We start from the raw sequence: 57671 nt of genomic DNA on the forward strand, positions 1-57671 counted from the left end.
TGTTAAAAAGGGTACGATCAACGATAGTACTACAGATGCCTTTGCTGATGGACAATCTACAGCAACGCCAACGCCTGATGTAATTACTAAAGCAACAACTCAAGGTACGCCAGTTGTCTTTGGTGTTACTGGGGAACCAATCGTTATCCATAATACGGGTAATGTAACTGAAGCGTTTAATATTTCAGTTAATAAACTAGGTTTACCATCTGGTAGTATTGTTGAATTATTCAAAGCTGATGGTGTAACGCCATTAACTGATACAAATGGTGACGGTGTTGCGGATACTGGACCAGTTGCAAGTGGTGCAACATATCAAGTTGTTACGAAGGTAACTTTACCTTCAGCTTATTCTACAGCAACAGCAATTAACACAATTTTAACTGCTACTCCAGTAACTAACCCAACTGCAACGCCAGATACGATTACTTTAACGATTAGTGAAGTAACAGCATCAACAGTTGATTTACATAATGGTGATGCAACGGATAGCACGGGTGCGGTTGCTGGCGCGTCTGGTGAAGATACAGGTCAATATATTGATACGAAGTCAACTAAGCCTGGTCAAGCTGCAAATTTCCCATTAACTGTTGAAAACAATGGTGCGACAGGAGATAACTATAATTTATCTACATCAGTTGCATTGCCTACAGGTTGGACAGTTCAGTACTTCTTAGCGGATGTTGCTGGTAATCCAACAGGTGCTCCAATCACCAATACCGGTAATATTCCAAGTGGTGGTAGCGTTAAACTTGTTGCAGTTGTAACACCTCCTGCAAATGCTCCTGCTGGTGATCAAGAAGTTATCTTCCAAGTTGCATCTCCTGCAACTGGCTTAACAGATGTAATGTCTGATCGTGTCACTGTACAAACAAATCGTGTACTTAGCTTGCAAAATGACCGTACTGGTCAAGTTGCACCTGGCGGTACTGTTGTTTACAAGCACACTTTAACAAACAACGGTAATATTGTTGAAGGTGCTACAGCTGGTAGCTTGCCATTTACACTTACAAATGACCAAACTGCAAATGGTTGGGTAACAAGTTTATTTGTTGATTTGAACAACGATGGTATTGCTGATGCAAATGAGTTAGTTAGCGGTCTCGATTTAGCTGCGGTAACTGGAAGTATTGCTCGAGGTGCTTCGGTTAACTTACTCATCAAAGTTCAAGCACCAACAAATGCAACTGCAGGAACACCAAGTGCAGTTGTATTAACAATTCAACCTACAGTTGCTGGTGGTCAAGCAGTTGCTAGTTTAGTGAACACCGACTTAACGACTGTTACTAATGGTCAAGTACGTTTAGTGAAAGAGCAATCTCTAGCAAACTGTGCTACTGGTGCTGCTACTGGTGCTTATAGTCAAAATACTATATCTGCTAAACCAGGCGAGTGTGTGAAGTATAAGATTACTGCAACAAATGAAGGTAATGCAGATGTGACTAATGTTGTTATTAGTGATGCTACACCTGCCTATACAACATTGAAAGTAATCGCAAGCGCATCTCCAGTTGCAACAAATGCAACATTAAGTACTTCAACTGCTGCATTAACTGATGGTTCTACGGGCACAGTTTCTGCGGAAAAAACACCTTTAGTACCAAGCACAAGTGCGGTATTAGAGTTTGTAATCCAAGTTAATAATTAATATTCATTCAATAATCTTTATTTATTGATAATGAATTGATTAAATATGTGAGCATTTGCCTAGTGTAGGTGCTCACATACAATAATTTTAAAAAAATTTATTTAGACTATTTAGTTGAAAGGTAGAGCACTGTGCTACGACAGAAGCAAATTCGAGTATGTCAAAACATGACTTTCATGTTCTCAACGTTGACAATAGCTATATTGTCGGCGCAGTATGGTCATGCCGCGAATGTTCCTGAAGTTGGTAGTATCATCCAAAATACTGCTTATGCCACTTTTATTGCTGCAAATGGTAAAGAGCAACAATCAGTTTCAAATACTGTTGAAGTAAGTGTTTCGGCATTATATGCGATTACTTTGACAACACCTCCTGTACTTGATGTTGAGTCGAGTGTAAGAGTCATATGGGCAAATACATTATCGAATAATAGTAATGCACCAGTAAATGTTCAGCTAAAAGCTGAAACAATTAATGAATTAAGTAATATTAAAATCTATATCGATACCAACAAAGATGGTCAATTTGATACGAATGATCAGCAAGTAACGACATCTGTACCTTTACAAATTGGCCAGAGTGTTAATTTGTGGGTTGTTGCAACAACAAGTGCAAATTTAACTGAAGGACAACAATTTAATTTGCCAATCAAAGCAACAGTTCTTGAAGATAATAGTGCTACTGCAACCACGATAGATAGTGCGATTAGTTATGGTGCTAAATTGGTTGCGACCAAGGATGTATTACAAAAAACATTCGAACCTTCTGCGACAGCAAATTATGATCTAAATTACACATTAAATATTAGCAATCAAGGTAAGAAACCTGCGAGACCAATTGATGTCATCATTGATGGTCAATCACAGAAAATGGTTTTATTGGTTGATGATTTACCTGCAAATACAATTTTTAAATCTGCTTTAGCAAAGAATGCTCAAGCTAAGATTCTCTATAAGCTTTCAAATGATCGTTATACGACAATTGCGCCTAATGATGTAACTCAAATAAATCAATTAGTGGTTGGTTTTCCTCAGATTGAGGCAAATACGTCAGAACAAGTTGATCTTGTTGTTAGTATGAACCGCAATATTGCAAAAACCACAGTAAAAAATACTTATAAAGTCTCGTATGCTGTTACTGATACTCAAAAAGATGTGTTATCAAACATTGCATCTACTTTAGTCAGTGGTTCTTCTGATATTACGAATAATACCAGTGATTTTAAAACTATTTTAGCAACGGGTAGTGTAAATAAACCACTGAATATTGAAGCTAAAAATGCAAGTTGTAATGCCGATCGTTATATTTCAGATCGTGTTAAAATTCGAATTAAATCAACGAAAACAAAAGATTTAGAAGAAGTTATTGGTATTGAGACTGGGCCAAATACAGGTGTATTTCATTATACGTTACCAACAACGCTTTCAGACAAAGGTATTCCGTTTGATTCGGTATTACAAACACTTAAGCGTGACAAAGTTGAAGTTAGTTTAACTGATTGTTTAGATGCACAAGGCCAATCTACGGAAACAATTGCGGATATTAATACAGATGTATTAATAGATCCATATGGGATTGTATTTGATGCGAAAACAGGATTACCAGTTGCAGGAGCTACGGTTACTCTTTTAGACCAAAATGGTCAACCGATTGGCAATGATATTGCATTTCAAATAGACGCCCAATCAGGAGATTTGATTTCCTTACCAGCAGCGCAAGTAACAAATAGCGCTGGTGAATTTATTTATCCACTTGTGAAAGCTGGTACATATAGCCTAGTAGTCGATACCAAAACGATTCCTGGTAATATGCGCTATACATTTATAAGCGATAAATCTGTATATCCGAGTTTTCCAGCAGATAAAGCAGTTGATTTAAGTTGGTCATATGCAGGTCAGTTTACTTTAAATAATGGTGATCCTGCGCTCAATATTGATATTCCGATTGACCCTGAAACCCCAGCTATCAGTTCATCTTTATTTGTTAAAAAGGTTGCGTCCACTAAAACTGCTGAAATTGGTGAATTTGAAGAATATACGGTCACTGTTGCAAATCGTGGCACTGCAGACTCAACCAATGTTCTAATTACGGATACGCTACCGAGAGGCTTCGTTTATGTGCAAGGCTCAATGCGTGTTGATGGAACTAAAGTTGAAGATCCACAGGGTGGTAAAGGACCTTATTTAAAGCTTGGACTAGGCACACTTAATCCGAATAAAGAAGTTAAAGTTCAATATCGAGTTTATATTGGACCAAATGCACTGAATGGCGATGGTATTAACCGTGTTCGTGCTAAAGATGCGAAGGGTACAGAGTCGAATGAGGCTGCTGCAAAAGTTGAAGTTACGCCAGGCGCAATGATCTCTGATGGTTTTATTGTGGGTAAAATCTTTACAGATTGTAATCGTAATGGTGTGCAAGATACTGGTGAGATTGGTGTTCCTGGGGTACGTATTTATCTAGAAGATGGTAGTTATGTTATTACCGATAGTGAAGGGAAATATGACTTCTATGGCATTAGTGCAAAAACCCATGTCTTAAAAGTAGATCGTACAAGTCTACCAATTGGTTCAGAATTAGTATTAATTAGTAATCGCCAAGCAGGTGATCCAAATAGTCGTTTTGTTGATTTAAAACGCGGTGAATTACATCGTGCTGATTTTGCAATTACGGAAGGTATAGGACAATGTTCACAATCTCTAATTGAACGTGTATTAGAGCGGAAAAAGCATATTGAACAAAATAATACTAATTTAGAACAAGTACTGCGTTCTGATTTAACAGTTGATCCAATTTTTTCTAAAGTCACAGATGTGCGTGGGCAGCCTGCGAGTGGTTGTATTTCAGTACTAGGTGTACAAGCGAACTGTAATCTTGATTTTTCTAAAGAGCAGATTAAAGAGCTTAAAGAAGTTCAATTTGAACCAGAAAAATCAGGTGCAAAACCTTCAGTTGCTTTACCAACCTCTTCAAATTTGGTTTTACCTGACGAAGCACAGGCTGAGTTAGTGAATGCAGCTAAAATGATTAATCTAGAAACTGCTTTAGAAACAGCCTCTAATAATCAATTAGAAATTTTGAATCTGAAAGATGGTCAGGTATTAGCGTATCCCCAAACCTCTGTTCAGATTAAAGGTGTTGCTGGTACTCAACTTGAGCTTTGGGTAAATGGAACACAAGTTCCTGAAAAGCGTATTGGTAAACGTGCTGTATTACCAAATATGCAAGTTTCAGGTTTAGACTTTATTGGTGTTGACTTAAATGCAGGTCATAACACAATTGAAGTTCGCCAAGTTGATATGATGGGTAACACACGTGATATCAAACGTATTGATGTAATTGCACCAGATCAGTTGGATAAACTACAACTCGAGCCAAGTAAAACAATTCCACAAGCAAATGGTCGTGATCGTTTTAATGTTAATTTAAAAATTGTTGATCGACATGGTACGCTGGTCTCTAGCCGTACACCAATTACTTTAGATAGTTCAATTGGTAAAATTGATTTAGTGGATTTAGATCCAAAACAACCAGGTATTCAAGTATTTGTTGAGGGTGGGACATTAACGGTTCCAATTCAAGCACCAATTGAAGCTGGAGAAGGAACGCTATCGGTTGAAAGTGGTATTTTCCATTCGAGTACGCCGATTCGTTTCTTACCTGATTTACGACCAATTATTGCGGTTGGTATGGTTGAGGGTTCATTTAACTTCAAAAAGTTTGATCCTAAAGAACTGAGTGGAATTCATTCAAATGATGGTTTTGAAGAAGAATTAAATGAAATTTCTGCTTCAAATGATGGCAAACGTAATGTAACAGGTCGAGCTGCATTATTTCTGAAAGGTAAAGTTAAAGGTGAATACCTCCTGACACTTGCTTATGATTCAGATAAAGACAAAAAACAACGATTATTCCGTGATATTCGTCCTGATGAGTATTATCCCGTTTATGGTGATTCGGCAGCAAAAGGTTTTGATGCTCAATCAACTAGCAAATTATATGTCCGTGTTGATAAAGGACGTTCATATGCAATGTATGGCGACTATGTAACGCGTACTGAAAATGATGAAGGTATCTCTTTAGGGCAATATAACCGTTCATTAACGGGTGTTCGCAGCACTGTAGAAATTGATAAATATAAAGTAACCGCATTTGCTGCACAAACCAATACGCAACAGGTTGTGAATGAACAACGTGCTATGGGGATTTCTGGCCCATATAGCTTAGGTGGCGTTAATGCACAAGATGTTCGAGATAATAGTGAAAAAGTAGAAGTTATTACCCGTGATCGTAATAATCCAGGTTTAATTATTGCACAGACAACATTAACTCGTTTTACTGATTATGAAGTAGATACTTTCAGCAACAGTATTTATCTGAAAGATCCAGTTTCAAGTGTTGATGCTGATTTAAACCCAGTATATTTACGCATTACAGTTGAATCTGATCAAGGTGGCGAAGAATACACAGTGGGTGGTGTATCTGGTTCTGTAAAAGTTACAGATCAAGTCAAAGTGGGTGCTTCTTATGTTAAGAGCAACAACCCACTGACTAAAGATCAGTTAGCAAGTGTGAATACAGTGGTTAAATTTGCCAATGACAAAGGTAAATTAGTTGCTGAATTTGCACGATCTGAGAATATTAATGATGGTCTGAGTTCATTAACACAAATTAATGTACAACCAGATCCAACTGGTAAATTATCAGGTGATGCTGCACGAGTTGAATTAAATTATTCGTACAAAGACTTGGAAATGAGAGTTTATCATAACCAAGCAGATACGGGTTTCTATAATACAGCTGCACCAATTACAGCAGGTCGTAAAGAAAGCGGAATTAAAGGGCGTATTCAATTAAACAAAATTGGTTTGGCTAAATTAGAAGCAATTCGTACCGAAGATCAATTAAGTGGTGTTAACCAAGGCGTATCGGCAAGCATTGAGCGTGCAATAAATCGCATTTTGGCTGTAGAGCTCGGTTTGAAATATTATGATGAATCATCAAATCCAGCAACACTGAATACCACACAAGTGACCCCGTATCATGGTGTGACTGTTCGATCTAAATTAACAAGCCAACTTCCTTGGCAAGGTTCGAATGTATTTGCTGAATATGAACAAGATATTTCTGAAGCAGATCGTCGTATTTTTGCATTAGGTGCGAATTATCAAATTAATTCAAAACTTCGTGCTTATGGTCGCCATGAGTTGGTTTCGAGTATTAGTGGTCTTTATGATTTGAATAGCAATCAACGCCGAAATGTGACTGTATTTGGTCTTGATAGTAAGTACAACAATAATGGCACTGCATTCAGTGAATATCGTATTCGTGATGGCATAAGTGCAAGAGAGGCGGAAGCTGCAATTGGTTTGCGTAATCGTTGGGAGCTTGAAAAAGGTTTTTATGCCAATACGAGTTTCGAACAAACCAAATCTTTATCGGATAATAATAATCGAAGTTCTGATAGTACAGCCGCATCTTTAGGTTTGGAATATTTAAAGAATCCGAACTGGAAAGCGGTTGCTCGTATTGAGGCACGTTGGTCAGATCAATCTGATACGATTCTAAATAATTTAGGCATTGCTTATAAATATTCAGATGATGTGACATTATTAGCAAAAAATGTCGTGAGTCTTACAGATAGCAAAAATCAGAATAGTGGTGATCGTTTAGTAGATCGCTTCCAGTTGGGTCTTGCTTATCGCGATACTGAACACAATCGTTTCGATGCTTTGGCTAAAGTTGAATATCGTTATGATGATAATAAAACAGATTTAAGTAACCCTTATCTTAAACATGTTTATATTTTCTCGAATCATTTAAATTATCACCCAACACGAGATCTTACGTTTTCTGGTCAATATGCTGTGAAAAATGTAGATGCTACGTTCTCTGGTTTAGAGTCTAGTGGTATGACCCATATGTTCAGCGCAAGAGCAATGTATGACATCAATGAACGATGGGATGCGGGTGTTCATACTGGCGTATTATGGTCTGATATGAGTTCAGGACGTCGAGTTCTTGTTGGTGGTGAGGTTGGATATCTTGTTGCAGCAAACTTATGGTTGTCTGGTGGTTATAATTTCTCAGGCTATAAAGATGATGATTTAGCAGATAGTGATACTACAATTCAGGGTGCTTATGTTCGTTTTAGATTCAAGTTTGATGAGAATCTATTCGCTAATAATAATGCTACAGTGAATGCTTCAAGAGAACCATAAATATGAAATATCTTCAAAATGATGTATATAGAATGAGTTCTCCTTTTTATATTGGAGCATCTGCTTGTCTGCTTATGATGAGTAGTTTTACATTTGCTGAGCCTGTATCTGAGCAAGTTGTGGTTGGAGAACCAACCCGTTTATTGGTTCAAGATGTAGATCAACAGAAGCCATTTAATCCAAAAGATCAACAGGTCGCAGCTTTACAAACGCGCCTTTTACCGTACCTAAAGCCATCAGAAAATATTACATATTATCAAGCTGTAAAAGCTTCAGCATGGTTGAGTTATGCAGCACATGAGGGCAGTGAGAAAAGTTTGGGTTCTGCTCGAGTAGAAGCACTCGAACAAGCAAGAAAGCTTATTGAGGGTTTAGAACAAGGGCAAATTGAAAAATTGAGCCTAACGACGCCAATACTTTCTGAATCAAGTGTAATGCGTAGAGATCTTTGGGCAAATGCGGAGTTATTGAAGCAACATGAGGGTTTCTCATGTGCTCAAGCTGAGATTGCTCAAGCTGAGGTCATGTTGGTTTGGGCTGCTGCTGAACACTGTGAACTTGGATGGCGACATTCGAGAGAGTTATTTTTATCTGCTCAAAGTCTTATAGATCAGGCGAATCAAAAAGCATTTGCTTGTAAGTCTAGAATAGTCCAAGAATTACCTAAAGTCACTTATCCATCTTTGCAAGAGTTGAATGGTGATGATAAAGGATGTCATGCTGTGAAGGGACAGTGGCCGATTTGGTCACCTCAACAAAAAGTTGTTCCTCAACCATTACCGATTATTCAATCCAATGTACCCAATGTCGTTCATTTTGCTTTGGATCAATCGAATTTGTCTAAAGAATCAATTGACGTATTAAATCAAGTTGTGGCGTTCTTAAAAGAGAACCCAACTTATACATTGACTTTATATGGCTTTACTGATGCTCGTGCAAGTGAACAATATAATTTGAAACTTTCGATGAGACGAGCAAAGAGTGTACTTGCATATCTTCAGCAACAAGGCATTCATCTAGATCGAGTTGCAGTTGAAGCAAAAGGGAAAAAGCAAACCATTGATGATGAAAATCGGAAGTTTGGTCATGCTTTAAGCCGCAGAGTAGAATTGGTATATGTTGACACTGAAGGAAAAGAAGTCATGACCTTCAAGCAACGCCAAGATCTACAGATAGAAAAATAGCGCTTAATCAAAAAAGGTGAAGCGATTTTAAAAAAGAGCCATAAGGCTCTTTTTAGCTTTCTGCTTTGGTTAATTCTGCTTCAATGTAGCTAATAATCATACTGCTTAACCCTTTCACCATTTCATCAAAACTGATTTGTGGGTTAGGCAAAATGAGATGTCGCGCTACATTAAAAATACTGCTATTAATGCTGATATATGCAGTTACGCTCAGATTATTTATTTTTAAATATCTTGGATGGCGCATCATATATTTCATCAGTACTTCCATTAATGCCATTTCGATTTGTCCGATATAGCGTTCATATTTGAGTTCAGTCGCGTATCGGAGGCAGATCAGATAACGATCATTGTCTCTCGTCAGCAAGTCACGAAAGGTATAGAAAATCATTTCAAATAAAGGCTCTAACTCCATTTCAACGATGATCGGTGTGAGTTCTTTAACCATATCAAGCACTTCTTTGACAAATGATTTTGCCATTGCATCGTAGATTTCTTCTTTGTTTTTAAAATATTCATATAAAGAGCCGACACTCACGCCTGCAATATCAGCAATATGGCGTGTCGTTGTCCCACTGGTACCATTGCTTGCAACAGCAATAAAACCCGCTTCAATAATGGTGTCTACGGTGACTTTTGATCGAGTCTGGCGTGGTTTACGAGTAGCCATAAAGTATTATTATCTAAATCCGAACATAACGTCAGACTAGCATGCTGTTGTATGAAGTAAAAGGCTCATAGGTATAATCCGAACAAATAAGATTACATACTTTTAAATATCGGGTTGTTATCTGTAATAAAAATATTGATTGAAGCAAAGAGAGCATTCTTTTTACTAAAGTTCTAAATTTTATAAAATAATTTATATTATTGATATTTATGTAGTTAATAAGATATGTGGCGATTCTAACTATTGATGATTTTAAATAGAAAGAGACATTTATATACGTTGCTTTACCTCATGTAACAGAGTTGTTTTACCCGAATTGAATCCGAACATAAGATCGGTTTACATTGTTTCCAGTAGGACATCAGGTTCACTAAAATCTCCCGAATGTTTTTTCGTAACTCAAAAAATATGTAGTGATACGAAAAGAGATGAACTTGATTCAAAAAATGTAAAGGGCAAATGACGCTCAAGTGAAGTAGGTAGGTGTAGCCATGATTAGCAACACATTAAAGAAAGGTTTAAGTTTATTTAAATCTAACCCGATAACTGAGCAAATTGATTTTGCAAGTAAAAAAAGTATTCCGATTCGACATCTCGCAATTGGTTTTGAAGGCAAGCAAGTCGATTTATCATTTTATATGAACAATCAATTCGCGACCATTTTCTTTGCGACGCTTTCTGTATTTTTGACTTATGGTGAAGATTTAGTTATTGAAACAGCACGTCATCATCGTGATTTATTAAAAGATCCTATTTTAAGACAGCGTGTGACCTCATTGATTGGTCAGGAAGCGATTCACTCAAAACTTCATAATGAGTTTAATGATGCAATTGTTGAATTGGATTATCCAGTAAGACTTTATCGCTTCTTAGGTGAGCAATTTTTCGATCATATTTTTTTAAGATTTCCACAACCTTTAAAACTTTCACTCATGGCTGGTATCGAGCATTTTACGGCTGTATTGGCAGAATACATGATGGCACATGAGCAGAATTTCTATTTTTCTGATGATGCTAAAACACGTGCGCTTTGGATGTGGCATATGTTAGAGGAATCTGAGCATAAAGATGTCGCTTATGACGTTTATCAAACGTTGAATGGTAATTATGCACTGCGTATTTCTGGCTTTTTCCTCGCATATTTTACGATTCTCGGCTTAATTCCATTTGCAGCGACATTAGTACCTGTTCTACGTAAACCTCAAGAAATGCTGACTTCAAAATTTTGGAAAGATGCACAACGTGGTGTAAAACTGGTTTTTAGTCCGAAAGATGGTGTTTTTGGTAGTACACAAGGTCGAATTTTTGATTATCTGCGTACTAATTTCCATCCTAATGATCATGATGCTTCTGCGTATTTTGAGTACTACGAAAAGAAATTATTGTCTGAAGGTGGTGCGTTACATCCTTTCTTTGTTAAGCAATTTACACCGAAAGTTCAAGCTGCTTAGTCTCTATTGTAGATCATAAGTGCGCAGTTATGTTGATACATCAAGTTGGCAAAAAAGCTCAGGTTTTTATGAGCAATTTGGTTCTTGTTGCCTCTATTTTGCTCGTGCACTATGCAAATACGTTTCTTCAGAAAATATCTGTTCAAAGATTTTTTAGGATGAAAAGAGCGATGCCATCGGACTTAAATTTTTTAAGCATTGAAATCGTAAATGTTGCAGAAATAATCTTATAGACAACGTTATGGTTTTAATTGATGTGTAACGCTTTGATTTTATTTTTACTCTCTTCATGGGGATCAAGTTATGGTCGCTCAAGTTATTCGAAGTGTCTTTTCAGACAAATTCAGTACTAAATATCAGGGAATTATTCAGAACTTTGTGAATAAATCGCCGATTCCTATTCGTCATTTTGATTTTAAATTTAATCCAGCAGAATTGGATGAAAAGTTTTTCTTAAATAAAGAATTAGCGACCTCTTATTTTCATGCGCTATCGATTTTCTTAACTTTTGGTGAAGATGTGGTGATTGAAACAGCACGTCATCATCGTGATTTTATTCATGATCCAATTTTAAAACAAAGACTGACTTCTTTGATTGGACAGGAAGCGATTCATTCAAAAATTCATAACCAATTTAACAATGAGGTTTTGAAAGAAAATGGTTATCCCGTGGAATTACTTCGTGCGATTGCAGGGAAAGTTTTTGATTATGGTATTTACAAGCTGCCGCAATCTTTACAACTGTCTTTAATGGCAGGCATTGAGCATTACACGGCAGTCCTCGCTGAATTTATGATGCAGCATGAAGACTATTTACTTGGCTCACAAGATGAAAAACAACGTGCAATGTGGATGTGGCACATGCTTGAAGAATCTGAGCATAAGGATATTGCTTATGATGTATTCCTTGAATTATCAGGTGATTACTGGCTCAGAATTACAGGTTTCTTGTTGGCAAGTTTAACAATTTTGGGTGGTGTATCACTCGGTGGTTATCTAATGCCGTTTGTACGTAAGCCAAGTCATTTGATTAACCCTCGTTATATGAAAGATGTCGTGGAAAGTACGGCGTTATTGTTCGGTAGTGAGCGTGGCGTATTTGGTAGTAGTTTTATGCACATTTTGGAATATCTACGCCCAAGCTTTCACCCAAATGATCATGATACGACTGCTTATATGGAATATTACAAAGAGCGATTGTTAAACCCTGAAACAGGTCTATTAGCCCCATATTTCCTTAAAGAGTTTGTACCGCCTGTACGTGCAGCATCTGCATAACTTGGTCAAGGTAAACACGATATTGCTGAGAAACATAGATGAAATTATTTGGTAAAAAAAGAAAACCAAGTCAAAAAGCATTTGCTGTAGTGACTGGTGCGGGAAGTGGGATCGGTCGTAGTTTTGCACTTGAACTGGCAAAACGTGGTGGGACTGTGGTGTGTTCAGATATTGATTTAGACGCAGCCAAAGAAACTGTAGGCTTAATTGAAAACTTAGGTGCAAAAGCATTCGCAGTAAAATGTGATGTAGGGAATGCCAAGCAAGTTGAAAAATTGGCTGAACAAGCTGAACAACTGATGCAGCATCCAACCACATTGGTCATTAACAATGCAGGCGTTGGCTTAGGTGGCAAGTTTGATGAGATGACTTTAGCGGATTGGAAATGGGTTGCGGATGTGAATCTGTGGGGCGTGGTGCATGGTTGCCATTATTTTGTCCCTAAATTTAAGCAACTAGGTCATGGAGCAATTATTAATGTAGCTTCGGCAGCATCCTATACTGCTGCGCCAGAAATGACTGCATATAATGTGACTAAAGCAGGTGTGCGTGCTTTATCTGAGACCTTATCTGCTGAACTCAGAAAGTTTGATATCAAAGTGAATGTGCTTTGCCCAACACTTGTTCCAACCAACATTATTAAAAATGGCAAAGTGCCGCATAAAGGTCTTTTGGATTATGCCTTGACTAATTTGGCATTTACCACCAGTGATAAGGTCGCAAAATTAACTTTAGATCGTTTGGATAAAGATCAGCTTTATACCATTCCACAAATTGATGCCAAGTTATTTTGGTTAATGAAACGTACTGCACCGAATTTATATGCCAAATTCTTGGGCAACTCGTACAGATTTATGAAGTAATCCCACTAGGTGGAAAAGATTTTGATCGATGGAATAAGCTCAAGTCCGATGAGGACAGGCTTATTTCAGCTCAATAGATGAAAGGATAGTTTAAATGACAGCTCAAGCAAAAAAATTAAATTCTGCTGACAAAAAAGCATTACCTCAACATATCTACGATACTTTTATCGTGGGGGCAGGTATCTCAGGTATTGCAACAGCAATTCGTCTTGACCAAGTGGGTTATACCAATTACAAGATCATCGAAAAAGCGACACGTGTAGGCGGAACTTGGCGTGAAAATACCTACCCAGGTTGTGGTTGTGATGTGCCATCAGCATTATATTCGTATTCATTTGCGCCGAGTGCGAAATGGAGTCATCTATTTGCTCGTCAACCTGAGATTTTGAATTATTTAGAAGAAGTTAGCGAAAAATTCAATGTGAGTTCAAAAATTGAATTTGGTACGGAATTGTTAAATGCAGCTTGGGATACTGAACGTAATTTATGGGTGATTGAGACCAATAAAGGGCAGTATTTATCTAGGACTGTGGTTTTTGCAACAGGCCCAATCACAGAAGCACAAATTCCAAAGCTCGATGGCATAGAAACATTTAAAGGTGAGATGTTCCATTCAGCAAAATGGAATCATGATTACGATTTAACGGGCAAACGTATTGCTGTCATTGGTACAGGTGCATCAGCAATTCAGTTTGTGCCACAGATTCAGCCTTTAGCCAAAGAATTATATGTATATCAACGTACAGCGCCTTGGGTTGTTCCAAAACCTGATACAGATTTAGGTGATGTTAGCAAAGCATTGATTGAAAAATTCCCATTAATCCAAAAAACATGGCGTAAAACCGTTGCACAATCACTGAATGCGATTAACTTTGGTTTACGCAATCCAGCGGTATTAAAACCAGTTGGTGAGTTAGCCAAACTGATTTTACGTTTCCAAATTGAAGATGCTGAATTACGTAAAAACGTAACGCCAAACTTTACCATTGGTTGTAAGCGTTTATTATTTGCTAACAACTATTATCCAGCGTTACAACAGCCAAATACCAAATTAATCCCACATGGATTGGTGAAAGTAGAGGGGAATACGGTTGTTTCAGCGAATGGTGAGCGTCATGAAGTTGATGTGATTATTTGGGGGACAGGCTTTGAAGTTTCACATCCGCCAATTGGCAAGCGTGTGTTAAATGAAAAAGGTGAATGCCTGAATGACTTATGGAAGAGTAGTTCACCAGAAGCGTATTTAGGTACAAGTATTGAAAATGTACCAAATGCTTTCTTGATCTTGGGTCCAAACGTATTGGTTTATGATTCATTCATTGGTCTAGCAGAAGCACAATTGGATTATATTGTGGATGGTTTGTTGAAGATCAAAGAAAAAAGCATCAGTAAGCTAAATATCAAGCCCGAAGTGATCAAAAAGCATAATGATTTGGTGCAAAAGCATCTTAAAACTACGGTATTTAATGCAGGTGGTTGTAAGAGCTATTATTTAGATGCCAATGGTCGTAACTTTGCGGCTTGGCCGTGGTCACTAAAAGCATTGAAAAAACGTTTAAAACATATGGATCTGAATGATTATCAAGTGACTTATCAAACTGAGAAAACTCACTAATTGTTAGATAAGTCATAAAAGGGCAGTAAATTCTATCTCAGGATGGGATTTGCTGCTTATTTTTTGCAAGATATAAATAATGGAGGCAAGAAATATGAAAGAAGGACAATCAAGTCGAACCGCAGAAGCTGCGGCAGCATTACGTGCCAATCACTTTCAAAATGCTAAAAATCCAGTGTTTTCTGATCCTTTTGCATTTGAGTTGACCAGTAAAGGTTGGAAAAAGTTATTAACAACGCCTCTGACCGTAAAAGTGATGAATTCCTCTGTATTTAATCGAACACTTGGTTTATTAACGGGTCAAGTGGTAGGTCGATCACGTTATGCAGAGGATTTATTGCAACAAGCTATTCTGAAAGGTACACAACAATATGTGTTAGTGGGTGCAGGATTAGACTCTTTTACGTTACGTCAGGCGCAGCAATATCCCAATTTACGTATCTTTGAAGTTGATCATCCTGATACACAGGCAGCAAAACAGAAAAAGCTAAACCAATTCGGTGAAATTCCAGCAAACGTTGAGTTCGTTGCGATTGATTTCGAGAAAGAGTCGATTGCAGATGCTTTGGCAAGAAGTGGTTTTAAACAGGATCAAGCAGCATTTTTCTCATGGTTAGGTACAACACATTACCTTGAGCCACAAACGACCTTAAACACTTTGCAAAGCATTGCCAATATTGCTGCTGCTAAAAGTGAAGTGGTGATGGATTACTCGATTGATTATCGAGAATTATCAGGTATTGAACGTTTTGGCAGTCTTTTTGTTTCGCAATTTACCCGATTCTTAAAAGAGCCATTAAAAGGACAATTTAGACCAAAAATATTACATCAGTCAGTTAACCAACTGGGTTATAACGTGGCTGAAGATTTATCAGGCATTGGGTTAACTGAACGTTATTTTCAAGCCCGACCTGATCAGATTCGTCATACCATTGCAACGCATATGTTACATCTACGTTTGGATTAGCTCCTCATCCATGCCCAACTGTTTTAGCCCGTTGTCGCTAAAGCAGGATTGTGATCTTTGCTGATTATTTTGATTAAAGAGGTTGTAAACCTTGTACAACATTCTGGAACTCACTGCCGTTGAGCCAGAAAGATTTTTTTAAAAATAGAGTCGTCATTATACTTTCTGCAGCTTCGCTATCAGGACTTTCACAGAACAAACCGTAGCTATGACCTAGGATTGTATTGTTCTCGATAAGACGAATAAAGTAAGCATGTTGTTCATCAGTATAGCCAAGAATAGCATCACGTTGATTGTTCATTTTTCATGTCTCCACATCAAAAATATTTGAATAAAAACTATCTGCTGAGAGATCAAATATATTAATGAATTAGATCAATAACTTAACACTATTTAGAAAAGTGATTTTGATTTAAGTTTTTGATTTTAATCATTAATTTTAGCCTGCTTACATCCATGTTTAAATTAAACAAGTTAAAATATGATCTATAGAATTCATTGTTATGCAAAATTTATACGACGTCAACTTGAATTTGTAACTTTTTCAAGTTAAATTAACTGCACACTTTTAATGCTGGGTAAGGGGAAATAATGTCCAAAAAAATAGAATTTGAACATGGTGGTGTGCGAGTAAATGCTGGACGTAAGGCTCAATTTAGTGAGCCAACCAAAGTGATTCGTGTTCCTGAATCCCAAGTTGATTTCATCAAAAATTGGTTACTGAATAATGTCAAAACCGATATACGTTCAGATTTGTCAGCATCATTAAAAGTTCACAATGTGCAAGCCAAGAATGATCGAGTGTATCGTATTCCATTGGCAACAGAGCGTGTAGCAGCAGGTGCTGCATCTCCCGCGCAAAGCCACGTTGATCAAGCTTTGGATTTAAATGAATATTTAATTCGTAATGAAAATTCCACATTTATTGTCAAAGCAAATTCACTTTCAATGTTAGATGTCGGTATTGATATTGATGATCCTTTAGTTGTAGATCGAAGTCTTGCAGCAAAGTCGGGAGATATTGTGATTGCTTTGATTGATAATGATTTTACAGTGAAACGACTGATGATTGATCATCATTTCAATCCACCTAAAGTATGGTTAAAAGCAGAGAATCCAGATTATCAAAATATTTATATTACTGAAGGGCAAGAATTATTGATTTGGGGCGTGGTGACTTATAACTTGAAACCGATGAGATAAAATTAGGGTGCTTTGTCAAAACATTGTTCAGATAAATTATCACAAGAGCAACTGTCTAATTTCACGGAAGTGCAGTACTTTTTATTTATTCTTTAAACTGGTATCCGAGAGAATCTCGTGATGCTTGGAAAGAGTATTGCTATAAAACAAGCTGCTTGAATTTTATTGCCTTATTTAAACAACATAAAAACCTAAATAATTAGTTGAAATGTAACGGAGTAGACAGAATACAGCTATGCCAGTGATTGCCGACCTTATTGAATTTTGCTCTAGTGACCACGAAACGTGTGCAGTCTTCCTAAATCTACTTTGTTTAGCCTTTATTGATAGAAGCATTGGTAAATTATCTGTATTTAGTCAGGATATGATTTATTTAGGCGAAAACATGGCGCATTAGAGAGAATGCGAGTGAATTAAAAACATTAAGATCACCCTGTTTTCCATAAACAGAGATCCTAATGTACAAATCTATTTTAAAACTCATGTTGCCTTTGATCGGCTTGACTGCTGGATTCACACATGCTGACGAATTCAAATTAAAAAGTACCGATATTGCGCATGGCGCATTCATGAAAAATACGTTCGAATTCCAAGGTTTTGGCTGTTCAGGCGAAAATAAATCGCCACAGTTGTCATGGAGTGGTGCCCCAGCAGGGACACAAGCGTATGCAATCATGGCTTATGATCCAGATGCTCCGACAGGTAGTGGTTGGTGGCACTGGCAAGTGGTGAATATCCCTGCTGAAGTAACTTCAATTCCATCTGGTAATGGCAAGCTTGATTATAAAGATGTGATTGATGTGACCAATGATTATGGTCAAAAAGGATTTGGGGGAGCGTGTCCACCTCAAGGTCATGGCGCCCATCGCTACCAATTCACAGTGTATGCACTTTCAAAGAAACTGGAATTACCTGCTGATGCATCTGGGGCGTTAACAGGTTATATGGTCAAAGCCCATTCGTTGGCATCAAGTACGATAGAAGCTCTATATAAACGATAAAGCATCTCAATAGCTTCTTGAGCTATTGAACATGTAGCTCAGGAGGCTGTTGAATCTTATTCGCAATACATGTTTCTTAAACGAAGGAAAATAACATGTCTGCTCAAGAAAACCAAACACCGAAAATGCAGCGAAAAATCTTAGCCCTTCATGGAAATGGTAGTAATAAAATAATTACCAAATTACAACTTCAGAATTTAGAACTTAATGACCAAGATTATGATATCACTTATCTTAATGGCACCATCCAAGTTAAGTCTCCAGATATTCGTTTATCTGAATTGACAGGACTGGTTGAAGGACCTTGGTATTCATGGCTACCGCCTAAATCTGATTGGGAAAATTTAGATCATCGAGCATTATTGCAGAGTATTTGTTGTGCGATAGAAAGTGTTTTGTTGGCTATTGAAATACATGGACCTTTTGATGCAATTTATGGGTTTAGTCAAGGAGGATACATTGCTAGCTTGGTAAATAATTTACCGAATGATCCTGCATTACTGGATGCAGTTCAAAGCTACATGGGTAGGGAAACCCAGTTCAATATAAATTCTAATATTCCTTTTAAAACGTCTATTTATGCCTGTGCTGGTGCTGCCATTCCACTATTGGATATGAGAAGGCTTGCAGGTTTACCAGAATGTGCTAAGGAATATAGTCAAAATCAAGCCATACATTTAATTGGACAACATGATGCTCTAAAACCGTGGTCCGAATCATTGGTACTACATGATAAAAATCCGAATACTCAAATTTTTTATTTGGACAGTGACCATGAAATTAGTAGTACGATCGCAAAACCGATTAAGGATGAAATAAAACATTGTATAACAGACATTTCATCAGCAAGCCAAAGAACGGAAAGCACTGAACAAGCTTCGTGTAAATTCAGTTCTAGAAGAATTGATACAGAAGTGCAAGTCGCTCAAGTTTCGATTCATTCTGAAGGACAAGCAACGACAATTATAGAATTATTGGGAAGACGAGCCCAATCATCTCCTTTGTTTAGGCTTGCTAGAGAGCAAAATAACCAAATATGTACCACTTATGGGGATTTACTTTCATTTATTCGTTCAGGGGGAGAGGGTGATCTCAGACGAGTAGGAGTTAAAAGTGGACAGATCGTTGCATATATGGCGCCTTCTGGCGGCAGTGCAGAGGGTGCTGTTGCTTTCCTTACCGTCGCAGCTCAGTCATGTGCTGTTCCGCTTTCTACCACAATGACACAGGCTGAAGCCTTATCTGCACTAAAACAACTTCAAGTCGAGCATGTTATTTTATTTGAAGGTGTGAATGCTAAAAATGTCATTGCAGCTTGTGAAGAATATTGCCAAAGTAACAATAAATCATTACATCATGTCAGCCCACTTTCATCTCAACATCCAGGTTTATTTAAATTTAAACATTCCTTAGATGGATATGAAAACCAGCCAGAGTTAATCACTCATGCATATGATGACTGCCTTCTACTCAGAACTTCTGGCACGACTTCTATGCCAAAGGTTGTGCCACTCAAGCAAAAAGATTTGGTTCTAAACAGCACAATTTTAGCAGATAGTGTTGGAATTAATGAATTCGATGTGACCTATAGTGTGATGCCGTTGGATCATATTGGTGGCATATCTGCTTCGATCTTGGCGAGTTTATCTGTTGGTGCAGCGATCACATGTGAAGGTTTATATAACCCACAACTTATGGCTGAGGCATTGGTACAATCCAATCCGAAACCAACATGGTATTCAGCTGTACCTACTATTCAGCTCGCAACTTTACGTTATCTTCAGGAAAATCGAGAGCAGTATTTAGATCATGATGGTGTATGGTCTGAACACAACCTACGCTTGATTCGCTCGGGCGCATCTGCGCTCAAAGAAGAAGATCGACTGGCGCTTATGAAAGCTTACGATTGCCCAGTGTTGCCGACTTATAGTATGTCTGAACTCATGCCTATTTCGCAGCCTGCTCAGACAGAAATGAGCTGGGAGGTTAAGGCGAGTTCTGTTGGCGTGCCATTAATTGCGTCATTGGCAATCGTTGATCCAGTTACCCTTAAACCGCAACCTTTTGGTGTTGCTGGTGAAATTGCGATTTCAGGTGATACGGTTTTTTCTGGTTATAAAGAGAATCCTGAAGCCAATAATAAATCTCGATTCTTAATGCAATTGCCTCAATCTGGTGAAATCCACACTTGGTTTTTAACGGGTGACTTGGGTCAGATGGATGCTTTTGGTCATTTGAGCTTAGAAGGTCGGCTTAAAGAATTAATCAAAAGGGGCGGTGAGCAGATTGCACCTGCTGAAATAGAAGACAATTTAACCAGTCATTCGAGTATTGATATCGCGATATGTTTTCCCGTGCCATCTGAAACTTATGGTGAAGAGGTGGGGTGTGCAATCGTTTCATCTGACCCAGCATTTAGTTTGGAGAATCAAAGTAAGTGGGTGAATGAGTTACGCTCTTTTTTACTCAAACGAGGAGTTGCAGCACATAAAATTCCTTCGATTTGGAGAGTCGTTGATAAAAATGATTTACCAATGACAAACAGTAAAAAATATAAGCGAAATGTCATGGCAGAATCACTAGGTATAACGACGCAACCTTCCCCAAATCAGCAAAATATAGCGATAACCTCAGAACGCAAAGAGAACAAAGTCGCGACTAAAAATACCAGTGAACTCGCTTTAAATACGAATCGCCTCGACAAGCCAAAAGTGGATTGGGAGACAATCGCGGGCTTCAGATTTATTTTGGCATGTTATGTCATGTTTATGCATATTGGTGCGAATAACTCATGGGAAGCATTTAATAATCTCCGTCAGTTCCAATGGCACGTAAATAGTTTCTTTATCTTAGCGGGTTTTTCTCTTGCTATTCTCATGCCTGCGATAATTCAAAATAAATTTGCTTTTGTAAAAGCAAGAGTAGCGGTGATGTATCCTCTGTATGCATTGGCGATTATTTTTGCGATGGGTAATTTATTTGTCAGTTGTCACCCATCAACGTTTATACCTAGTTTTAGTTGGGGACCTTTAGTTCACGAAGGTACTGCATCATATTGTCAGGGAACGCCATGGATCGAAGGTTCTTGGCTAGGCAATGTCATTTTATCATTTGGAATTCATGCGACAGGTTTACAAGCAACGCCATTGTGGGGGGCGAGCTGGTTCATTGGTTTTTACCTGTGGTTTATTTCGATGTATTTCCAATGTCTTGTTATATTCCCGATGATTTACAATGCCTTGTATAAGCAACGCGGTAATGTTAAGAAAATCCTCATGTATATAGCGATTGGATTAACGACGAATATCGTAATCTTAATGGGGTTCTGGTACGGATTTGTTGTTGACTTTGTTGGATATGGTCTATTTGATCCTGCGACAGGATTACAGACAACGCCTTCAGTGGCTCAGGTTGAATTGGCGGGTAAAGAAAATGCGACAGGCTTAGGCTTCTATCTATTTGCACCTTTCTGGATGGTGTATTTCTTGGTCGGCATGTGTGCCGCATTCTTATATGATGCCATTAGACCCACTGAGCAAAAACGTTCGCATATTTGGGGCTATGTTGCTGATGCAATTACACTGATTATTATTTGTGTCAGTATCGCACACATTGCTCAAGGCTACACACACTTTGGTCCTGAAGTGACTCAAGTCCCTGTAGATGCTTATTTTATGAGACCTGAGGGTGCAAATAGTTATGCAGATCCTGCAATAACCAATCGTATTTGGGATGAAATCTACAGCCGTTCATTTGCTCCACTGACTTTACTTTGGATTTTTGCACTCAGTACAGGTAAGGGCTTTACTGCCAGACTGTTAAGAATGAGTCCATTCCAATTTCTTGCACCCACTGCTTATGCTTGCTTTCTATTTCATCAAATGGTTGGGCAGTGGTACTACGCAGCCACACGCGGTGGTGAATGGTGGAATTGGTGGGACGATCGTAAAAGTTTCTATTGGTTTAGCCCTGAACCAGTTCCAGTCGAATGGTATGAATATTTCTATGTGGTTGGTTTAGTCGTTATTTTTGCAAAGTTAATTCAGCCAGCAGATACCTTGCTTCGCAATTTGGTTGCAATGATTATTCAACGCATCAAATCGGTGGGCAGCAGTACAGACGATAGCAGACCTGTTTTAGATACCGCAGAAGTTGTGCTAGAAACTGCTGCAAAAATCTCTGGGCTTGAGGTGAATAGAGAACTTAGCCTAAATGATAATGGACTCGCATCACTGGGTATTGTTCGATTTGTAAATGCTCTTGAGTCTGAATTTTCTTTACCTGGGCAAAAAGTATCATTTTCTATGGCAGAAATTATGGCTGCGCAGGACCTCAATGAGGTCATTGCAATTGTTGAAAAGGCCATTTTACAGCCTGAAACATTAGAAACAAACATGATATTAGATGACCACTATCAGCATCGAGGCATATAAAAATTTAGGCGAGAAAAGTGATTTTCTCGCCTAAGCTTTATGCAAAGGAAATATATGAAAACGTTAACGATAATTTCACTTTTAGTATTGCCTGTTTCTGCATTTGCAAATCCATCATGTGAGCCAGATTATAAGCTTAATCTCCGTTTGGCTTACGCACTCGGCTATTTTGATGTAGATAATCTGTCTGGTGAAGATGCATATAGAAAAACATCTAATAATGCATCGAGAGTAGGTGGTTCAGTTTTATTAAAGTGTGGCACAACCACATTTAAGTATAGCTACCATACAGCGATTGATTTTATGGGTGATCATTTTATTGATACAGATAAAATTATCAGTAGTTATTCTATTAGTGATCCAGAGTATGGCTCGCTTGAAGTGGGTAAAATGAATACTGCTTATAAACTAGCAGGTAAACAAGGAGACCCATTTTGGGATACGCCTGCAGGAACAACATTTGCAGCAAGTAGCTTTGGTTTCTCGAGTATGACTCGGGGGTTTACGAACGATAGTATTTTCTATTATTCCCCTAAAATGAATAATCTAAAAGCGAATCTTGGTTATACTGGTAAAAATTCTGATGGTGATATACACCTTGGTCTAGAATATAGTGATGAAGCGGATGTGCTGGGAATCCAATATGTTGATCTAGGTGAAAAGCCAACGGTTGCGAATGGGAGCAATAATAAAAATGCAACCAGATTGTATTATCGTAAAAAGGTTGATGATTGGCAGTGGTCTTCTTCATATGAGCACATTAATACGATGCGTTCTGGTAAAGATGAATATTTGAATCTTTCTGTTCAAAAGCCGATTGCCAATTTTGGTCGGGTTGCTGCTGCAATTGGGCATGTGTCGAATGCAGATTTTAAACTGATCAATGGTTCACGTTATTCTGGAGATGGTCAAAGTTTAACACTGGGTGCTTTCTATAATTGGATTAAAGGTGGGGAGCTCTATTTATTGGGAACTTACATCGATCTAGATAATGGTCATCATCAAAAGAATTTGGCTTTAGGTTTTAATTATCATGTCGATTTTTAAAAACTTTAAATTTATTTATGGGACATTAATTTAATATTAGGGGTAAAGTTTTGGGATATAAGATGGAAGAGTTTGCTTATATCCCGAACGCTTAATTATGGATAATATTATTGTAGTTGCTAAAAAAGCAATTAAAAACCAATCACAATTACCTTTTTCAGTTTATTCATCTCATAAAGAACAGATGATTACCAATGTCCCGATTATAAAGCCATTACTCATTTTTATATTGAGTGGTACTAAGAAATTGGGTAAATCTGGCTCAGTCGAATGTCTGTCGGGTAGCTTTGTATTTTTATCGAATAGCCCTCGAATAGATATGCGTAATATTCCGATTCAAGAAGAATATTTTGCAGTACTTATTGATTTTGAACATGAAGATTTTTCTGAACTTCCTAAAAGCCCAGCGCCGTATAAAAAATATTTTCAGGGTGAAATCAACCCTGTACTTGCCAGTGCATTATGCCAATTTATGGAGTTCTCATCGATTGCACCGGCTCAAGTAATGAGACTGAGAAAAAGAGAAATACTGGAGATTATTTATCATTCAGGCTACAAAGATGTTTGTAATATTGTTGAGCCTCCGAGTTTAAGTGAGAAGGTTCAATCAATGATCTCAAATGATGTTTCTTGTGATTGGCCTGTGGATTTAATCGCTTCTAATTTATTTATGAGTGCTTCAACATTAAGACGTAAACTAAAAACTGAAGGTAATAATATTCAAGATATTCGCAATCGAGCGCGATTAGGTTATGGTCTGCATTTATTACAAACGACACAATTCCATATTGGTAATATTGCAGAGCAATGTGGTTATCAATCTCAATCTCGATTTACTGAGCAGTTCAAATTACTTTTTGGTATGACCCCACGAGAAATTCGTAAAACTAAAATGCTCGATTAAAGATAATTTATGACGTATTCGGATATATTCTGAATTAATAAATAAACTTATTATTTTTGTGTAACACATCATTAAGAAAATTAAGGAATGAATATGAAAAAAGTAGCAGTTATTCTATCAGGCTGTGGTTATTTGGATGGTGCAGAAATTCGAGAGTCTGTTTTAACGCTATTGGCATTGGATATTGAAGGTATTGAATACAGTATTTTTGCACCTGATATCCAACAATATCACGTAGTGAATCATATAGCAGGTGAGCCGGACCAATCTGCAAGTAGAAATGTACTACAAGAAGCAGGCCGAATTGCACGTGGCAAGATTAGTCCAATTACTGAATTGGCAGCAGAACAGTTTGATGGGCTGCTTATTCCTGGTGGTTTTGGCGTTGCAAAGAATCTGTCGAGTTTTGCTTTTAAAGGTTCAGACGGTGAGGTAGAGCAATCAGTGATTGCTGTTCTGCAAGCGTTTAAAACAAGCAACAAACCAATTGGTGCGATTTGTATTTCTCCTGCATTATTGGCACTGACGTTTGGTGATCTTCAACCTACACTTACGATTGGTCATCATGCTGGAACGGCTGCTGAGATTGAGAAAACAGGTGCTGTGCATCAGGTTTGTGAAACCAATGATTGTGTTGTGGATACGACGCATCGCTTGGTTACAACACCAGCTTATATGGATGACCACGCTAACTTAAAGGATATCTTCCAAGGGATTTCTAAGTTGGTGAAAGCGATGGTTGAGCTGAGCAAATAAAATTCAATGGATCGGGGTGGCGTGTTTTCTGCCCTGATCCATTTCAATCAATCATTTGAGATTGACGCAGTGCTGAATCGTTTTGTGAATTCTTATATTCGTTGTGCGCTTCCAAATCGGTTTATAAAAATGCACAAGTTGCTCTATGAACCGTGTTTTGATTTGTATTTGGCGTATTGTGAGTTTAATCAGCAATATTTTGATATGAATTTATTTGATGAACTCTCAATTCTGCTTCCAACCCAGTTGCAATCCTATTCCACTGTTAGGCAAAGTGAGTTTTTAGCAGGGCGCTACGCAGCAAAATTGGCATTAGCTGCAATGCCTGAAAAACTTTGCTTAGAGCAAGTGATAATTGGCGGACGTAAAGAGCCGATATTTCCTAAAGATTTGATTGGCACATTAACGCATAGCGATACCATGGCAATGTGTGCGGTTACATCATCAAAAGACCTTTGCTTTGTAGGAATTGATATCGAACCGATCATGACAAAAACAGATTTCTCAGGAATAGAGGGGAAAGTTTATTCTGCAAGAGAGCTTCAGTTATTAATAGCAAAAGGAATAAATAAAGAAATAGCGGCTACATTGATCTTCTCTGCAAAGGAAAGCATATTTAAGGCATTTTCGAAACAAATTCATCATGGTATTGATTTTCATCGTTTTGAATTATCTGAGCTTATCTATCTAGGGCATTCGCTTTCAATGAAATTTGATGTCAGAGAAGTCAATTTTGAAGCTCAAATTATGGTTTCAGCAAAAATTCACAAAAAGCATGTTTTAACGCTTGTTGCACAATAATTATCATCTAAAACCTATCATTCTTTCTTCACTATATAGCAATCGGTTAGATCGTAAATCCTCGTCCATGAGTACCGATAAATATGTGATTTCGTAATCATTTCGAATATATTATTCAATTATAGGATCATGAAAAAATAGCATTAGGCGAAATATGCATATTGATTTAAACAGCGACTTAGGCGAAAGCTATGGCGCTTGGAAAATGGGCAATGATGAGCAAATTCTTTCAATCGTTAGCAGTGCCAATATTGCATGTGGTTTTCATGCAGGTGATCCCTTAAATATTTTAAGTACTTTAAAACAAGCAGCCACACAGAATGTAAGTGTAGGTGCGCATGTTTCCTATCCAGATTTGGTTGGTTTTGGTCGCCGTAATATGGATTTGTCTTATGATGAGCTATACGCAGACGTGCTTTATCAGATCTCAGCTTTGCAGGGATTAGCCCAAGTCGCAGGAACGAAAGTGACTTATGTCAAACCACATGGTGCGTTATATAACACCATTGCCACCAATTTAGCTCAAGCCCAAGCAGTGATTGATGCAATGCAGCATTTTGATGAAACATTAGTTTTAGTTGCATTGGCGGGTTCACCATTAATTCATTTTGCTCGTGAACAAGGTCTCACTGTTATTTCTGAAGCATTTGCTGATCGTGCTTATCATCGCAATGGTGCATTAGTTTCTCGTCGTTTAGACGGTGCAGTTTTACACGATGCTGAAGTTATCGCTCAGCGTGTACTGAATATGGTTTTGAAAGGTGGTATTGAGTCGATTGAGGGTGACTTCACTGTAATTCATGCGGATACAATTTGTGTGCATGGTGATACGTTTGGAGCGGTACAAATGGCAGAAAAAATCCGTCAGGTATTGCTCGAAAATCAAGTTGATGTTCGTGCTTTCGTGGTTAAGTAACTTTTAAACGTTTTGCAAGAGCCGTTTTATGCGATTTTTATCCGTCAATTTAGATTGTTTTCTGATTGAATTTCAAAGTTTAGAAGAAACTATGGCAGCTTATGACTGCTTAAAACAGAAACATCACCCTCATATACAGGAACTCATTCCTGCAGCGCGTAGCATACTGATTTACTTTGATCCTTTACAGGTTGATCTCCGTACATTGATTCGATGGATTTCAACTCAGAAAGTCAATCAGGATGCTTTGCGCAAAGGCAAAGAAATTGTGATTGATGTCCGTTATAACGGGATTGATTTAAATAATGTCGCTGAATACTTGGGAATCAGTACCGATCAAGTGATTCAGAAGCATACGAATGTTTACTGGCAAGTTGCATTTATTGGTTTCGCACCTGGTTTTGCCTATTTAATTCACCCAGAACATGCTTTTGGCAGTATTCCGCGTTTAGCATCGCCACGTAAAAAAGTCAGTGCGGGTGCGGTAGGGCTCGCGGGTGAGTACAGTGGGATTTATCCAAAAGACAGTCCTGGCGGGTGGCAGTTGATTGGTCAGACTGATGCGGCATTATGGGATATCCATCGGCAACAGCCTGCTTTGTTACTTCCCAGTGATCATGTGATTTTTAAAGATATTCGCCATAATCCAACCCAAGTGAGTGTACCTGCTCAGTCATTTTCTCCAGCCCAATGCATTCAAAAACCGATTGTATTTTGTATTAAAAATGTGGGCTTACAGGCGTTGATCCAAGACGAGGGGCGTAAGCATCTGGCTGAATGGGGTGTGGGACGAGCAGGAGCAATGGATCAAGGTGCATTTCAGCAGGCGAATTTAATCGTTGGGAATCCAAAAAATGCAGCCGTTATAGAAGTATTAAATGGCGGATTACGATTACAGGCTTTAAAAGCGATGGTCATTGCTGTGACAGGTGCGGAAACGGAAGTCTGGATTACTTATGTTGGCGCGGATAAAGTCAAAGTGGCCTTGTATCAGCCGATTGCTTTAGATCATGGCGATGAAATTTATATTTCAGCACCTAGTGCAGGGATTCGAAATTATATTGCGGTACGTGGTGGTATTGCTGTTGAGCAAGTCTTAAAGAGTGCTAGTTATGACTCTTTGGCAGAATTGGGTACAAAACCAATCCAAGTGGGTGATGAGATTTACTCTGCCCAATTAAAAACGCAGCCTGTCAGTTTAAATGTAATTGCTGCGGCATTACCTAAACAAGGTGAGACGATTACCGTTGATGTTGTATTAGGCCCACGTACGGATTGGTTCGCCGATGAAAGTGTTGATTTATTGTTTAAGCAGCGTTGGTTGGTCAGTACAGAGAGTAATCGAATTGGATTGAAACTAGTTGGTGATCTGCCTTTACAGCGGCAGCTCAATCAAGAGTTACCAAGTGAGGGGTGTTGTACAGGCGCTTTACAAATTCCACCCAACGGTCAACCTGTATTATTTATGAATGATCACCCTATTACAGGCGGCTATCCTGTGATTGCTGCAGTTGCATCCTATCATTTAGATTTGATCGCGCAGATTCCTACGGGTTGTTATATTCAATTTCGTAAAATTTCAGATTTCATGGACATCAAAGAACATGCATAACAAACATAAGCTATTGATTGCGAATCGTGGAGAGATTGCTGTTCGAATTATACAAGCCTGTCAGGACATGGAAATTGGATCAGTCGCCATTTATGCAGATGATGATATAGGCAGTTTACATGTCAAACTAGCTGATGAAGCTTGGGCATTATCAGGGCAGACAGCACAGCAAACCTATTTAGATATCAATAAGATTCTTGATATTGCGCACAAAGCCCAAGCCACCATGATTCACCCCGGTTATGGTTTTTTATCAGAACGTGCTGAATTTGCCCAAGCAGTGATAGATGCAGGTCTGATTTGGGTTGGACCATCTCCTGAGAGCATTTATAAACTTGGCGACAAAATACAGGCGCGTAAGATTGCACAATCAGTAAATGCGCCATTGGTGCATGGGACTGAACAGCCACTTCAATCAGCTCAAGAAGCGGTAGATTTTGCGAAACAGTATGGTCTTCCAATAGCAATTAAAGCTGCCTACGGTGGCGGTGGACGTGGCTTAAAAGTCGCTTGGCAACTGAATGAAGTTGCTGCTTTATACGAGTCTGCTGTACGAGAAGCATTAGCTGCTTTCGGTCGAGGAGAATGTTTTGTTGAGCAATATCTAGATCGACCTAGACATTTGGAAGCACAAATCATTGCAGATCAGCAGGGGAATGTTGTGGTTGTGGGAACGAGAGATTGTTCTTTGCAGCGCCGTAATCAAAAGCTAGTGGAAGAAGCACCTGCACCGTTTATTGATGAGCAAATTCATACCCAACTCATTCAATCTTCAATTGCGATCTGCCGAGCTGCTGATTATGTCGGGGCAGGTACAGTAGAATACTTACTTAGCCAAGATGGTCAACTGTCATTTCTAGAGGTTAATACGCGCCTACAGGTTGAACATCCTGTGACGGAACAAACTTCGGGTCTTGACTTGGTGGTTGAACAAATTCGGATTGCCTTAGGTGAACCCCTTTCTATTCAAGAAATGCCAAAACCAATAGGTCATGCAATCGAATTCCGGATTAATGCAGAAGATCCAGCACGCGGTTTTATTCCTGCTTTTGGACAGATCACACGTTTTCATCCACCCTCAGGGATTGGTATTCGTCTTGATACAGGGGTCATGACTGGAAGTCTTGTTTCAAGCCATTTTGATTCGTTAATTGCGAAATTGATTATCACTGGTGCAACACGTGAAATTGCAATTCAACGTGCGAAAAGAGCATTGGTTCATTTTGAAATAGAGGGAATTGCTTCAGTATTGCCATTCCATCGTGCAATCTTGTCTGATGCTGACTTTGTTGATGAATTTAAAGTACATACGCGTTGGATTGAACAAGATTGTCGACATGATTTTCCCGATCATTCGCGCAGTAAGTTGAATAATCAGCCTGAGTTACAACGTTATCCAATTGAAATAGATGGAAAACTTCACCAAATTGGCTTACCAAATGTACTTTTTAGTTTAATGGGTACACCGCAGCTCAATCTAAATTCGAATGACTTAAATACTGGTCATAGTGAGGATACTGTTCTAGCACCGATTAGTGGTGTGATTACCGCTTGGAACGTTCAAGAAAATGATCAAGTGAGCCAAGGTGATACTATTGCGATTATGGAAGCAATGAAAATGGAAGTTCCTGTTTTTGCTCACCAAACAGGGAAAATTCAAAAGTTGATAGCGATTAATCAGACCATTATTGCTGACACAAAAATTGCTGAGATTCATTAAAAAACTCAGTCCGTCGTATTGAGCAACATGCCATTAAATCTCCTTTTAGAGATTTAATGGCTGTATACACATTAACGGCGTTTATAAACTGCCATAGCAGCAGGTAAATTTTTACGCATATCGCCAATACGTTGGCTATTTGATGGATGCGTAGATAAGAAAGATGAGCCACTTGCACCATCTAGGCGATCCATTTTTTCCCAGAGGCTAATCGCTGCATTTGGATTGTAACCTGCTCTTGCCATGAGCATTAAGCCACCATAATCGGCACGACTTTCAAGGTTGCGTGAATACGGCAAACCAATACCAATTTGACTACCTAAAGCAATTGCAGCATTACCTAAGTCGCCGATATTTGCACCATGCGCTTCAGCATATGATTTACCAACATCTATCACGATATTTGTTAGACTCTGAGCACCAATTTTACTTTTGGCATGTTCTTCAAGCGCATGGGTCATTTCATGCCCCATAATTGCCGCAATTTCGTCATTGGTTAAATTCAGCTTGTTCACGATACCTGTATAGAAAACGACTTTGCCACCAGGAGCGACATAGGCATTGACGGTATCTGATTTTAACACTGCCAATTGCCATTCAAACCGTTGACCTGTTTGATTCATTTGATCAGCATATGGCTTTAAACGCAAAAATACTGAATTAATACGTTGGTAAGTATTTGAACTCATGTCCAATTGATTTTTGGCACGTGCTTCCTGTGTCATTTTTGAAAAGCTTTGTGCTGACTGAGCATTTAATGTAGCACTGTCTGCACCTGCCATATCAGCAAATGAGGCACAGCCTGAAATCGTGATGGCAGTCATTGCACAAAGGCTTAAAGCCAAATTTTTCATACTTACTTGCTCCGAATCAGTATCTTATGAATATACGTATGATTAGTGTGGATTATAAAAAATGTTTACAAGGCTTTGCATTCAGATTCTCTCTATAATCATAGTAATTGTGTAAGTAGAATAGGGATATGAGGTATATATGAACTTTTCATATAAAACTAAAGCCAGTGTAAAACACTGGCTTTTAAATATATTTCAAAGTGAGATGAAGTTAATCTTCTTCTTCAAGCTCCTCTTCAGAGAAAGCATTATCTTCTAAAGAGGTATCAAAGATCAAAATTGCTTTACCATCAGTTTGAATCATACCTTGATCTTCGAGGGTTTTAAGTACACGACCGACCATTTCACGTGAACAACCTACGATACGACCAATTTCTTGACGTGTAATACGAATCTGACGACCATTCGGTAGGATCATTGCCTCAGGTTGAGCGGATAAGTCAATTAAACAACGTGCAATACGACCAGATACGTCAATGAATGCAAGATCAGTTACTTTACGTGTCGTATTTTTAAGACGACGTACAAGCTGTGCAAACACAGCGTAGCTAAGATCAGGATATTGCTTACTGAGTTCGTGGAAATTCTCGTAAGTGATCTCGGCAATTTCGCAAATATCTCGAGTACGGACTTCAGCAGTACGTTGGGGATTTGTTTCAAACAGTCCCATTTCACCGAAGAAATCACCTGGATTGAGATAAGCAACAACAATCTCACGCTCATCGTCTTCACGTAATATGATTGATACTGAACCTTTTAATATTAAGTACAGTGATTTTGATTCTGTTCCAGCGTCAACAATCGTGGTGCGTTTAGGGTATCTATTAATGTGAGCACGTTTTAGCAATGCTTTAACTGATTCCGGTAATTGACCTGGAGATAAAGCATCAGTGCTAAGATGTGAAAAATTTGAAGTCATGCTTAAAATTTCCGAATTTGGATAAAACCGATCGCACAGGCCCCATTAGAGCCTTTTCTACACAGAAGAGATGAAATTCCTTATCAACTCATTTTATGTTAGTGTACAAGAACTAGAGTAAATTTATAACGTTTTTCGGGTAGTTGCAATGCAAACAAGTGTACATTGGTTAGAGAATGTTGCTTTTGAAGCGAAATCAGAAAGTGGCCATAGTGTGGTGATGGATGGTTCTGCTGAGTATGGTGGGGAAAACCGTGGTCCACGTCCTATGGAATTGATTTTAATGGGACTTGGTGGGTGTGCTTCGTTTGATATTGTGACTATTTTAAAGAAATCACGCCAAGATGTGACCAATGTTGTGTGTCAGTTAAAGGCTGAAAGAGCAGATACGATCCCAGCGGTATTTACAAAAATTCACTTACATTTTGTTGTGACGGGAAAATCTGTCAAAGCCAAGCAAGTTGAAAAAGCTGTTGAGCTTTCGGCAGAAAAATATTGTTCAGCAAGCAAAATGTTGTCTGATGGTGGGGTAGAAATCACACATGACTTTGAAATTATTGAAGCTGAATAATTTTTATTATTAAGTTTAACTAAAAAGTGATCTAAGTGGTTAGATCACTTTTTTATTGCCTAAATAATTTTCATTTTATAAATAACTGCGGATCTACACGTGCATTATTTAGACTCATTCCCCAATGTAAATGTGGACCTGTCGCGCGACCTGTATTTCCAACTAAACCTAAAAGCTCACCTTGAGTAATATGTTGACCTTTTGTGACTTCAATTTTACTCAAATGACAGAACATACTAATCAAACCTTGACCATGATCAATTAAGACCGTATTGCCATTAAAGAAATAATTTCCTGTTTGTATGATGATGCCATCCGCTGGGGCAATCACTTTTTGTCCAATTGGTGCAGGAATATCTAAACCTGAATGCGGTGCGCGTTCTTCTTGGTTAAAAAAGCGTTTTCGTCCAAATGAGTTACTAAATTTACCTGCTGTGGGGCGAATAAAGTTAGGAAGCTGGGTCCAGGTGCTTTGACTGAAAGAGCGATAAATATCATTTTGTTCCTTTGCCTCAACTGCATAACGGTCTAGTTGCTCTTGCTTTGGGTTGACATAGTCTTGATTTTTAAGATTGAGATGCTGTTCTGCGTATTGATAAGGCTTCACTTCAATTTCGATTGGTTTCTGATTGGTTTTTAAGGTCAGTGTTCCTAATGGCGCTGACAGTGGAATACCAAAAATAGCATAACGTTGAGTACCTTCTTGAGAAATAAGCACAGGACTTTGTTCATAAAATATTTGCGTTACCTCCGCTGTGATGGGAATAATGGCGATTCCTCCCGCTCGTCTTGAATCTTGGGGGAGTTGGGCAAATGCAAAGTGAATTGGCAAAAGGCAAACAGCAGCAAAATAGATTTTTTTTAGTAACATGATCATCAGTTTAATTAAATAAAGGCTAAGCTAAAACCTTTGCCATAAAAGTACAATAAAGGTTTTGCGTAAATTTGAATAGATAGAAAAACTATACAAAATATACTTGAAATAGGTTGTTTATATACCCATATTATTACTAAGTCTTATATTTTATGTTTTTTATAAAATATTGAAAAATATATAAATTTTATTTGAAATTTGAAAAATCATTCCCATCTTAGTGATAAGTCAGAAATTTGTTGTGAGGAATAACAAGAATGCGTTTTGAAAAATTTACCAACCGTCTACAGCAAGCACTCTCAGATGCACAATCATTGGCAATGGGTAAGGATCATACTGGAATTGCAGGGATTCACATATTGTCGACTTTACTTGAAGAACCAGCCAATTTGAGTTTGTTGCAACAATCAGGAGCACGTTTGCCTGAGTTAAAACAGAAGCTAGAGCAGGCACTAAGCAATGCGCCAACTTTGGCAAATCCAACAGGTGATATCAATCTAAATCCTGAAGCGGTAAAGGCACTGAATTTAGCTGACCGTTATGCCCAAAAGGTGGGTGATGAATTTTTATCTACAGATTGGGTGTTGTTAGGTTTGGCAGAAACAGGTGAAACCAAAACCATTTTAAATAGTGTTGGTGTCACACCTGATAATTTACGCAAAGTAATTGAAAACATTCGAGGAAATGACAAAGTCATGAGCAATAATCATGAAGATCAACGTGATTCACTGAATAAATATACGATTGATTTAACTGAACGTGCTTTAGCAGGTAAATTAGACCCTGTGATTGGTCGTGATGATGAAATTCGTCGTACGATTCAGGTTTTATCACGCCGTACTAAAAACAACCCTGTTCTAATTGGTGAACCGGGTGTCGGTAAAACTGCCATTGTTGAGGGTTTAGCCCAACGTATTATTAACGGTGAAGTCCCTGAAAGTTTGAAAAGCAAACGAGTACTGTCTTTAGATCTCGGTTCATTACTTGCTGGTGCTAAATATCGTGGTGAGTTTGAAGAACGTTTAAAAGCTGTACTCAAAGACCTTGCAAAGCATGAAGGTGAAATCATCCTATTCATTGATGAGTTACATACGCTTGTCGGTGCAGGTAAAGGTGATGGCGCAATGGATGCAGGCAATATGTTGAAACCTGCATTAGCGCGTGGTGAATTGCGTTGTGTTGGTGCAACCACTCTAGATGAATATCGTCAATATATTGAGAAAGATGCTGCGCTTGAACGTCGTTTCCAAAAAGTACTCGTTGATGAGCCAAGTGTTGAAGATACCATCGCAATCTTACGTGGTCTAAAAGAGAAATATGCGACCCATCATGGCGTTCAGATTTTAGACTCGGCGATTATTGCTGCAGCGAAGATGTCACATCGTTATATCACCGATCGCCAACTCCCTGATAAGGCCATTGATTTGATTGATGAAGCAGCATCTCGAATCAAAATGGAAATTGACTCGAAGCCAGAAGCTTTAGACAAACTCGATCGCCGTTTAATCCAGTTAAAAATGCAATTGGAAGCGGTGAAAAAGGATGAAGATGCGGGCAGTAAAGCCGAGGTGAATCATCTTGAACAGCAAATTGCTGAAAAGCAAAAAGAGTACAATGATCTAGAGGAAATTTGGAAAGCTGAAAAAACACTGGTTGAAGGTGATAAGAAGGCCCAAGTTGAATTGGATCAAGCACGTGTGGCTTTGGAAAAAGCAAAACGTGAAGGTGATTTGGCTGAAGCAGCTCGCTTGCAATATGGTGTGATTCCAGAGTTACAAAAACGTTTGGAGCAAGCCGAAGTCGCAGAAGAAAATGAAGAACCGAAGCTGATTCGTACTAAAGTGACTGAAAATGAAATTGCTGAAGTGGTGAGTGCTGCAACAGGTATTCCTGTGGCGAAAATGTTGCAAGGCGAGCGTGAAAAGCTGCTCAGTATGGAAGATTTCTTACATAATCGTGTGGTTGGGCAAGATGAAGCGGTGGTGGCAGTTTCGAATGCAGTACGCCGTTCACGTGCAGGTTTATCAGACCCAAATCGCCCAAGTGGATCATTCTTGTTCTTAGGTCCAACGGGTGTCGGTAAAACCGAGTTAACCAAAGCATTGGCAAATTTCTTATTTGATAGTGATGATGCCATGATTCGTATTGATATGTCCGAGTTCATGGAAAAACATTCGGTCAGTCGTTTGGTTGGAGCACCTCCGGGTTATGTTGGTTATGAAGAAGGTGGTGCTTTAACTGAAGCAGTACGCCGTAAACCATACAGTGTGGTTTTATTTGATGAGGTGGAAAAAGCGCACCCTGATGTCTTCAATATCTTATTACAAGTGTTGGATGATGGTCGTTTAACGGACTCACAAGGTCGAGTGATTGATTTTAAAAATACAGTGATCGTGATGACGTCTAACCTCGGTTCACAGGATGTTCGTGAATTGGGTGAGGGGGCAACTGATGATGAGCTTCGTACTGTAGTGATGAGTGCAGTAAGTCAGCATTTCCGTCCAGAGTTCATTAACCGTATTGATGAATTGGTGATTTTCCATTCATTACAAAAAGCTCAGATTCGTGGCATCGCCGATATTCAGTTGGATCGTTTACGTGCACGATTAAGTGAACGCGATATGGCTTTAACTGTGGACGATACAGCATTTGATTTATTAATTGATGCTGGTTTTGATCCTATTTATGGTGCACGACCATTAAAACGGGCGATTCAGCAACAAGTGGAAAATAGTTTGGCTCATAAAATTTTATCTGGTGAGTTTCAAGCAGGAGATAACATCTTAATCAAAGGTGAAGATGGGCATCTTGTGTTTGATAAAATGAAGTTGAGTTAAAGTATATACTCTCAACGTCACAGATTGACTAGGTGTGATTTATCAAAAGACTCATACTAAAATCTGTGACGGTTGGGAATTTTTAGATGTTATCTGATTGTAGATATTCTTATCTATCAAATGGATAAATAAAAAAACTGAGCTAAATACTTAGCTCAGTTTTTTTGTATGAAATATGGATAGGCAAATTTTAGGATATGGGGCTGATCTTATTTAACAGCAGTTGCTTCTGTGGTGATATTTACAGTGATTTTATCACCAACATTTGGAACGTAATTTCCGATACCAAATGCAGAACGATCAAATGAAGTGGTCGCATTAAAACCAATTGCAGGAACTTTCGCCATTGGATGCTCGCCTTGTTTGTTCAAGATAGCATTTAAAACAACAGGTTTAGTTACACCTTTTACAGTTAAGTTACCAGTAATTTTAAAGTGCTTTTTATCTTTGGTTTCTACTTTGGTACTTTTAAATGTAATGTTTGGATATTTAGCTGCATTAAACCAAGCTTCTTCTTGGAATTCTTTATCTAAAGCCGCTACATTTGTATTGACACTGCTTAATGGAATTGTCACTTCAACTGAAGAATTTGCAGGTTTTTCATTATCAACCTTAATTACGCCTTGGATATTGGTAAAATTTGCACTTGGTGTAGAGAAACCAAAGTGATTCCAACTAAATACTGTTGCAGTATGTGTTGGGTCAATTTTGTAATCGACAGGAGCTGCTAAAGTAACTGAACTTGCTAAAGTGATTGCTAAACCGAGACTTAATGTTTTAAGTTGCATCTTTTGTATCCTTGTTTGATATGTTAATTAGTTTATACATCAAGTAATTTTATTCATTATTCTTTATAAAACGATATGTTTCATTCGTGCAACAATAAAAGCGTTACAGTGCATATCAAACATAATTATTATAAGACTATTCAGTACTAGACATTTAGTTCAAGAAGCAACATGATCAATTGGTATATTTTTATTTAGTTTTTAGAAGATAAACAACAAGGTAAAACATGACACATACAGCACAAGCCTTAAGTACAGCAACGCCTTATCGTGTAACACTCACAGATTCCTCAGGTCATATCTGGTATTCAGATGAACCAACAGATAAAGGAGGACAAGATAGCGCACCGAATCCAATTCAATTATTATTATCTGCATTAGGTGCTTGCACGACTATTACTTTAGAAATGTACACAAAGCACAAAGGAATTCAGCTTGAGCATGTCCAAGTTGATCTCATATTAAACTCAAATGGTGAACCTGAATCTGGTCAAAATAATATCGAACGTAAAATTTTGTTGAAAGGTGAGTTTACAGAAGATCAGCATAAACGCTTATTGAAAGTTGCTGAAAGCTGTCCTGTTCATAAGCTTTTAACTTCTAATATCTCGATTCAAACAGCGTTAAGTATTGTGTAAAAATATAAGGTGTTGTTTGGTTATTCAACACCTTATTTGCTTAGAGGTTTTAATAGAAAGATCTATGATTTGAACGAATTTCTATTTTTAAGCTTCTTCTCTCTAAGTAATAAATAAGCAGGAAGAGATTTTTTTGCCTGTCTACGCAACATCATTTTGATGTATAACACCAATGCAAAACAAGCAGTTGCAATCGTCAGCATAAGGCTATTCATATAGCTCATGACAGAACTAATATAACCAATCGTTGCAAGACGGCGTTGCATACGTTCAACTTGAATACTTGATTCAATACCTGTGATTGCCCACGTACACAAGTGTTCGCAATTGTTAATAATCAAATGATAATGGTTTTCATGCATTCGTGAACGCATGCGCCGAACAATTGCTTTGGCTTTGTAACGAGGAGATGGATAGTTTCTCGTATAAATTGGTTTTCCACGAGCAAAGCGTTGAATTGATGTTATTTCGATAGGATGCTTTTTGAAAATATGTGCAAAACCAGAATAGTGAATGACACGTCCACGACCTGCATAAATACCATGATGGCTATAACCAAAGTGTTTGACGATCAGATGTGCGCCGAGTGGGAAATGTTGTTGTGTTTGCTGCATACTCATACAAGGTCATTGTATTTACAAGTGTATTTTAATCAAAAAATATGAATCAATCGAGTTTATTTACATGCTGAACCATAAGATTGTGTGTATAGATTGTATCCAGTCTTTTTATGCGTTATCACACTATGGGAGAATGAGATCGGTTGATTCGAACAATATTAAACTATGCTTAGAAAATGGCTTATAGCTTTATGGATTGGTTTGTTTATTCCTTATGCATATGCGATGCAACAACAAACGATTCAAGTAGATGATATTTCTTATGATGTAATTAAAGTCGAGCATCTACAACAACTTCGATTGTTTTTAAAGAACCCAAAAACTGAACATTATTATCAGAAATTCTCTCATATTCAAAACGTGCTTCCAGCATGTGAACAGTTAAATTTTGCAATGAATGCAGGGATGTATCATCCAGATTTCCAACCTGTAGGTTTGTATATCGAACAGGGTAAGCAGATTATTAGGCTAAATGAGGCGGAAGGTTTTGGTAATTTTTTTATGCAACCGAATGGGGTCATTGCTTGGAACAATAAATATGCTGTGATTAAAACAACGAGAGATTATAAGTCTGATGGATTTAAGGCACAGTTTGCGACACAATCTGGACCAATGTTGGTTTATAAGGGGAAAATCAATAGCCAATTTTTAGCCGATTCAAATTCTTTAAAAATAAGAAATGGTGTTGGAATTAAAAATAATCAACTGTACTTTGTGATCTCACAGCAAAGGGTTAATTTTTATCAGTTTGCCAAATTCTTTCAGCAGCACTTAAAAATTGAAAATGCACTATATCTAGATGGTTCGATTTCAAGTTTATATTCGGCACAGACCAAGCGCCATGATAAGCGTTTTAATTTAGGGCCGATCGTAGCCGAGGTTGCTCAAAATAATTGTAAGTCATGAATCCCTAATCTTCTGATCATCAGAGGATTAGGGGGGATTTATTTTTATTGAATTGGCGACTTGATCAGCGCAAGAAGCTCTTTACGACTATAGCCTCTAGAAATCAGGACTTTTTTGATGCCTTGGATTACATCGTCATCGGTTGCTTTTACTAAAGCATCCAGTAATTGTTCATTTGATTTGCAAGAATAATCATTTTCAACACAAGAAGTCTGATTCTTATGTTCATTATATTGCTGATCTGCATTCAACAATTTTTGCCAAAAACTCATAGAGCCTTCATATACAACCTAACATAGATCGAAATATAGCCACTTTAAAATAAAATACAAGTCAGCTTAAGTGATAAAAGCAGCAGTTGAACTTCAGTTATTTCGATAACTGTTTAAATTTTTAACGGAATTATGACGGATTGATGAATTTGACTTTGATAAATATCATTTTTTTGAATGAATGCAACAGATAAACTTTAATAAAAAATAGAGAGTTATATAAACTCTCTATTTGTAATGCTTACTTTGCAATAATTTGTTTAAATCTTTTCGAGTAATACGCCTGATTCAACATGATGTGTAAAAGGGAATTGATCGAACATGGCGAACTTAGTGACGCGATGCGTTTGAGTCAATGTTTTTAAATTGTCATGTAAAGTATCAGGGTTGCATGAAATATAAATAATACGCTCAAAACCTTGTAATAATTTAAGTGTTTCGTCATCAATCCCTGCACGTGGCGGATCTACAAAAACCGTGTCAAAGTCATAACTTTGAATATCAATATTGGCTTCTTGTAAACGCCTAAATTCACGCTCACCTTGATATGCTTGGGTAAATTCTTCAGCAGATAAGCGTGCAACCTGAATATTTTCGATTTGGTTTTGTTCAATGTTCCATTGCGCTGCATAAACCGAAGATTTTGCCAGTTCTGTTGCCAATACACGTTTAAATTTTAACGATAATGGCAGGGTAAAATTACCATTGCCACAGTACAGCTCTAAAAGGTCTTTTTGCGCGCCTTCAGCAGCATCACATGCCCATTCAAGCATGTTTTGGCACACTTGGGCATTGGGTTGAGTAAAGCTACTTTCAATTTGCTTATATTTAAAAGACCGTCCATGAACGTTAAGTTGCTCTACGACATAGTCATCACCAATAATGACCTTTTGACCACGACTACGTCCCATAATTTTAATATTGAGTTTTTCAGCGAGTGCTTTCGCAGCAATTTCCCAATCAGCATCTAATTTACGATGGTAGATCAAAGTCACTAACATCTCACCACTTAAAGTAGCGAGGAAATCTGCTTCAAAAATACGTTGCGATAAAATGGGTGTTGCTTTTAGTTCCTGCAGTAAGCGTGGCATTAAGTCGTTAATGCTACGATCTGCAATAGGAAACTCATCCACACGGACAACTTCTTTTTGCTTACCATCTTCAGCACGTTCAAACATTGCATAGAACAAATCATCTTCTGTATGCCAAATCCGAAATTCAGCACGCATACGGAAATGTTGTTCAGGTGATTGAAACACTTCTAAAACAGGGGGATTGAACGGAGCAAATTGAGTGGTGATACGTTCAACTTTCTCTTGAAGTTGCTGTTGGTAAGATACGCTCATAAACAAGAAAACTACAGGTGAAATCTAAAGTGGAATGGTATCAAAAAAGCGGTATAAGGTGCAGGTAAATTATAGGATTCTCAATAATTAGAATTAAATAGGTCGGGATTTTTCAAGAGTAGGCGTTGTACTTCTTCTGTTGATCTAAGCATTGAACAATTTGTGATGAAATAATAGGGGATTAGTAAGTTCGCAAGTTTCTCTATGTCTTTTAAGCAGTAGAGTCTGTAAACTATGCGCAATTTTTTGATTTTACTCATGCTTGATTGTTTTAATCGACACTGAGTCTTTAGTTTTGAGATATTCCGCCCATGAAAGCATCACTCCGTTTAAGACTTGATCAACTTTGTGATCGTCATGAAGAGCTGACCGCATTACTTGCTGATGTAGAAGTAATTTCGGACAATAAACGTTTTCGTAAACTGTCTCGTGAGCATAATGATTTAACTGAAATCACCGAGGTTTGGGGGAAATATCGTCAAGCGGAAGAAGATATCGAAACTGCTGAAATGATGAAATCAGACCCTGATTTCAAAGAGATGGCTGAGGAAGAAATCAAAGAAAATAAAGCACTTTTGGTTGCGCTTGAAGAGCAATTGAATGTGTTGATGATTCCTAAAGATCCAAATGATGCCAATGCAGCCTACCTTGAAATTCGTGCAGGTACAGGTGGCGATGAAGCCGCAATCTTCTCAGGTGATTTATTCCGTATGTATAGCAAATACGCTGAAACACAAGGTTGGCGTATAGAAGTACTGTCTGAGAATGAGGGTGAACATGGCGGTTATAAAGAAGTGATTTGCCGTGTAGATGGTGATGGTGTCTATGGTCGTTTGAAGTTTGAAAGTGGCGCACATCGTGTACAACGTGTACCTGCAACAGAATCTCAAGGTCGTGTACATACTTCGGCTTGTACCGTCGCTATTTTGCCTGAAATCGATGTAGATACCACAGTTGAAATCAATCCAGCAGATTTACGTATTGATACTTACCGTGCATCAGGAGCAGGTGGTCAGCACATTAACAAAACCGATTCAGCGGTGCGTATTACTCATATTCCATCGGGTGTGGTGGTGGAATGTCAGGAAGAACGTTCACAACACAAGAACAAAGCCAAAGCCATGGCTTTGTTAGTCTCACGTTTAGAAAATGCGAAACGTGCGGCGGCTGATGCAGCAACCTCAGAAATGCGCCGCGACTTGGTCGGTTCAGGTGACCGTTCAGAGCGTATTCGTACTTATAACTACCCGCAAGGTCGTATGACCGACCATCGTATTAACCTGACTTTATATAAGTTGGATGCGATTATGGAAGGTGATTTAACAGAGTTACTGGATAGTTTACATCGTGAATATCAAGCGGATCAGTTGGCGATGCTGGCACAGGAAAATGGCGGCTGATGAATATTGCTCAAGCCTTAGAAATTAAAGGTGAAATTGATAGTTATGAACGTCAAGAAGCGGCATGGCTACTTGAACACCTTCTAGGTATCAATGCTTTAGAACTCAAATTAAGACTTGAGCAAGAGTTGACGGAACTGCAAGAGCAGGCTTTTTTAGAAGGGCTTGCGCGTATTGAACAGGGTGAACCATTGGCTTATGTCACAGGTTCACAACCGTTTTGGACGCTCGATTTAAAAGTCACCCATGATACTTTAGTGCCACGTCCAGATACCGAAATTTTGGTAGAAACGGTGCTCAAACTGCCGCTCGATCAACACGCGAATATTGTGGATTTAGGTACAGGAACAGGTGCAATTGCTTTGGCACTTGCATGTGAACGTCCTCAATGGCAAGTGACTGCAACTGATATTTATGCGCCGACTTTGGATGTGGCTAAGGATAATGCGGTTCGACACGGGCTGATGCAAGTGAAATTTGCTTGTGGGGCTTGGTTTGAAGCTTTAGAGCAACAAAAATTTGATTTGATTGTCTCGAATCCGCCGTATATTGACCCTGAAGATGTACATATGCAAAAGCTCAAGTCTGAACCTGAGCGTGCATTGATTGCAGATAAGCAGGGTATGGCGGATATTGAAACCATTATTACTCAAGGCAAAGATTGGCTTAAACCGAATGGCTGGATTGTGCTTGAACATGGTTATGATCAGGGGCAATTGGTACGTGAAATTTTTGAGCAGTTAGGTTTTGATCGGATTCAAACCATCAAAGATTATGGTGGCAATGATCGTGTCAGCCTAGGGCAAAAGCAGGCTTAATCCTCAATATATTGCTCTACGGCATTTGCTAAACAGTGATTACCTTGTTGTTGCAGTCCGTCGATAACACCTAAAGCATCTATTTTATCTCGATTTTGGCTCAGTTTAAATTTGCCTGTGATGTGTGAAATCTGAATTTCAATTCCGACAATACCTTGTAATTCTTGAGCAATGTATTCACTTGGTGCATCCGACATTTTCCACGGTGTTGCTTGTTTGGCTTCATGGGTACGTGTCAGTTTAGCCAAAATGCCACGTAATGCTTTTTCATCTGATAAGAAAGTAATAGTTCCTTTAACATGAACCACTTGATAGTTCCATGTTGGTACATGCTGATGGTGTTGCTGTTTACTTGGATACCAGTTTGGTGAGATATAGCCTTGCTCACCCTGAAAGATAATTAAAACTTCTGTGCCGTCTTCAATTTGAGTATGCAGAGGATTATTCCTCGCAATATGGGCAACTAAAGTGGTGGTTTGGCTATGCTCATCTCGCAATAAATGAAAGGGTAAATGATTGGCCTCCAAGCCTTCTGCACTATGACTAATCAAAGTTGCAAAGGGGTAGTCTTGGATCAGTTGGTATAATTTTTCAAGATTTTTTTCTTCAAAAATTTCAGGTAAATACATATATACAAACCTTTGAAAAGTAAATAGAAAGCCATCCACATTTTCGCAATCTAGGTAATACATCTCGATTATGGCAGCTGAGGTCATCATACGTTGATTAGAATCTGATGTCTTGCTTATTGAGCCACAGATGATGATCACTGTTATTGTTGCTTGGCGAACACTTTTAAGCTGTAGTTGCTAAGAATCGTATGATTGATTCTTTCACAATGCTTGGTTGCTCCCAAGGCGTCCAATGCCCACAATTTTCTAATTCAATCACCTGTGGGTTTGGGATCAATTCTTTGTAGCGTATTGCCATATGCTGTCCTGAATTAGGATCATTTTTACCATTAATCAATAACATCGGAACTGTACTATTGATCAGGGCATTAACCAACCGATCACGCTGTTTAAATCGGTCAAAAATGGATTGATTTAAACTGACCATACATGTTTTGCCGTTTTTAAATTTTAATTGCTCATACCATTGTTTTAATTCTTCAGCACTGGGTTGATGGTTTGCATCAAACATTTGTTGCATCGACTTTGAAAAAATACGGAATGAAATCATTGGAACAATCAAATAACCTAATGATGAAGCCATTAATTTCTGTATCAACCGAGGGCGATAGGCTTCGGCAAACAGGCTGCCATTCATAAAAATAGTGGATTGGATTGAAAACTTTAAATTGCTTTGCCGTTGTCGATCTAGTAGTTCTTGAATAACGCCCACACCTAAATCGTGCCCAATCAGATGTACATGTTCTAAATTTAAATATTCAATCAACGTAATACATTGATCAGCGTGGTCTTGAACAGAATATGGATAGGGTGCAGGTTTATCGGAAAAGCCTAAACCTAATAAATCAATCGCGACAAGTTGGTATCGCTCTGAAAGCGTATCCCAAATTTTTGACCAATCATAAGAACTGGTAGGATAGCCATGAATCAGAAAGATGGTTTCTACTTCGGCTTTGCTTGAATGCTGGTAAAAAATATCAAAATTATGAAAAGAAAAATATTGTCCAGCCTTATGCCAACTTTGTAGAGTGTGATACATTTTTAATCTCTTTTTTATTAAACTTACACTGTAAGGCAAATTACAAGGTAATCAATTTTATGTCAAATACCGCTCATCAGAAGGCAAAAACAAAGGGAAATTTGTCTAAAGAATTAATTGTGCAAACATCAATTACAATGATTGAAGAGATCGGAGTGGAAAAATTTAGTCTGCGTAAGCTTGCTGAGAAGCTTAATTGTGAACCGATGAGTATTTATTATCATCTCAAAAATAAAGATCAAATTTTTGATGAAATTGTCGACTTTCTGATTTTATCGATTCAATTTGAGAGTGAACAATTACCGATCAAACAACAATTGATTTCGATCGCGCAACAATGGCGGACGTTGGCAAAAACATATTCCAATTTTTTTCCAGTATTGGCAGTTCATCAGTTAAATACCCATACAGGTAGCCAGTTTATGAACCAAGTCTTAGCTATTTTTCAGAGTGCAGGATTACCAATTCAACAAGGCAGTTATTTTCTAAGAATTTTGAATTATTATTTAATTGGCGCTGGAATTGATGAGGCAAAAGGTTATCAACTGGGCAGTTCAGCAACGCAACCCGTCAAAGCTGAAGAACTTGTTCATCAATATCCCTTATTAGCACAAGCTTTACCGTATTGGACAACTGAATATTATGATGAAATTTTCAATTTAGGTTTAGAGATGCTTTTAGTTCGAATCCTTCCAAGTTGATAAAATCTAGCAGTAGTTTGATTTTATAAAGAAGTATTGAGAGAGTGTTTTAACGTATTTGCGCGATAAGCACCTGGGCTAACTCCTGTCCATTTTTTAAAAGCGCGATGAAATGCACTTGGATCATGAAAACTTAGATCATCACTAATACTTTGGATAGAGTCATTAGTTTTGCTGAGTCGTTCAATTGCAATATCACAGCGAATATCATTTTTGAGTTGCTGATAACTCACACCTTCTTGTTTTAAACGGCGCTGAATTGTTGCTGTTGACATATTCAGTTGTTGGGCGATTTCTTTGAGTTCATCCCACTCTGAGGGTGGCTGTAAAAGCAGTTGACGACGGATTTGCAAGCTTAAAGAATTTTCATTTTTAAAGCGAACGATTAGGTTATAAGGCGTTTGTCTGAGAAAGTCATTTAAAGCCTGTTTATCTTTTTTGATTTTGTGTTTGAGGTAATTTGCATCAAACTCAATTCGATTTTGATCAGCATTAAATTGAATATCTTCGCAAAAACGAACACGATAATCCTGTATTTCGACAGGTTGATGACATTTAAAAGTCATTTTCTGAAAAGGAATGCGCTGGTCACTCAGCCAACACATTAAACTATGGACTAACATCAAATAGGTCGAATAGGTGAACATTCGTTTAGGATGTTCACGGTCATGTAGGACTAAGTATGCTTTTGAGTCGTGTTGAACCAATTCACCTTGAATGTCATCTAACACTAAACTCAGAAACTTTAAGATCTCTTGGATAGCTTGTTCTAAGGTTTCGGTACTGAATGCTAATTTTGCTAATAGGCTATAGCTCCCTCGACGCATTGGGTGGCAATCCATCCCTAGAAACTCATCATTCATCTGTTCAGCCAGTTCAATCCACAATTGCGCACATTGCGTCACTGGAACACGGGCTTTAGTTGAGCTGAGAAGTTCGACTGAAATGCCCGCTTGATTGGCAATATTGACAATATCTAAGCCTCGACTTGCCGCAACACTCAATGCTTCACGAATCAAAGCATTTGAAATTGTATCTTTAGCGGAATTAAGATCGAGGTCGGTGCTTTTGCTCATACAGAAATGAAATATAGGAGAGTAAATAGGTTGAATGCTCAAAAGTCGCATCATTTTTGCTACTTTTAGGAATTGTATCGGAAAAAACTTGGCTTTACTCTCGCTTATAAAAATTTATATCTTTAATTTACGAGGAAATGGACATGAAAATTCAAGGAAAACATTTTGTTATTACTGGTGGTGGCTCTGGTTTAGGGGCAGCAACAGCAGAGGTTCTTGTTAAACAAGGTGCGACGGTTACCTTGGTTGATATGAACATTGAAGCGGGTGAACAGCAGGCACAGGCATTAGGTGCGCAAGCTGAATTTGTAAAATTAGATGTAACTGATGAGCAAGCTGCAGAGCAATTCTTTAAAGATGTTGTTGCAAAATATGGTGCGGTATATGGATTAGTCAACTGTGCAGGCATTGGACCTTCATCAAAAGTTGTGGGCAAAGAATCTGTACATGATTTAGCTATGTTCTCAAAAACTTTACATATCAACGTAACGGGTACATTTAACATGTTGCGCTTCGCAGCAGATGCAATGAGCAAGAATATTGTTGCTGAAGGTGATGAAGATCGAGGGGTGATTGTAAATACTGCTTCTGTTGCCGCTTTTGATGGGCAAATCGGGCAAGCGGCTTATTCGGCATCAAAAGGTGCGGTGGTTGCGATGACATTACCAATTGCGCGCGAGTTAGCACGTCATCAAATTCGTGTTTTAACCATTGCACCAGGGATTATGGAAACCCCAATGCTGAAAGGCTTGCCGCAAAATGTACAAGATGCCTTAGGGCAAATGGTGCCTTATCCATCACGCTTAGGTCGCCCAGAAGAATTTGCTCGTTTGGTTGCACATATTGCTGAAAACTCATATTTAAATGGTGAAGTGATTCGCTTAGATGGTGGTATTCGCATGGCTGCGAAATAAACTTATTTAAAACATTTAGAGATTTATTTATAAAACAGTTGTGAATGAAAATTTACAACTGTTTTTATTTTCCATATTGTGTATTGATGAACTAAATTTTAAGTTCAATTCTCACTGTCTATTTTATTTAATTTGTCATCTAATTTATTTGTGGAATATGGAGTTGAATAGATGAGAGTTCTAAGTTTAATGCCTATTGGCTTATGTTTAGTTTTAAATGGTTGTGTTGGAAATATGAATCCAACAGGCGGCAACTCAAATCCTAATTATCCATACTATACGACCCAACAGGTGATGGTCGTGAAAAAAATAGTGGTACCCGCAGGAACAACTTTAACTTACGAAAAATATCGGGGTAAAGAAGGTCAACAGGAGCATCTGTTAGCAGAAGATAAGCTAACTGAAATTCAATTACCTAAAGGTCAAACCCTAGATTGGGGTGGTGTGCCCGTGACGATGATTGCTAAATTTTTTAATTCAGAAATGAAGGGTTTTTCTGTTTATGCTAGTTTTGATCAATTAGCTGAAAATAACAAAACGCAATTTTCTAGACAGTGGCAAAGTTGTGATGATGATCTGGGCATTACTGTAACAGATACTACGGACTGGTCATTTAACAAAGCCAATATTGCTGATGTCGAAAGTTGTAGTGTGCTCTATCAACGTTATTTTAAAGATAATCCACAGCAACAGAAATTCTTAGATAGTTTATATACAGAGTTAATGAAAATTGAATCAAAATAAGAAGCAATATTTATCAAAAATTGCTTCTTAAATTTTAGTTTTATAATTTTGCTTTAACTTCTTCCCCAATCAGATAGAAAGTACCACCCGCAACATAATGAAGACTACGTAATTCTTTATTTGACTCTTCAAAGCGCCAATGCCCATCACGGAAGATTCTTGAATCTGACCATGCTGCAATAACAGATCCTATAAATAAATCGTGAGTTTGCTGATTATGTGGCTCAGGAATGACTTTACACACAAGCCAAGCGATACTACCGCTTACAAGAGGGACTTTAAACTCATCTTGATAGAACAATTCGGTTTTACAATCTTTCAATTTGTTTGGTTGATCAAACTTACTAATTGTACCGAGTTGATGCACCATATCAATTTGCGCATAGCAAGGTACTTGTAATGCAAAATAACCACTTTGTTCCACAAGCTGACGTGTTTTGGTACTTTTATCGAGTACTACAGTGACTTTAGCTGGGGTGAGTTCCAGAGCACATGCCCAAGCAGCAGCCATCACATCTTTATCTTGTTCATGTTGTGCTGAGACTAAAACAGTTGGACCATGATTAAGTAAGCGATAAGCTTTAGTGAGTTCAACAGGTATGATTTCTTGGGCATTCATATATAAAATCCGGAATATTTGATGAATGGTCGTAGTGAGACGATGGATAGCACTAGAATTAATTATTGAAACAATCAATAATTGTGATGTAATTCACATTCTGGATATAAAAATGTTAAAAGGTCTCGGAATTCTTTCTGTTTGCATGTTGTTCATTGCCGGTCTAATTTTTCTAATCATCGGAACCTCATCAATAGATGTTATTTTGATTATCATTTCATTGGCTTTAATGACAGCATCTTATCTCTTAGCATCTGAATTTAATATAAATTTATTAAATTGGAGCAAATAGATATCAATTTTACAGCAGCGTTTTCTTAGAAACTCTTCTGTCATTAAATTGATATGAATCAGTATCAATCTGTAGATTTTGTTCGTACGCACAAATAAAGTGATTTCTGATCGATATAACTACCTAGTATAAATCATTGAAAATAGAAGGTAGAGATATAACAAAGTTATGTGAATCTTTAAAACGAGAAAAAGATGGTGATGATCGTCACCATCTTTTTTTATATTTTAGTGCAACTTATCTGATTTTCTAAGGAATATTACCAATAACATTGCGATTTTATGAAAAGCTTGATAGTTTCGGAATAAATAAGAAAAAAATTCAGGATGAATTAAAATGGAGAATAAGCAACATTATTACGCTCGTATAGGTGTAATTATGTTCATCACAGCTTTACCATCAATTAGCTGGGCTGTACAACCAATGACAGAAAGATCTTTAGCATTACAAACTGGTGTATTGAACAGAGCATTACCTAATATTATTGAAAAAGCTCAACGAGATGCTACGAAACCAGAAGAAGAGCAGTGGCGTTCTCAACGTCTCCTAAGCGATCGTTATTTACGTGAAATACGGATTAGTATGCTTGCAGAAGGCGCTTTGTCTCCTTATGAGGAACAAAAGAAAACATCTCTAATGGATGTCCGTGAGAAAAAGAAAGCGAATTTGAAGCCCCATAGTGAAGCTCCAGATCGCTTTATGATTTATGAATTTGACTCCCCTAATATTAAAAGAGCCAGAATCACTTTCAAATGATGAGATATGCTATTTCTTAGATCGCAGGGTGTTGGATTTTCCAAGCACGGTGGATTTTTTGGTTACGCTTAAAATCTAAGCCAATTGTTTCAGAGGTGATTTCTTCTATTTGATACATCGCCTCGATTTCTTCATCTAACTCAAACCCACGATAGTTATTGGAAAAGTACAAAGTGCCATCACTGGTTAAACGGTTCATTGCGCGTTTAAGCAGCGAAATATGGTCGCGTTGTACATCAAATGTGCCGTAAAACTTTTTCGAGTTAGAGAATGTTGGAGGGTCAATGAAGATGAGATCATATTGTTCATGACCTTCTTTTAACCATTCAAAGCAATCGCTAGCAAAGAACATATGTTGTTCATCAGCATGATCTACAGTTAAACCATTCAAGACAAAGTTTTCTTTTGACCAATTCAAATAAGTATTTGATAAGTCGACACTCGTCGTACTTGCTGCACCACCTAAAGCAGCATGTAGACTTGCAGTAGAAGTATAACTGTACAAGTTTAGGAAGTGTTTACCACGTGCTTCTTTGGCAATTCTTAGGCGAATTTGGCGGTGATCCAAGAATAAACCAGTGTCTAAATAGTCTGTTAAATTGACTAGAATTTTAGCTTTGCCTTCCTGCACAATGAAACGTTTAGATGCTGTGCTTTGTTTTGCATATTGATTGGTTCCCGTTTGTTTTGCACGGGTTTTGATAAAAATTGCATCACGATTTAAGCCTGTTACTGCACGAATGGCAGCCAAGCCTAAATTAAAGCGTTTTTTTGCTTTTTCAGGATCAATCGTTTTTGGTGGTGCATATTCCTGAACATGCAAACGATCTCCATATAAATCGACGGCAATGTTAAAATCTGGTAAATCGGCATCATATAAACGTAAGCAAAAAATATTTTCCTTCACAGCCCATTTCTTTAAGGCTTGCATATTTTTTTGCAAACGATTGGTAAAGTCTTCCGCACCTTCAATTTTTTCAAATTGCTGAGGTTGCCAAGTCGCCAAGAATGGTTGAACCACGGTCGCAGGTTTTACTGTGCCGAAACGGATATAAATTGGAAGCTTACCATTCATCAAACGTAAGGTTTGAGGTTCGTTAATAGCAAGTACATCTGCTTGTTCAATTTGTGCTGCAATCACGGCAACAGGCTGATTTGGAAAATTCTTTTGTAATAATCCTGATAAGCCTAAATAGAATGATCGACTAGAGGCTTTATCACCTAAACGTTCCCCATAAGGTGGGTTAGTGACAATAAAGGCTTTTTTACCTTCAGCATGGAAATCATCCCAATCAGCTAAAGTACGTTCCTCAATTTGAATCTGATCGAGGATTTTTTCAAAACCTGCCGCAATGATGTTTTGGCGAGTTGCTTTCACGGCTTCCCAATCGGCATCATAAGCATAAAATTTTGGTAATGGTGCTTCTAAAGCTTTTGCATGACGTTCAACAGCTTCATCTTTAAGTGATAACCATAATTCACGATCATGTCCATGCCAACCATTGAAACCAAAGCGACGTACCAAACCTGGTGCACGATCAGTTAAAATCATTAATGATTCAATAATGAATGTGCCTGAACCACACATTGGGTCAAGAATTAAGTCGGGTTGCAGTTGTTGTAGTTGTGCTTTTTGTAAGATTGCCGCTGCAAGGTTCTCTTTGATAGGTGCATCCGTCATAAAGTGACGGTAGCCACGTTTATGTAATGAATCACCTGATAAATCTAAGCAATAAGTGTGTTGAGTTTTTCCTGCTAAAACATACAGTGTAATTTCAGGTTGTTTAATATCAACACTTGGACGTTTTCCAACAGCTTCCATAAATGAGTCAACAACACCATCTTTCACACGTAGTGTAGCGAATTGTGAATTGACTTTAATTTCACGTTCTACATGCAAACGAACAGCAAAGGTACTTTGTGGTGCAAAAACTAGAGACCAGTCAAAGCTAATTGCACCTTCATAGAGCTCTTCTGCAACATCACGTGCATCATGTGAGTGCTCTAATTCATGAGTATGGATGGGTAACAGTACACGAGAGGCAAGACGTGACCACATACAAATGCGATATGCATTTTCCAATGACCCTTTAAATACTAAACGCCCAGCAAAACGTTGGATATTTTGAATACCTAAATCTTCAAGCTCTTGTTGTAATAAGGTTTCAAGCCCGTCTGCACAGGTTACCCAATAGTCTGTTAGACGTGGTTTAGCGTTCATTCAAATTTCCAAAACGTTTTTAGCAATCGAGTATTTTAACTGATTTTGGAGTATTGATGCGGTTGATATTTGCATCATTGGTAGGAATTTTAAAATTTATTTACATCAAACTGGACTCTCAAACCCCCAAATAAAGTGAATTGTTCTGTATAAATTTTTTAATTATTGCCTTTGTTCACAGAGTTGGTAGCCTGCCGATCAATCGGATTAAAACTTTTGTGCTGTATTTGATGAGTCCGATTTTCTTTTCAAAGTGTATTCACAGCATAGGCATTGGATGTGAATCGTGGGAATGTTTATCCATTTTTTCTTATATAGACTCAGGGTATCATGATGTAAAGAAAATAATTTTTCGAATATATTTGAATAGTTGGTACATGTTTTGCTTCTCTCTAAGCGGATGATCAACAAGCACTTCTCCCAACGATGTGAGGACGTTATGAAAGCAAATATGAACCATGAACTTGTACTAAATGCCGAAGCTTTTTCAATTGCAACACAAATGTATGTTCGATTAAGACGTGTATCGGCTCGTGTAATTGATGTGATGTATTTAGTACACGATAAAAATTATGCCAAACATATTATAGAAATTGCCTTGGCAACAGAAGATACAGAATTAGAACGCTATGCGACGCGTTTAAGTGCGTTAGTTGATTTGTATCCAGAGCCTGAAGCTGCTTTAGATGAAGTCAAAGATGATTTCAATGGGGCAGTAGAGGGTGCAGACCCATATTCGTCAGAAGTAACGGCTGAGGAAATTTATCAAGCTCAAGTGGGGCATCACTATATTGGTGCATTACGCTAAATATTTCGTGTTGCAACTCCCTAATTAATTGCAACATAATGGTGAAAAGTTGTTCTGCGAAAGTGGAGAAATTGGGCTACACTATGCAAGTTTTGGTGATTCGACCTATAGGAATCTATTATGCATATTGCAGCCCTGCATCAACCAAGTCAGGTTCAATTGAATCAACAAGGAAATTTAAAGCACTTTTTAACCATTGAAGGTCTTTCTAAAGAAAGCCTGACCAAGATTTTAGATACCGCACAAAGTTTTTTAGACGACAATAATAATTTGATTAACCGTCCGTTATTGGAAGGACTGACGGTCATGAATCTGTTCTTTGAAAACTCTACTCGTACTCGCACAACGTTTGAAGCTGCGGCAAAACGTTTGTCTGCAAATGTCTTGAATATTGATATTGCTCGTTCAAGTACTTCTAAAGGTGAGACTTTACGTGACACGCTTTGGAACTTAGAGGCAATGGCTGCGGATATTTTCGTAGTACGTCATTCATCTTCGGGTGCGGCTCACTTTATTGCAAAAGATGTATGCCCGAAAGTTGCGATTATTAATGCTGGTGATGGTCGTCACGCACATCCGACTCAGGCGATGTTGGATATGTTGACGATTCGCCGTGAAACGAAAAAACCTTTTGAAGCGTTAAGTGTCGCGATTATTGGTGATATTAAACATTCACGTGTTGCACGTTCAAATGTCGCAGCATTACAGACTCTCGGTTGCAAAGATATTCGCGTGATTGCACCGAATACTTTGTTACCTGTTGGTTTTAATGAATATGGTGAGCATGTTCGTTTGTTTAATCAAATGGATGCAGGTGTGACAGATTGTGATGTCATCATTGCTTTACGTATTCAAAATGAACGTATTGATTCGCCTGCATTAGCTTCTCAATCTGAATTTTATAAAATGTATGGTTTAAATAAAGAGCGTCTTGCTTTAGCCAAACCTGATTGTATTGTTATGCATCCTGGGCCAATGAACCGTGGGGTTGAGATTGATTCAAGTGTTGCTGATGGTGATCAATCTGTGATTTTGAAGCAAGTCACCAATGGTATCGCTGTTCGTATGGCGGTATTAGCTCTTGCAATGCAAGGGCAGTTACAAGAACAAGGTTTAATTGAAGCGATTGCACTGTAAGGGATAGATCACATGAGTATTGTAAAAATTGAAAATGTCCGTGTGCTCAATCCAATTCAAAAAACTGATCAAGTTCAAACAGTTTATATTGAAAATGGCAAGTTCATTGGTGCTGTAGACCAAGTTGATGAAACAATTGATGGGCAAGGCAAATGGTTAATGCCAACGATGGTCGATTTGTGTGCTCGTTTACGTGAACCGGGGCAGCAGCAACATGGCACTTTAAAGTCAGAAGGCAAAGCGGCACGTGCCAATGGTATTTTGCATGTCATTACACCACCTGACTCAAAGCCAATTGTGCAAGATAATGGTGCGCTTATTCATGGTCTAATCGAAAAAGCACAATTAGATGGCGGTATTCATCTGCACATCATTGGCGCACAGACACAAGGCTTAAATGGAAAGCAACCAGCGAATATGGCAGGTTTAAAGAAAGGTGGTTGTACTGCCGTTTCCAATGCCAATGCAGCATTTGAAAACGATGATGTTGTTATTCGTACGCTTGAATATGCAGCTGGCTTAGATTTGACCGTAGTATTTTATGCAGAAGAACCACAATTGGCAAAAGATGGTTGTGCGCATGAAGGCTTTATTGCCTCTCGTCAAGGTTTACCAATGATTCCTGCGCTTGCTGAAACAGTTGCCATTGCAAAGTATTTACTCATGATCGAAGCAACGGGTGTGAAAGCACATTTTGGCTTATTGTCTTGTGGTGCATCAGTTGAATTGATTCGTGCAGCTAAAGCCAAAGGTTTGCCAGTGACTGCGGATGTAGCAATGCATCAACTGCATTTAACTGAACAATTGACCGATGGTTTTAACTCACTTGCGCATGTTCGTCCACCATTACGCTCTGAGCAAGATAAAGCATTGTTGCGTCAAGGGGTTAAGGACGGGGTGATTGATGCAATTTGTACCCATCACGAACCATTAAGTAGCTCAGCGAAAATGGCACCTTTTGCAGAAACGCAACCAGGAATAACGGCTTTTGATACTTATGTCGCTTTGGGTGTGCAACTGATTCAAGAAGGTCTGTTTGAACCATTAGAATGGGTTGAAAAAGTTACTTCAATTCCTGCACAAGTTGCAAATATGACTAAGCGGTGGCAGCAAGAAGCAGGTTGGGTTTTGGTTGATCCAGAATTAGAATGGCTGGTTTCTAAAGAAACGATCGTTTCTCAGGGTAAAAATACGCCGTTGCTTGGGCAAACATTAACTGGTAAAGTTGTAAGTGCTTTTATATAAGCATATATACGACAAGCAGAATAAGGTAGATCTTTAGCCTTATTCTGTTTTGTAAATTGTTATATCAATATTGTATTTAAATTTAAATAAAACAAATAAGAATGAAATAAGTGATTAGAATAAAAATGAGATAACTTGTAATATTTTGCAAGATACTCTGAATATTATAAATTTGTTGGAGTGATAACAATGTCAATAAACCCAATAGAATTATTAAGACAAAAAGTGACCTCTATTATTTTAAATAATCCTGATGGACTAGAAAATGAGAAAAGTGCATTATTATCTAAATTTTACCCAATATTCCTTTCTATTTTGGATGCTAGACCAGATTTAATTCAGAAACTAAACGATACAACGACTCCTTCATTATCAGATGTGTTTGGTCAAAATGAACAGGCTAAAAATGGACTCTTAATAAATTTGATCAGTGGGAAAATGAATACTTTAGAGGCTGAAAAAACAATTAATAGTGCTATTCCACGAAGTCTTGCAGCATTAACAAGTGAAGCTGGTAATGATACCTCAAGTATTATCCATTATTTAAAACAACATATAGACTCAATTCATTCACATGTACCTGCATGGGCAATCGCTTTTCTAATTCCCTTAGGTTTGTTGCCAAGTTCATTTACTGCGGAGCTTGATTTTGGTAATTCCACTAAAGTTACGGTGAATAAAACTTATGTTTTATGGTCTGTGATTGCTGTTATAATGTTGAGTTTATTGTTATTTTTATATGGTTTTTAATTTGAATACGACAAGTAAAGCATGACGCAGTATTTGAATGTTGAAGTAAAGATGAATTGATTCCATCTATTTTTATTGGCATGCTTGTCGTGAGGAAATCGTTTTAGATCAAGATTATGCAAATTACATTTATTGGTGCTGGGCGTGTTGCTACGCATTTGGCAAAAGCATTAATGGCACAGCACCAAATTGTTCAAGTTCTTAGTAGAAATTTAGACCATGCAAAAGCTTTAGCAAACCAAGTGAATGCACAGGCAATCAATCAAAGTGAACAACTCAATCAACAAACGGATTTGGTTATTGTTGCTGTCAGTGATCAATCAATTCCTGCTGTTATTCAATCTATAGCAAGATATTTACCAAACAGTCTCATCGTTCATACTTCAGGCAGTACGAGTTTAGATATATTCGGACAAATACATCCGCGAGTGGGTGTTTTTTATCCGTTGCAAACCTTTAGTTTTGAAAGAGAAGTTGATTGGTCTGAAACCCCTTTATTTGTTGAAGCGAGTCATGCTGATGATTTAGCATTATTGACCGTATTAGCAAATAGTCTTAGCAATCGTGTGTATCAATATAGTTCTAAACAGCGGCAGACTTTACATCTAGCTGCTGTGTTTGCTTGTAATTTTAGTAACTATTGTTATGACATGGCAAAGCAAATCGTTGATGCGGAGCAAGTTGATTTTAGTTTGCTTTTTCCATTAATTGTTGAGACAGCGAATAAAGTAATAGTGAGTGATCCTAAACTGATGCAAACTGGCCCTGCGATGCGCGGAGATCAAAATATTTTAAATATGCATAGTCAACTCTTGGCAATATCTAAGCGAGAAGATTTAAGTAAAGTTTATGAATTAATGAGTGAGGGTATTTTAAAAAGACATCATTTAAAGTAAAGATGATTGTTATTAAAATAGTTTTTAAATAGTAAATGATTTTTGTGGAATTTATAATATGTCAAACTTGGTTTTTAAATAATGAGATCTGATAAAAACAATAATATTTATAAGTTATTTTTGTTTTGGATTGTCGATATACTATTAAAATATAACTAAAAATTAATTATTGTGTGATTTTTTGTAATATTAATGATTGTTAATAAAAATAAATTTTATTTCTTCTGTATGAGTGAAAAATAAACTGATGTACACTCTTTTTGCTGAATAAAAAATGAGTAACTATAATCATGAAAAAAATGCTTTTAACCCTTCCAATTGTAATTTCACTTGTCGGTTGTACAGCAGCCACAACACAACCTTCTGCATCACCCAAAACACAACTTTATTTTAATGGTGATATTATTACGATGGTGGGCGAGCAACCACAATATGCACAAGCAATATTAGTTGAAAATGGAAAAATTTTATTTGTTGGTTCACTGGATGATGCAAAGAAAATTACATCAAATAGCCAAAAAATAGATTTACATGGAAAGACTCTGTTACCAGGCTTTATTGATGCACATGGGCATGCCTTTAACTCTGGTGTTCAAGCAATTGGAGCCAATCTTTTAGCTCCTCCCGATGGTAAAGTGACAGATATTCCTTCGCTTATTCGGACATTAGATCAGTGGGAAGAAGATAAGAAAAATATAGTGGGTAAAT

Annotated in this window: 48 protein-coding genes (2 of these 48 only partly in view); 34 read left to right on the forward strand and 14 right to left on the reverse strand. The window is 37.9% G+C overall.

Annotated elements, in window-relative coordinates:
* The 3 genes from MMP60_RS06150 to MMP60_RS06160 all read left to right on the forward strand — a co-directional run.
* On the forward strand, positions 1 to 1648 hold the 3' portion of the coding sequence (locus MMP60_RS06150) for a DUF11 domain-containing protein (protein ID WP_241335448.1). Its footprint begins 1034 nt before the window's first position; only the last 1648 of its 2682 coding nucleotides appear in the window; its start codon lies off the left edge, out of view; it ends in the stop codon at positions 1646 to 1648.
* Between the two features lie 176 nt (positions 1649 to 1824).
* Positions 1825 to 7869 (forward strand): SdrD B-like domain-containing protein, encoded by a 6045-nt coding sequence (locus MMP60_RS06155; protein WP_277603688.1) that lies wholly within the window; start codon positions 1825 to 1827, stop codon positions 7867 to 7869.
* Positions 7870 to 7901: 32 nt separating this feature from the next.
* Positions 7902 to 9053, forward strand: a complete 1152-nt coding sequence (locus MMP60_RS06160) for an OmpA family protein (RefSeq protein ID WP_241335450.1) — start codon at positions 7902 to 7904, stop codon at positions 9051 to 9053.
* Between the two features lie 52 nt (positions 9054 to 9105).
* On the opposite strand, the gene MMP60_RS06165 is transcribed toward MMP60_RS06160, so the two are convergent.
* A complete protein-coding gene (locus MMP60_RS06165; protein ID WP_241335451.1) occupies positions 9106 to 9723 on the reverse strand; it encodes a TetR/AcrR family transcriptional regulator in 618 nt (205 codons plus the stop codon).
* Positions 9724 to 10214: 491 nt separating this feature from the next.
* Here MMP60_RS06165 and MMP60_RS06170 point away from each other — a divergent pair, with 491 nt between their 5' ends.
* The 5 genes from MMP60_RS06170 to MMP60_RS06190 all read left to right on the forward strand — a co-directional run bounded on the left by MMP60_RS06170 (position 10215) and on the right by MMP60_RS06190 (position 15897).
* Positions 10215 to 11174, forward strand: a complete 960-nt coding sequence (locus tag MMP60_RS06170; protein ID WP_241335452.1) for a metal-dependent hydrolase — start codon at positions 10215 to 10217, stop codon at positions 11172 to 11174.
* Between the two features lie 303 nt (positions 11175 to 11477).
* Entirely contained in the window at positions 11478 to 12452 is a 975-nt protein-coding gene (locus MMP60_RS06175) for a metal-dependent hydrolase (protein ID WP_241335453.1), read from the forward strand.
* A 38-nt stretch (positions 12453 to 12490) separates the two neighbouring features.
* On the forward strand, positions 12491 to 13315 hold the full coding sequence (locus tag MMP60_RS06180) for an SDR family NAD(P)-dependent oxidoreductase (protein WP_241335454.1): 825 nt from the start codon (positions 12491 to 12493) through the stop codon (positions 13313 to 13315).
* Positions 13316 to 13409: 94 nt separating this feature from the next.
* Positions 13410 to 14930 (forward strand): NAD(P)/FAD-dependent oxidoreductase, encoded by a 1521-nt coding sequence (locus MMP60_RS06185; RefSeq protein WP_241335455.1) that lies wholly within the window; start codon positions 13410 to 13412, stop codon positions 14928 to 14930.
* Between the two features lie 94 nt (positions 14931 to 15024).
* A complete protein-coding gene (locus MMP60_RS06190) occupies positions 15025 to 15897 on the forward strand; it encodes a class I SAM-dependent methyltransferase (RefSeq protein ID WP_241335456.1) in 873 nt (290 codons plus the stop codon).
* A gap of 73 nt (positions 15898 to 15970) precedes the next feature.
* Here the strand turns inward: MMP60_RS06190 and MMP60_RS06195 are convergent, their stop codons facing one another.
* Positions 15971 to 16198 carry a hypothetical protein gene (locus tag MMP60_RS06195; protein ID WP_018678928.1) on the reverse strand — a complete coding sequence of 76 codons (228 nt, stop codon included), beginning with the start codon at positions 16196 to 16198 and terminating at the stop codon, positions 15971 to 15973.
* A gap of 290 nt (positions 16199 to 16488) precedes the next feature.
* Between MMP60_RS06195 and umuD the strand changes: the two genes are divergently transcribed.
* From umuD to MMP60_RS06245, 10 genes are all read left to right on the forward strand, one after another.
* Positions 16489 to 17100 carry a translesion error-prone DNA polymerase V autoproteolytic subunit gene (gene umuD, locus MMP60_RS06200; RefSeq protein WP_018678927.1) on the forward strand — a complete coding sequence of 204 codons (612 nt, stop codon included), beginning with the start codon at positions 16489 to 16491 and terminating at the stop codon, positions 17098 to 17100.
* A gap of 458 nt (positions 17101 to 17558) precedes the next feature.
* Positions 17559 to 18101 carry a YbhB/YbcL family Raf kinase inhibitor-like protein gene (locus MMP60_RS06205; protein WP_018678926.1) on the forward strand — a complete coding sequence of 181 codons (543 nt, stop codon included), beginning with the start codon at positions 17559 to 17561 and terminating at the stop codon, positions 18099 to 18101.
* A 95-nt stretch (positions 18102 to 18196) separates the two neighbouring features.
* Positions 18197 to 22534 (forward strand): AMP-binding protein, encoded by a 4338-nt coding sequence (locus tag MMP60_RS06210; protein WP_241335457.1) that lies wholly within the window; start codon positions 18197 to 18199, stop codon positions 22532 to 22534.
* A 54-nt stretch (positions 22535 to 22588) separates the two neighbouring features.
* Entirely contained in the window at positions 22589 to 23581 is a 993-nt protein-coding gene (locus MMP60_RS06215) for a porin (RefSeq protein WP_241335458.1), read from the forward strand.
* A 97-nt stretch (positions 23582 to 23678) separates the two neighbouring features.
* On the forward strand, positions 23679 to 24485 hold the full coding sequence (locus tag MMP60_RS06220) for an AraC family transcriptional regulator (RefSeq protein ID WP_241335459.1): 807 nt from the start codon (positions 23679 to 23681) through the stop codon (positions 24483 to 24485).
* 93 nt (positions 24486 to 24578) lie between these two features.
* On the forward strand, positions 24579 to 25241 hold the full coding sequence (gene elbB, locus MMP60_RS06225) for an isoprenoid biosynthesis glyoxalase ElbB (protein WP_241335460.1): 663 nt from the start codon (positions 24579 to 24581) through the stop codon (positions 25239 to 25241).
* 204 nt (positions 25242 to 25445) lie between these two features.
* On the forward strand, positions 25446 to 26042 hold the full coding sequence (locus tag MMP60_RS06230) for a 4'-phosphopantetheinyl transferase superfamily protein (RefSeq protein WP_277603689.1): 597 nt from the start codon (positions 25446 to 25448) through the stop codon (positions 26040 to 26042).
* Positions 26043 to 26196: 154 nt separating this feature from the next.
* Entirely contained in the window at positions 26197 to 26958 is a 762-nt protein-coding gene (locus tag MMP60_RS06235) for a 5-oxoprolinase subunit PxpA (protein WP_241335462.1), read from the forward strand.
* 28 nt (positions 26959 to 26986) lie between these two features.
* Positions 26987 to 28570, forward strand: a complete 1584-nt coding sequence (locus MMP60_RS06240) for an urea amidolyase family protein (protein WP_241335463.1) — start codon at positions 26987 to 26989, stop codon at positions 28568 to 28570.
* Entirely contained in the window at positions 28563 to 30290 is a 1728-nt protein-coding gene (locus MMP60_RS06245; RefSeq protein ID WP_241335464.1) for a biotin carboxylase N-terminal domain-containing protein, read from the forward strand. The genes MMP60_RS06240 and MMP60_RS06245 overlap by 8 nt, the downstream gene beginning before the upstream one ends.
* A gap of 71 nt (positions 30291 to 30361) precedes the next feature.
* Here MMP60_RS06245 and MMP60_RS06250 read toward each other — a convergent pair whose 3' ends face one another.
* Both MMP60_RS06250 and crp read right to left on the reverse strand, forming a co-directional pair.
* Positions 30362 to 31144, reverse strand: coding sequence for a M48 family metallopeptidase (locus tag MMP60_RS06250; protein WP_241335465.1), 783 nt, complete (start codon positions 31142 to 31144; stop codon positions 30362 to 30364).
* Between the two features lie 211 nt (positions 31145 to 31355).
* Positions 31356 to 32063: a cAMP-activated global transcriptional regulator CRP gene (gene crp, locus MMP60_RS06255; RefSeq protein WP_241335466.1), complete on the reverse strand. Its 708-nt coding sequence runs from the start codon at positions 32061 to 32063 to the stop codon at positions 31356 to 31358.
* Between the two features lie 148 nt (positions 32064 to 32211).
* Between crp and MMP60_RS06260 the strand changes: the two genes are divergently transcribed.
* Positions 32212 to 32634: an OsmC family protein gene (locus MMP60_RS06260; RefSeq protein WP_241335467.1), complete on the forward strand. Its 423-nt coding sequence runs from the start codon at positions 32212 to 32214 to the stop codon at positions 32632 to 32634.
* Positions 32635 to 32704: 70 nt separating this feature from the next.
* On the opposite strand, the gene MMP60_RS06265 is transcribed toward MMP60_RS06260, so the two are convergent.
* Entirely contained in the window at positions 32705 to 33505 is an 801-nt protein-coding gene (locus tag MMP60_RS06265) for a M23 family metallopeptidase (RefSeq protein WP_241335468.1), read from the reverse strand.
* Between the two features lie 260 nt (positions 33506 to 33765).
* Here MMP60_RS06265 and clpB point away from each other — a divergent pair, with 260 nt between their 5' ends.
* Positions 33766 to 36345 (forward strand): ATP-dependent chaperone ClpB, encoded by a 2580-nt coding sequence (gene clpB / locus MMP60_RS06270; protein WP_241335469.1) that lies wholly within the window; start codon positions 33766 to 33768, stop codon positions 36343 to 36345.
* Positions 36346 to 36554: 209 nt separating this feature from the next.
* Here the strand turns inward: clpB and MMP60_RS06275 are convergent, their stop codons facing one another.
* The gene (locus tag MMP60_RS06275; RefSeq protein ID WP_241335470.1) at positions 36555 to 37133 is read right to left on the reverse strand and encodes a YceI family protein; all 579 of its coding nucleotides are present in this window, start codon (positions 37131 to 37133) and stop codon (positions 36555 to 36557) included.
* Positions 37134 to 37360: 227 nt separating this feature from the next.
* Here MMP60_RS06275 and MMP60_RS06280 point away from each other — a divergent pair, with 227 nt between their 5' ends.
* Complete coding sequence (locus tag MMP60_RS06280) at positions 37361 to 37771, forward strand: OsmC family protein (RefSeq protein ID WP_241335471.1); 411 nt, start codon at positions 37361 to 37363, stop codon at positions 37769 to 37771.
* A 62-nt stretch (positions 37772 to 37833) separates the two neighbouring features.
* On the opposite strand, the gene MMP60_RS06285 is transcribed toward MMP60_RS06280, so the two are convergent.
* Positions 37834 to 38385, reverse strand: a complete 552-nt coding sequence (locus MMP60_RS06285) for a lecithin retinol acyltransferase family protein (RefSeq protein WP_241335505.1) — start codon at positions 38383 to 38385, stop codon at positions 37834 to 37836.
* 171 nt (positions 38386 to 38556) lie between these two features.
* Here MMP60_RS06285 and MMP60_RS06290 point away from each other — a divergent pair, with 171 nt between their 5' ends.
* Positions 38557 to 39297 (forward strand): phosphodiester glycosidase family protein, encoded by a 741-nt coding sequence (locus MMP60_RS06290; RefSeq protein ID WP_241335472.1) that lies wholly within the window; start codon positions 38557 to 38559, stop codon positions 39295 to 39297.
* A 44-nt stretch (positions 39298 to 39341) separates the two neighbouring features.
* Here the strand turns inward: MMP60_RS06290 and MMP60_RS06295 are convergent, their stop codons facing one another.
* Together MMP60_RS06295 and trmA are read right to left on the reverse strand one after the other, a co-directional pair.
* The gene (locus tag MMP60_RS06295; protein WP_018678268.1) at positions 39342 to 39569 is read right to left on the reverse strand and encodes a hypothetical protein; all 228 of its coding nucleotides are present in this window, start codon (positions 39567 to 39569) and stop codon (positions 39342 to 39344) included.
* Between the two features lie 260 nt (positions 39570 to 39829).
* The gene (trmA, locus tag MMP60_RS06300; protein ID WP_241335473.1) at positions 39830 to 40915 is read right to left on the reverse strand and encodes a tRNA (uridine(54)-C5)-methyltransferase TrmA; all 1086 of its coding nucleotides are present in this window, start codon (positions 40913 to 40915) and stop codon (positions 39830 to 39832) included.
* A gap of 311 nt (positions 40916 to 41226) precedes the next feature.
* On the opposite strand from trmA, the gene prfA reads away from it, so the two are divergent.
* Positions 41227 to 42315 carry a peptide chain release factor 1 gene (gene prfA / locus MMP60_RS06305; protein WP_241335474.1) on the forward strand — a complete coding sequence of 363 codons (1089 nt, stop codon included), beginning with the start codon at positions 41227 to 41229 and terminating at the stop codon, positions 42313 to 42315.
* Positions 42315 to 43133, forward strand: a complete 819-nt coding sequence (gene prmC, locus MMP60_RS06310; protein WP_241335475.1) for a peptide chain release factor N(5)-glutamine methyltransferase — start codon at positions 42315 to 42317, stop codon at positions 43131 to 43133. Before prfA ends, prmC begins: the two co-directional genes overlap by 1 nt.
* Here the strand turns inward: prmC and MMP60_RS06315 are convergent.
* Both MMP60_RS06315 and MMP60_RS06320 read right to left on the reverse strand, forming a co-directional pair.
* Positions 43130 to 43762, reverse strand: coding sequence for an FMN-binding negative transcriptional regulator (locus MMP60_RS06315; protein ID WP_241335476.1), 633 nt, complete (start codon positions 43760 to 43762; stop codon positions 43130 to 43132). The two genes, prmC and MMP60_RS06315, sit on opposite strands and share 4 nt — an antisense overlap.
* A 166-nt stretch (positions 43763 to 43928) precedes the next feature.
* Positions 43929 to 44804, reverse strand: a complete 876-nt coding sequence (locus tag MMP60_RS06320) for an alpha/beta hydrolase (RefSeq protein ID WP_241335477.1) — start codon at positions 44802 to 44804, stop codon at positions 43929 to 43931.
* Between the two features lie 59 nt (positions 44805 to 44863).
* Here MMP60_RS06320 and MMP60_RS06325 point away from each other — a divergent pair, with 59 nt between their 5' ends.
* Positions 44864 to 45505 (forward strand): TetR/AcrR family transcriptional regulator C-terminal domain-containing protein, encoded by a 642-nt coding sequence (locus MMP60_RS06325; RefSeq protein ID WP_241335478.1) that lies wholly within the window; start codon positions 44864 to 44866, stop codon positions 45503 to 45505.
* A 23-nt stretch (positions 45506 to 45528) separates the two neighbouring features.
* Here MMP60_RS06325 and MMP60_RS06330 read toward each other — a convergent pair whose 3' ends face one another.
* A complete protein-coding gene (locus tag MMP60_RS06330) occupies positions 45529 to 46632 on the reverse strand; it encodes an AraC family transcriptional regulator (RefSeq protein WP_241335506.1) in 1104 nt (367 codons plus the stop codon).
* Positions 46633 to 46724: 92 nt separating this feature from the next.
* On the opposite strand from MMP60_RS06330, the gene MMP60_RS06335 reads away from it, so the two are divergent.
* Complete coding sequence (locus MMP60_RS06335; protein WP_241335479.1) at positions 46725 to 47495, forward strand: SDR family NAD(P)-dependent oxidoreductase; 771 nt, start codon at positions 46725 to 46727, stop codon at positions 47493 to 47495.
* 171 nt (positions 47496 to 47666) lie between these two features.
* Positions 47667 to 48239 carry a hypothetical protein gene (locus MMP60_RS06340; protein WP_241335480.1) on the forward strand — a complete coding sequence of 191 codons (573 nt, stop codon included), beginning with the start codon at positions 47667 to 47669 and terminating at the stop codon, positions 48237 to 48239.
* Positions 48240 to 48279: 40 nt separating this feature from the next.
* Here the strand turns inward: MMP60_RS06340 and MMP60_RS06345 are convergent, their stop codons facing one another.
* Entirely contained in the window at positions 48280 to 48858 is a 579-nt protein-coding gene (locus tag MMP60_RS06345; RefSeq protein WP_241335481.1) for a flavin reductase family protein, read from the reverse strand.
* A 628-nt stretch (positions 48859 to 49486) separates the two neighbouring features.
* Between MMP60_RS06345 and MMP60_RS06350 the strand changes: the two genes are divergently transcribed.
* On the forward strand, positions 49487 to 49906 hold the full coding sequence (locus MMP60_RS06350; RefSeq protein WP_241335482.1) for a hypothetical protein: 420 nt from the start codon (positions 49487 to 49489) through the stop codon (positions 49904 to 49906).
* Positions 49907 to 49922: 16 nt separating this feature from the next.
* Here MMP60_RS06350 and rlmKL read toward each other — a convergent pair whose 3' ends face one another.
* Positions 49923 to 52127: a bifunctional 23S rRNA (guanine(2069)-N(7))-methyltransferase RlmK/23S rRNA (guanine(2445)-N(2))-methyltransferase RlmL gene (rlmKL, locus tag MMP60_RS06355; protein WP_241335483.1), complete on the reverse strand. Its 2205-nt coding sequence runs from the start codon at positions 52125 to 52127 to the stop codon at positions 49923 to 49925.
* Positions 52128 to 52566: 439 nt separating this feature from the next.
* On the opposite strand from rlmKL, the gene MMP60_RS06360 reads away from it, so the two are divergent.
* From MMP60_RS06360 to MMP60_RS06385, 6 genes are all read left to right on the forward strand, one after another.
* The gene (locus MMP60_RS06360; RefSeq protein WP_241335484.1) at positions 52567 to 52935 is read left to right on the forward strand and encodes a hypothetical protein; all 369 of its coding nucleotides are present in this window, start codon (positions 52567 to 52569) and stop codon (positions 52933 to 52935) included.
* Positions 52936 to 53055: 120 nt separating this feature from the next.
* Positions 53056 to 54072 (forward strand): aspartate carbamoyltransferase catalytic subunit, encoded by a 1017-nt coding sequence (locus tag MMP60_RS06365; RefSeq protein ID WP_241335485.1) that lies wholly within the window; start codon positions 53056 to 53058, stop codon positions 54070 to 54072.
* 12 nt (positions 54073 to 54084) lie between these two features.
* Entirely contained in the window at positions 54085 to 55317 is a 1233-nt protein-coding gene (locus MMP60_RS06370; protein WP_241335486.1) for a dihydroorotase, read from the forward strand.
* 189 nt (positions 55318 to 55506) lie between these two features.
* Positions 55507 to 56067 carry a hypothetical protein gene (locus MMP60_RS06375; RefSeq protein ID WP_241335487.1) on the forward strand — a complete coding sequence of 187 codons (561 nt, stop codon included), beginning with the start codon at positions 55507 to 55509 and terminating at the stop codon, positions 56065 to 56067.
* 116 nt (positions 56068 to 56183) lie between these two features.
* Positions 56184 to 56963 carry a Rossmann-like and DUF2520 domain-containing protein gene (locus MMP60_RS06380; RefSeq protein WP_241335488.1) on the forward strand — a complete coding sequence of 260 codons (780 nt, stop codon included), beginning with the start codon at positions 56184 to 56186 and terminating at the stop codon, positions 56961 to 56963.
* A gap of 290 nt (positions 56964 to 57253) precedes the next feature.
* Positions 57254 to 57671: the beginning of an amidohydrolase gene (locus MMP60_RS06385; protein ID WP_241335489.1), read on the forward strand. 1298 nt of this gene lie beyond the right edge of the window; 418 of the gene's 1716 nt are visible here — the first part of the coding sequence; its start codon is at positions 57254 to 57256; the stop codon falls past the right edge of the window.

Source organism: Acinetobacter sp. ANC 4805, assembly GCF_022549495.1.
Taxonomy (GTDB): Bacteria; Pseudomonadota; Gammaproteobacteria; order Pseudomonadales; family Moraxellaceae; genus Acinetobacter.

Bases quoted from the DNA above. Each gene is read 5' to 3' on its own strand.
- MMP60_RS06155 (WP_277603688.1), top strand. From the start codon at position 1,825: ATGTTCTCAACGTTGACAATAGCTATATTGTCGGCGCAGTATGGTCAT.
- MMP60_RS06160 (WP_241335450.1), top strand. From the start codon at position 7,902: ATGAGTTCTCCTTTTTATATTGGAGCATCTGCTTGTCTGCTTATGATG.
- MMP60_RS06165 (WP_241335451.1), bottom strand. From the start codon at position 9,723: ATGGCTACTCGTAAACCACGCCAGACTCGATCAAAAGTCACCGTAGAC.
- MMP60_RS06170 (WP_241335452.1), top strand. From the start codon at position 10,215: ATGATTAGCAACACATTAAAGAAAGGTTTAAGTTTATTTAAATCTAAC.
- MMP60_RS06175 (WP_241335453.1), top strand. From the start codon at position 11,478: ATGGTCGCTCAAGTTATTCGAAGTGTCTTTTCAGACAAATTCAGTACT.
- MMP60_RS06180 (WP_241335454.1), top strand. From the start codon at position 12,491: ATGAAATTATTTGGTAAAAAAAGAAAACCAAGTCAAAAAGCATTTGCT.
- MMP60_RS06185 (WP_241335455.1), top strand. From the start codon at position 13,410: ATGACAGCTCAAGCAAAAAAATTAAATTCTGCTGACAAAAAAGCATTA.
- MMP60_RS06190 (WP_241335456.1), top strand. From the start codon at position 15,025: ATGAAAGAAGGACAATCAAGTCGAACCGCAGAAGCTGCGGCAGCATTA.
- MMP60_RS06195 (WP_018678928.1), bottom strand. From the start codon at position 16,198: ATGAACAATCAACGTGATGCTATTCTTGGCTATACTGATGAACAACAT.
- umuD (WP_018678927.1), top strand. From the start codon at position 16,489: ATGTCCAAAAAAATAGAATTTGAACATGGTGGTGTGCGAGTAAATGCT.
- MMP60_RS06205 (WP_018678926.1), top strand. From the start codon at position 17,559: ATGTACAAATCTATTTTAAAACTCATGTTGCCTTTGATCGGCTTGACT.
- MMP60_RS06210 (WP_241335457.1), top strand. From the start codon at position 18,197: ATGTCTGCTCAAGAAAACCAAACACCGAAAATGCAGCGAAAAATCTTA.
- MMP60_RS06215 (WP_241335458.1), top strand. From the start codon at position 22,589: ATGAAAACGTTAACGATAATTTCACTTTTAGTATTGCCTGTTTCTGCA.
- MMP60_RS06220 (WP_241335459.1), top strand. From the start codon at position 23,679: ATGGATAATATTATTGTAGTTGCTAAAAAAGCAATTAAAAACCAATCA.
- elbB (WP_241335460.1), top strand. From the start codon at position 24,579: ATGAAAAAAGTAGCAGTTATTCTATCAGGCTGTGGTTATTTGGATGGT.
- MMP60_RS06230 (WP_277603689.1), top strand. From the start codon at position 25,446: ATGAATTTATTTGATGAACTCTCAATTCTGCTTCCAACCCAGTTGCAA.
- MMP60_RS06235 (WP_241335462.1), top strand. From the start codon at position 26,197: ATGCATATTGATTTAAACAGCGACTTAGGCGAAAGCTATGGCGCTTGG.
- MMP60_RS06240 (WP_241335463.1), top strand. From the start codon at position 26,987: ATGCGATTTTTATCCGTCAATTTAGATTGTTTTCTGATTGAATTTCAA.
- MMP60_RS06245 (WP_241335464.1), top strand. From the start codon at position 28,563: ATGCATAACAAACATAAGCTATTGATTGCGAATCGTGGAGAGATTGCT.
- MMP60_RS06250 (WP_241335465.1), bottom strand. From the start codon at position 31,144: ATGAAAAATTTGGCTTTAAGCCTTTGTGCAATGACTGCCATCACGATT.
- crp (WP_241335466.1), bottom strand. From the start codon at position 32,063: ATGACTTCAAATTTTTCACATCTTAGCACTGATGCTTTATCTCCAGGT.
- MMP60_RS06260 (WP_241335467.1), top strand. From the start codon at position 32,212: ATGCAAACAAGTGTACATTGGTTAGAGAATGTTGCTTTTGAAGCGAAA.
- MMP60_RS06265 (WP_241335468.1), bottom strand. From the start codon at position 33,505: ATGTTACTAAAAAAAATCTATTTTGCTGCTGTTTGCCTTTTGCCAATT.
- clpB (WP_241335469.1), top strand. From the start codon at position 33,766: ATGCGTTTTGAAAAATTTACCAACCGTCTACAGCAAGCACTCTCAGAT.
- MMP60_RS06275 (WP_241335470.1), bottom strand. From the start codon at position 37,133: ATGCAACTTAAAACATTAAGTCTCGGTTTAGCAATCACTTTAGCAAGT.
- MMP60_RS06280 (WP_241335471.1), top strand. From the start codon at position 37,361: ATGACACATACAGCACAAGCCTTAAGTACAGCAACGCCTTATCGTGTA.
- MMP60_RS06285 (WP_241335505.1), bottom strand. From the start codon at position 38,385: ATGCAGCAAACACAACAACATTTCCCACTCGGCGCACATCTGATCGTC.
- MMP60_RS06290 (WP_241335472.1), top strand. From the start codon at position 38,557: ATGCTTAGAAAATGGCTTATAGCTTTATGGATTGGTTTGTTTATTCCT.
- MMP60_RS06295 (WP_018678268.1), bottom strand. From the start codon at position 39,569: ATGAGTTTTTGGCAAAAATTGTTGAATGCAGATCAGCAATATAATGAA.
- trmA (WP_241335473.1), bottom strand. From the start codon at position 40,915: ATGAGCGTATCTTACCAACAGCAACTTCAAGAGAAAGTTGAACGTATC.
- prfA (WP_241335474.1), top strand. From the start codon at position 41,227: ATGAAAGCATCACTCCGTTTAAGACTTGATCAACTTTGTGATCGTCAT.
- prmC (WP_241335475.1), top strand. From the start codon at position 42,315: ATGAATATTGCTCAAGCCTTAGAAATTAAAGGTGAAATTGATAGTTAT.
- MMP60_RS06315 (WP_241335476.1), bottom strand. From the start codon at position 43,762: ATGTATTTACCTGAAATTTTTGAAGAAAAAAATCTTGAAAAATTATAC.
- MMP60_RS06320 (WP_241335477.1), bottom strand. From the start codon at position 44,804: ATGTATCACACTCTACAAAGTTGGCATAAGGCTGGACAATATTTTTCT.
- MMP60_RS06325 (WP_241335478.1), top strand. From the start codon at position 44,864: ATGTCAAATACCGCTCATCAGAAGGCAAAAACAAAGGGAAATTTGTCT.
- MMP60_RS06330 (WP_241335506.1), bottom strand. From the start codon at position 46,632: ATGCGACTTTTGAGCATTCAACCTATTTACTCTCCTATATTTCATTTC.
- MMP60_RS06335 (WP_241335479.1), top strand. From the start codon at position 46,725: ATGAAAATTCAAGGAAAACATTTTGTTATTACTGGTGGTGGCTCTGGT.
- MMP60_RS06340 (WP_241335480.1), top strand. From the start codon at position 47,667: ATGAGAGTTCTAAGTTTAATGCCTATTGGCTTATGTTTAGTTTTAAAT.
- MMP60_RS06345 (WP_241335481.1), bottom strand. From the start codon at position 48,858: ATGAATGCCCAAGAAATCATACCTGTTGAACTCACTAAAGCTTATCGC.
- MMP60_RS06350 (WP_241335482.1), top strand. From the start codon at position 49,487: ATGGAGAATAAGCAACATTATTACGCTCGTATAGGTGTAATTATGTTC.
- rlmKL (WP_241335483.1), bottom strand. From the start codon at position 52,127: ATGAACGCTAAACCACGTCTAACAGACTATTGGGTAACCTGTGCAGAC.
- MMP60_RS06360 (WP_241335484.1), top strand. From the start codon at position 52,567: ATGAAAGCAAATATGAACCATGAACTTGTACTAAATGCCGAAGCTTTT.
- MMP60_RS06365 (WP_241335485.1), top strand. From the start codon at position 53,056: ATGCATATTGCAGCCCTGCATCAACCAAGTCAGGTTCAATTGAATCAA.
- MMP60_RS06370 (WP_241335486.1), top strand. From the start codon at position 54,085: ATGAGTATTGTAAAAATTGAAAATGTCCGTGTGCTCAATCCAATTCAA.
- MMP60_RS06375 (WP_241335487.1), top strand. From the start codon at position 55,507: ATGTCAATAAACCCAATAGAATTATTAAGACAAAAAGTGACCTCTATT.
- MMP60_RS06380 (WP_241335488.1), top strand. From the start codon at position 56,184: ATGCAAATTACATTTATTGGTGCTGGGCGTGTTGCTACGCATTTGGCA.